50 protein-coding genes and 1 tRNA gene (2 of these 51 running past the window's edge) are annotated in these 57,671 nt (G+C 52.4%); 30 read left to right on the plus strand and 21 right to left on the minus strand.

Translation table 11 applies throughout. The annotated features are described in order from the left end of the window. The 6 genes from TH63_RS20950 to mutM all read right to left on the minus strand — a co-directional run. Positions 1-40: the start of a pyridoxine 5'-phosphate oxidase C-terminal domain-containing protein gene (locus TH63_RS20950; protein ID WP_197088570.1), read on the minus strand. 191 nt of this gene lie to the left of the window's left edge; 40 of the gene's 231 nt are visible here — the first part of the coding sequence; it begins with the start codon at positions 38-40; its stop codon lies beyond the left edge, outside the window. A 341-nt stretch (positions 41-381) separates the two neighbouring features. Then, positions 382-786, minus strand: a complete 405-nt coding sequence (locus tag TH63_RS15105; protein WP_048921674.1) for a GNAT family N-acetyltransferase — start codon at positions 784-786, stop codon at positions 382-384. 85 nt (positions 787-871) lie between these two features. After that, a complete protein-coding gene (locus TH63_RS15110) occupies positions 872-1,402 on the minus strand; it encodes a hypothetical protein (protein WP_048921675.1) in 531 nt (176 codons plus the stop codon). A gap of 98 nt (positions 1,403-1,500) precedes the next feature. After that, positions 1,501-1,692, minus strand: a complete 192-nt coding sequence (locus TH63_RS20595) for a hypothetical protein (protein WP_048921676.1) — start codon at positions 1,690-1,692, stop codon at positions 1,501-1,503. A gap of 354 nt (positions 1,693-2,046) precedes the next feature. Continuing rightward, entirely contained in the window at positions 2,047-2,811 is a 765-nt protein-coding gene (locus tag TH63_RS15120) for a hypothetical protein (protein WP_048921677.1), read from the minus strand. A 162-nt stretch (positions 2,812-2,973) separates the two neighbouring features. Beyond that, the gene (gene mutM / locus TH63_RS15125) at positions 2,974-3,789 is read right to left on the minus strand and encodes a DNA-formamidopyrimidine glycosylase (RefSeq protein ID WP_048921678.1); all 816 of its coding nucleotides are present in this window, start codon (positions 3,787-3,789) and stop codon (positions 2,974-2,976) included. 240 nt (positions 3,790-4,029) lie between these two features. On the opposite strand from mutM, the gene TH63_RS15130 reads away from it, so the two are divergent. The 5 genes from TH63_RS15130 to TH63_RS15150 all read left to right on the plus strand — a co-directional run bounded on the left by TH63_RS15130 (position 4,030) and on the right by TH63_RS15150 (position 10,076). Further along, complete coding sequence (locus tag TH63_RS15130; protein WP_048921679.1) at positions 4,030-4,575, plus strand: YfiT family bacillithiol transferase; 546 nt, start codon at positions 4,030-4,032, stop codon at positions 4,573-4,575. 109 nt (positions 4,576-4,684) lie between these two features. Then, the gene (locus tag TH63_RS15135; protein WP_048921680.1) at positions 4,685-8,227 is read left to right on the plus strand and encodes a T9SS C-terminal target domain-containing protein; all 3,543 of its coding nucleotides are present in this window, start codon (positions 4,685-4,687) and stop codon (positions 8,225-8,227) included. Positions 8,228-8,319: 92 nt separating this feature from the next. After that, a complete protein-coding gene (locus TH63_RS15140) occupies positions 8,320-8,859 on the plus strand; it encodes a hypothetical protein (RefSeq protein ID WP_156180644.1) in 540 nt (179 codons plus the stop codon). A 257-nt stretch (positions 8,860-9,116) separates the two neighbouring features. Further along, positions 9,117-9,668: a hypothetical protein gene (locus TH63_RS15145; protein WP_156180646.1), complete on the plus strand. Its 552-nt coding sequence runs from the start codon at positions 9,117-9,119 to the stop codon at positions 9,666-9,668. Between the two features lie 135 nt (positions 9,669-9,803). Beyond that, complete coding sequence (locus TH63_RS15150) at positions 9,804-10,076, plus strand: (2Fe-2S) ferredoxin domain-containing protein (protein WP_048921683.1); 273 nt, start codon at positions 9,804-9,806, stop codon at positions 10,074-10,076. A gap of 62 nt (positions 10,077-10,138) precedes the next feature. Here the strand turns inward: TH63_RS15150 and TH63_RS15155 are convergent, their stop codons facing one another. Further along, complete coding sequence (locus TH63_RS15155; protein ID WP_048921684.1) at positions 10,139-10,675, minus strand: ferritin; 537 nt, start codon at positions 10,673-10,675, stop codon at positions 10,139-10,141. 704 nt (positions 10,676-11,379) lie between these two features. Next, a complete protein-coding gene (locus tag TH63_RS15165) occupies positions 11,380-11,736 on the minus strand; it encodes a hypothetical protein (RefSeq protein ID WP_048921686.1) in 357 nt (118 codons plus the stop codon). Between the two features lie 254 nt (positions 11,737-11,990). Here TH63_RS15165 and msrA point away from each other — a divergent pair, with 254 nt between their 5' ends. From msrA to TH63_RS15200, 7 genes are all read left to right on the plus strand, one after another. Next, a complete protein-coding gene (gene msrA, locus TH63_RS15170; RefSeq protein WP_048922885.1) occupies positions 11,991-12,656 on the plus strand; it encodes a peptide-methionine (S)-S-oxide reductase MsrA in 666 nt (221 codons plus the stop codon). A gap of 452 nt (positions 12,657-13,108) precedes the next feature. Continuing rightward, positions 13,109-16,465: a transcription-repair coupling factor gene (gene mfd, locus TH63_RS15175; RefSeq protein WP_048921687.1), complete on the plus strand. Its 3,357-nt coding sequence runs from the start codon at positions 13,109-13,111 to the stop codon at positions 16,463-16,465. Between the two features lie 125 nt (positions 16,466-16,590). After that, complete coding sequence (locus TH63_RS15180) at positions 16,591-20,061, plus strand: PAS domain-containing protein (protein ID WP_048921688.1); 3,471 nt, start codon at positions 16,591-16,593, stop codon at positions 20,059-20,061. Positions 20,062-20,086: 25 nt separating this feature from the next. Further along, entirely contained in the window at positions 20,087-20,491 is a 405-nt protein-coding gene (locus TH63_RS15185; RefSeq protein WP_048921689.1) for a response regulator, read from the plus strand. Between the two features lie 550 nt (positions 20,492-21,041). Beyond that, complete coding sequence (locus TH63_RS15190) at positions 21,042-22,013, plus strand: hypothetical protein (RefSeq protein ID WP_048921690.1); 972 nt, start codon at positions 21,042-21,044, stop codon at positions 22,011-22,013. A 269-nt stretch (positions 22,014-22,282) separates the two neighbouring features. Continuing rightward, a complete protein-coding gene (locus tag TH63_RS15195; RefSeq protein WP_048921691.1) occupies positions 22,283-22,861 on the plus strand; it encodes a uracil-DNA glycosylase family protein in 579 nt (192 codons plus the stop codon). A 51-nt stretch (positions 22,862-22,912) separates the two neighbouring features. After that, positions 22,913-24,061, plus strand: coding sequence for a pyridoxal phosphate-dependent aminotransferase (locus tag TH63_RS15200; RefSeq protein WP_048921692.1), 1,149 nt, complete (start codon positions 22,913-22,915; stop codon positions 24,059-24,061). 551 nt (positions 24,062-24,612) lie between these two features. Here TH63_RS15200 and TH63_RS15210 read toward each other — a convergent pair. Further along, positions 24,613-25,152: a 5' nucleotidase, NT5C type gene (locus tag TH63_RS15210; protein ID WP_197088572.1), complete on the minus strand. Its 540-nt coding sequence runs from the start codon at positions 25,150-25,152 to the stop codon at positions 24,613-24,615. A gap of 111 nt (positions 25,153-25,263) precedes the next feature. Here TH63_RS15210 and TH63_RS15215 point away from each other — a divergent pair, with 111 nt between their 5' ends. Then, positions 25,264-26,037, plus strand: a complete 774-nt coding sequence (locus tag TH63_RS15215; RefSeq protein ID WP_048921694.1) for an amidohydrolase — start codon at positions 25,264-25,266, stop codon at positions 26,035-26,037. Between the two features lie 135 nt (positions 26,038-26,172). On the opposite strand, the gene TH63_RS15220 is transcribed toward TH63_RS15215, so the two are convergent. After that, a complete protein-coding gene (locus TH63_RS15220; protein WP_048921695.1) occupies positions 26,173-26,595 on the minus strand; it encodes a hypothetical protein in 423 nt (140 codons plus the stop codon). After that, positions 26,596-28,833, minus strand: a complete 2,238-nt coding sequence (locus TH63_RS15225; protein WP_082161730.1) for a T9SS type A sorting domain-containing protein — start codon at positions 28,831-28,833, stop codon at positions 26,596-26,598. A 38-nt stretch (positions 28,834-28,871) separates the two neighbouring features. On the opposite strand from TH63_RS15225, the gene TH63_RS15230 reads away from it, so the two are divergent. Continuing rightward, on the plus strand, positions 28,872-30,158 hold the full coding sequence (locus TH63_RS15230; protein WP_048921697.1) for a UDP-N-acetylmuramoyl-tripeptide--D-alanyl-D-alanine ligase: 1,287 nt from the start codon (positions 28,872-28,874) through the stop codon (positions 30,156-30,158). A 124-nt stretch (positions 30,159-30,282) separates the two neighbouring features. Here the strand turns inward: TH63_RS15230 and rfbC are convergent, their stop codons facing one another. Then, positions 30,283-30,825 carry a dTDP-4-dehydrorhamnose 3,5-epimerase gene (rfbC, locus tag TH63_RS15235; RefSeq protein ID WP_048921698.1) on the minus strand — a complete coding sequence of 181 codons (543 nt, stop codon included), beginning with the start codon at positions 30,823-30,825 and terminating at the stop codon, positions 30,283-30,285. An 18-nt stretch (positions 30,826-30,843) separates the two neighbouring features. Then, the gene (locus tag TH63_RS15240) at positions 30,844-31,974 is read right to left on the minus strand and encodes a glycosyltransferase family 4 protein (RefSeq protein WP_048921699.1); all 1,131 of its coding nucleotides are present in this window, start codon (positions 31,972-31,974) and stop codon (positions 30,844-30,846) included. A 142-nt stretch (positions 31,975-32,116) separates the two neighbouring features. Between TH63_RS15240 and TH63_RS15245 the strand changes: the two genes are divergently transcribed. The 4 genes from TH63_RS15245 to ppk1 all read left to right on the plus strand — a co-directional run bounded on the left by TH63_RS15245 (position 32,117) and on the right by ppk1 (position 37,007). Then, positions 32,117-32,803, plus strand: a complete 687-nt coding sequence (locus TH63_RS15245; RefSeq protein WP_048921700.1) for a SirB2 family protein — start codon at positions 32,117-32,119, stop codon at positions 32,801-32,803. 9 nt (positions 32,804-32,812) lie between these two features. Then, complete coding sequence (hflX, locus tag TH63_RS15250) at positions 32,813-34,015, plus strand: GTPase HflX (RefSeq protein WP_048921701.1); 1,203 nt, start codon at positions 32,813-32,815, stop codon at positions 34,013-34,015. A gap of 355 nt (positions 34,016-34,370) precedes the next feature. After that, positions 34,371-34,868, plus strand: coding sequence for a phosphohistidine phosphatase SixA (gene sixA / locus TH63_RS15255; protein WP_048921702.1), 498 nt, complete (start codon positions 34,371-34,373; stop codon positions 34,866-34,868). Between the two features lie 48 nt (positions 34,869-34,916). Next, positions 34,917-37,007, plus strand: coding sequence for a polyphosphate kinase 1 (gene ppk1, locus TH63_RS15260; protein ID WP_048921703.1), 2,091 nt, complete (start codon positions 34,917-34,919; stop codon positions 37,005-37,007). 142 nt (positions 37,008-37,149) lie between these two features. Here the strand turns inward: ppk1 and TH63_RS15265 are convergent, their stop codons facing one another. Together TH63_RS15265 and TH63_RS15270 are read right to left on the minus strand one after the other, a co-directional pair. Then, positions 37,150-38,193 (minus strand): DUF6268 family outer membrane beta-barrel protein, encoded by a 1,044-nt coding sequence (locus TH63_RS15265; RefSeq protein ID WP_048921704.1) that lies wholly within the window; start codon positions 38,191-38,193, stop codon positions 37,150-37,152. 41 nt (positions 38,194-38,234) lie between these two features. Continuing rightward, positions 38,235-41,981, minus strand: a complete 3,747-nt coding sequence (locus TH63_RS15270; RefSeq protein WP_048922887.1) for a metallophosphoesterase — start codon at positions 41,979-41,981, stop codon at positions 38,235-38,237. 589 nt (positions 41,982-42,570) lie between these two features. Between TH63_RS15270 and TH63_RS15275 the strand changes: the two genes are divergently transcribed. Then, a complete protein-coding gene (locus TH63_RS15275; protein WP_048921705.1) occupies positions 42,571-43,758 on the plus strand; it encodes a Pycsar system effector family protein in 1,188 nt (395 codons plus the stop codon). 71 nt (positions 43,759-43,829) lie between these two features. Here TH63_RS15275 and TH63_RS15280 read toward each other — a convergent pair whose 3' ends face one another. Both TH63_RS15280 and TH63_RS15285 read right to left on the minus strand, forming a co-directional pair. After that, positions 43,830-44,975, minus strand: coding sequence for a DUF2652 domain-containing protein (locus tag TH63_RS15280; RefSeq protein WP_082161732.1), 1,146 nt, complete (start codon positions 44,973-44,975; stop codon positions 43,830-43,832). Positions 44,976-45,398: 423 nt separating this feature from the next. Then, positions 45,399-45,599, minus strand: a complete 201-nt coding sequence (locus TH63_RS15285; protein WP_048921707.1) for a hypothetical protein — start codon at positions 45,597-45,599, stop codon at positions 45,399-45,401. A 359-nt stretch (positions 45,600-45,958) separates the two neighbouring features. Between TH63_RS15285 and TH63_RS15290 the strand changes: the two genes are divergently transcribed. Then, positions 45,959-46,030, plus strand: a tRNA-Arg gene (locus TH63_RS15290). A 556-nt stretch (positions 46,031-46,586) separates the two neighbouring features. On the opposite strand, the gene TH63_RS15295 is transcribed toward TH63_RS15290, so the two are convergent. Beyond that, positions 46,587-46,955 (minus strand): T9SS type A sorting domain-containing protein, encoded by a 369-nt coding sequence (locus tag TH63_RS15295; protein WP_076606505.1) that lies wholly within the window; start codon positions 46,953-46,955, stop codon positions 46,587-46,589. Positions 46,956-47,118: 163 nt separating this feature from the next. On the opposite strand from TH63_RS15295, the gene TH63_RS15305 reads away from it, so the two are divergent. From TH63_RS15305 to TH63_RS15320, 4 genes are all read left to right on the plus strand, one after another. Then, the gene (locus TH63_RS15305) at positions 47,119-48,237 is read left to right on the plus strand and encodes an NAD(P)/FAD-dependent oxidoreductase (protein ID WP_048921710.1); all 1,119 of its coding nucleotides are present in this window, start codon (positions 47,119-47,121) and stop codon (positions 48,235-48,237) included. A 127-nt stretch (positions 48,238-48,364) separates the two neighbouring features. Next, the gene (locus TH63_RS15310) at positions 48,365-49,474 is read left to right on the plus strand and encodes a type III polyketide synthase (RefSeq protein WP_048921711.1); all 1,110 of its coding nucleotides are present in this window, start codon (positions 48,365-48,367) and stop codon (positions 49,472-49,474) included. Further along, a complete protein-coding gene (locus TH63_RS15315; RefSeq protein ID WP_048921712.1) occupies positions 49,467-50,222 on the plus strand; it encodes a methyltransferase domain-containing protein in 756 nt (251 codons plus the stop codon). The genes TH63_RS15310 and TH63_RS15315 overlap by 8 nt, the downstream gene beginning before the upstream one ends. Positions 50,223-50,343: 121 nt before the next feature. After that, entirely contained in the window at positions 50,344-50,562 is a 219-nt protein-coding gene (locus TH63_RS15320) for a hypothetical protein (protein WP_048921713.1), read from the plus strand. Positions 50,563-50,700: 138 nt separating this feature from the next. Here the strand turns inward: TH63_RS15320 and TH63_RS15325 are convergent, their stop codons facing one another. After that, a complete protein-coding gene (locus tag TH63_RS15325) occupies positions 50,701-51,603 on the minus strand; it encodes a histone deacetylase family protein (protein ID WP_048921714.1) in 903 nt (300 codons plus the stop codon). 194 nt (positions 51,604-51,797) lie between these two features. Here TH63_RS15325 and TH63_RS15330 point away from each other — a divergent pair, with 194 nt between their 5' ends. Continuing rightward, entirely contained in the window at positions 51,798-52,433 is a 636-nt protein-coding gene (locus TH63_RS15330; RefSeq protein WP_053093830.1) for a porin family protein, read from the plus strand. Between the two features lie 167 nt (positions 52,434-52,600). On the opposite strand, the gene TH63_RS15335 is transcribed toward TH63_RS15330, so the two are convergent. Further along, positions 52,601-53,158, minus strand: a complete 558-nt coding sequence (locus TH63_RS15335; RefSeq protein ID WP_048921715.1) for a type 1 glutamine amidotransferase domain-containing protein — start codon at positions 53,156-53,158, stop codon at positions 52,601-52,603. Positions 53,159-53,249: 91 nt separating this feature from the next. On the opposite strand from TH63_RS15335, the gene TH63_RS15340 reads away from it, so the two are divergent. Both TH63_RS15340 and TH63_RS15345 read left to right on the plus strand, forming a co-directional pair. Continuing rightward, positions 53,250-53,753: a TlpA family protein disulfide reductase gene (locus TH63_RS15340; RefSeq protein ID WP_048921716.1), complete on the plus strand. Its 504-nt coding sequence runs from the start codon at positions 53,250-53,252 to the stop codon at positions 53,751-53,753. A gap of 13 nt (positions 53,754-53,766) precedes the next feature. After that, positions 53,767-54,387 (plus strand): thioredoxin family protein, encoded by a 621-nt coding sequence (locus TH63_RS15345; RefSeq protein ID WP_048921717.1) that lies wholly within the window; start codon positions 53,767-53,769, stop codon positions 54,385-54,387. A 235-nt stretch (positions 54,388-54,622) separates the two neighbouring features. Here the strand turns inward: TH63_RS15345 and TH63_RS15350 are convergent, their stop codons facing one another. Continuing rightward, positions 54,623-54,946 (minus strand): hypothetical protein, encoded by a 324-nt coding sequence (locus TH63_RS15350; protein ID WP_231583484.1) that lies wholly within the window; start codon positions 54,944-54,946, stop codon positions 54,623-54,625. A gap of 317 nt (positions 54,947-55,263) precedes the next feature. Between TH63_RS15350 and TH63_RS15355 the strand changes: the two genes are divergently transcribed. The 3 genes from TH63_RS15355 to TH63_RS15365 all read left to right on the plus strand — a co-directional run. Further along, entirely contained in the window at positions 55,264-55,908 is a 645-nt protein-coding gene (locus TH63_RS15355) for a C40 family peptidase (RefSeq protein WP_048921719.1), read from the plus strand. Positions 55,909-56,206: 298 nt separating this feature from the next. Then, a complete protein-coding gene (locus TH63_RS19855; protein ID WP_053093831.1) occupies positions 56,207-57,085 on the plus strand; it encodes a YkvA family protein in 879 nt (292 codons plus the stop codon). A gap of 120 nt (positions 57,086-57,205) precedes the next feature. Then, positions 57,206-57,671, plus strand: partial view of a M48 family metallopeptidase gene (locus TH63_RS15365; RefSeq protein ID WP_231583485.1) — the 5' portion only. 284 nt of this gene lie beyond the right edge of the window; the window shows 466 of its 750 coding nt (coding positions 1-466); its start codon is at positions 57,206-57,208; the stop codon falls past the right edge of the window.

Below are 57,671 nucleotides of genomic sequence, written 5' to 3' on the forward strand. Positions count from 1 at the left end.
GTCCGTCTACATCTGTAATTACATGTCCTTGTTTGCTCACGATGGAAATTATTTGGCTGTCTTTGTTTCTCTCTGAAAAATATTTATCTGCAAGCGTTTTTGAAATCTGAGTTGCCTCTCCTTGGATTCTTACTTGCCTTTCTGTTTCAACCCACCAAAAAGTTAAAGCTACTTTGTTGCATAGATTTATTTAAAGTCCTTTTCTTGAGTTCAAAGGCCCAGTAATTACAAAACTATCATCTGATACCTCTTTTAAGGAGACAAATCGTGCATTAGGATAATTATCTAATCCAATAGTCGATAAACAACAAGCGGCAGGGATTCTCACTTGTGTCAAATTTAGCTCATCCTGAAGCCAGCTTTGAAAAATCATTATCGGGTTCACTGCCAATCTGCTCGGTTTAAGATGAAGCTACTTTCTTGCTTCACAAATCCAACCTTAGGATAATATTCCATAGCCGTCGGAACAGACAAGAGTAAAACCATTGATTGTTCTCCAACCCTTTCTTTTGTTAACTGTATCAATTTTTTACCAATACCTGCTTTTTTATATTCTTGCCTTACTGCAAGGTCTGCTAAATAGCAACTCCATACCCAATCTGTTATAGACCGCGAAACACCAACTAATAAGTCCTCGTGCCACGCTGTTACAATTAGATTGGAGTTATCAAACATCTTTTGAATTCTTTCTTTGTCTCGTGTCGGGCGAGGCAAGCCGCAGTTGTCATAAAGTTCAATAACCTGCTTTGCAGTAGGTTTATCATCGAAGCTGTATTTTATATCCATTTTAGTTAAATAATTTAAAATCGTTTTAGTGCTTGCAGCTAACGTACTCGTGTAAACGACGGCGGCCGTCGGCCGATAGTGCCGTTTAGGTGTTGCTAGCACTTGTTGTTCTTTTGTTAATAGAATCCACTTTTGTTTTTATGTCCAGCATTAATTCATCCCCTAAGTTCTTGCTTGAGATTTTAATGATGACGGCAAACAAGATAGATAAGCCCAAGAAAAACCAAGGCAGCTTCAACAGGAACACTGCAAGCAACAAACCAGCAAACAGGACAGGTAAAAAGAAGCTTAATATCTTATTATACCTGACACTCCCACGAATTTCTACGCCTTGGTTCATTCTTATTATCCTCCCTTTTAAATATGGAAAGAAAGGTTTACCAGTATAATTAACTTCCAAAAAAGCCCTTGAAAAATAAATAAACACCGTTTCACTCTCCTGGTAGAGCATGTATTTAGAGCGGATTGTTCCTTCTGCCTTTGCATCTAAGCCATGATAGGGGTCATTATTTAGTGGGGAGTATTCTGGCCCTAAGACACCACTGATATTTTGTCTTTCATAACATTCAGTGATTTTAATTAGGTGTTCTTTTGGAAATAAAAGCCTATTCGTCATTTACAATTTGTGCCAACGGTTAGTATACAAAAAGCACGCAGCGGAGCGAGTGTTTTGCGTATATGATGTTATAGCCAGTACATTTTGTTTAAATCAGCTTAAGGGCCAATGCCTGTACTTAACCTACTAATAATAAAATCCTTGCCCGCATCATCTGACCATTCAGCGAAAGGGTACAACGCTTCTTGATTAGTAATAATGTAAAAGACGTCCTCTTTATGCTTTTTAATCCTTGAAGTCATGTCAGGGTATTTTTTGGCATGTGAAGCAATGAATTTATCTGGATCCAAAGTGATCAGAAGATAATTGCGTTTCGCTGTACTCCTAATGTCTTAGTCCTGAATGAAATTCCACCCTAGATTTTGGCTCTGTTTTAAGTTTTTCCTTACAAAAGCAAAAAGGAATAATCTATTATCAGAGGTTATTCCCCGTATCGGGCCTTGGGTGATGCAAAGTTCTGCAGTACTTATATCAGTATAAGTGTTTTCACAGCATTCGCATGGTTTATAGGTATTGAATGGCTTTAACCCACAACCCATTAAGCAAATTAGTATAATCCCTATTAGGGTATGTTTTATCATTCTATTTTGTATTGCCTATAACGGACTTGGCTATATGGTGGCGTAGCTGACATATAGGTGTGGTTAGGGCTTGTTTTTTATTTTGCTTACAATAACCCGCTCAAACTCCTTTGTTAAATTATCAATGTTATCGTCTTTCTTTGGGCATCTATGGTTTGCCTCAAGCAGCGTAAGCAGAGTTTTACCATTAGGCAATTCGGAAACTGAGACCTTCACATCAAAGTATCCAAAGCAGAATTTAGAAGGTAGGCTGAAATTCACCGTATCAGGGTTCCTATCTGAGAACTCTACACCATTCCCAGAATTCAAGCTGTCTATGTCGGCAAACCTCATTATCAATGTGTTTTTCGGCATATCCAATAAATAGGTCTTGTTTATCTCTGCCTTAGAACTATAACTAGTTGCCATAAATGCGAACGCTGATACCATTAGTGGGATAACAGGAGGTATAGTCACCCTAAATGTTAGTTTCTGTTGCTCCCCAAAATGGTACCCAAGAGGCAAGACAATCAGTGCGACAAGGTCTGAATAGTCGACCTCCCTAGTGATTGGCCAAATCCCCTTGCTATTCCAACCGCCTATGAATGGATCGCTAAGGGGAGATTTCCACCAGACAAACAAGAGGCCCGTCAGAATGAATACCAGTTTCTTGTGTTTTGAAAGGAGGGAAAGCCAAAAAAGCGGGAAAATGAATAAACCTGCAAAATCGGAAAGTTTGCCTGTTAACCAATTTCCATAGAAACCTTTAAGGATAAAGTCGTTCAGCAAAAGAACTGCCAGCCCCATAAGGTACCAAAATGTCGTAAGGACTTTGAATTCTTTTATCATATTAATGCGCCCTAACTAGTAGATAGCATACATAAACATACGGTTTACCACCAAATATACCAGATAACCGTAACTGAACTGCCGAATATACTATATATAAATACCTCAATATACTCAGTTCATCTCAGATTAACCCAGTCTAAAAATTCAACACCCTTCCCACTACACCTGGCACTGCGGGCAGAAATACGTGGCCCGGCCGCTCACGTATTTCTTCTGGATGAGTGTCTGGCAGCGGGGACAGTTCAGGTGAGTTCCGCCAGAAGTCGAGGTGGGTGCCTCGTCCCATTCGCGGGCATGGATCAGGTAGTGTGACGGGAAATCGCGGTAAATGGCCTCGGCGGCAACGGCGGTTTCCAGCACTTCCCTGATGGCGGTGGCCAGGCGGTCTACTTCTACGGGCTGTAATGTATTGGCCGGGCGCTCGGGTTCCAGCTGGGCCTGGAACAGCACTTCATCGGCTATCCAGTTGCCCACGCCGGGCGCAATGCGCTGGTCCAGGAGCAGCGGCTTTATGGCAGATTTCTTTTTGGCCAGGCCCTGGGTCAGTTCCTCAGTAGTGAGGGTGAGGGCATCAGGACCCAGTTTCTTCTGCTTCCGGAACGCCTCCACGCTTTCAGTCAGCCCCAGCCGCCCAAACTTACGGGAGTCCAGAAACGCGAACTGAAAGCCGTTCTCAAAGTGGAAGACCGACCGGGCAAAGCGGGGCGTGTCTGCGGCGTCACGGTAGTAGGCCACATCGCCGGTCATCCCGAAGTGCATGGTCACAATAGGCCCTTGCGCCGTGAGCAGAAAAAGCTGCTTGCCAATGCGGTGCGTGCCCGTGAACTGGTTGCCCAGCAGAGCCTTCCTGAAATCGTCCAGGTCTACCTGCAGCTGGCGTTTGGGGTCCTGCACCTCTACCTCGCGTATGGGTTGGTACAAGCTGGTTTCGTCAATGAATCTTCTATAGGTTTCTACCTCTGGTAACTCGGGCATGGTTCTTGATTTGCGTTTAGAGCCTGTTTTCAGGAAAACAGCCCTAAAACAGTACGTATTCTATAACCGCCCCACCCGCACATAGTTGCGCCAGAGACCATGTTTTAGCAATATGCCAACCGGGCCCGGATGTAGCCAACAGGCACTGATCCCCTTTAAGGCCGCTTCAAAAATTGAGACTAAAAACGCAGCAAAGAAATCAGTATTTCGTTAGATTTGTCAAAGACCCTATTTTCTGCAATGGAAACGACTACCCTCCCACTGGAAATACTTCGCTACCCCGTTGGCCGGTTTGCATCGCCGCCCCTCTACCGGTCTGCCCTGGTAAAACAGGCCTTGGCCAAGCTGGAAGCCCTACCCGCTCAGTTGCGGACCCAGGTGACCAACCTTTCAAACCAGCAGCTGGACACCCCCTACCGCCCCGGCGGCTGGACCCTTCGGCAGGTAGTGCACCATCTGGCAGACAGCCACATGAACAGCTACACCCGTTTCCGGCTGGCCCTCACCGAGGAGCAACCCACCATCAAACCCTATGAGGAGTCTTCATGGGCATACCTGCATGATGCCCGCTGGGCCGACCCCGAGATATCGTTGCGTTTGCTGGAAGCCCTGCACTACCGTTGGGTACTGCTGTTGCGGTCGCTGTCCATGGAAGAATGGCACCGCACCTTTATCCATCCGCAGGGCGGCGAGACATATCTGTTTCAGGCGGTAGAGATGTATGCCTGGCACGGCGAGCACCACCTGAGGCATATTACCGCCTTAAAAGAGCGAATGGCGTGGTAAAATGCGTTTATAGCCTGTTTTTCTTAAAACAGGGTCAAAACAAGCGCCTTCCCCTTCCGTTTTCTCCCAGAAATTAGCTTAATTTAGTCAGAAGTTTTGTTTTACCACGATGCATCTGACGGCTATCCTGTTCATCTTCTCTACGTATTGGTCTTTGCTGCTCCAGTTTCTGGGCGGCACCCCCACACCTGCCCCGGCAAAACCGGTGGCGGTGGCCCCGGCGGTAAAGGCCTACGCCATGGCAGACACCCGCACCCTGGAGTTTGTGGAGAACAAAGGCCAGTGGCCCAAGCAGGTTTCCTACGCCGCCGATGTGCCAAGCGGCAAGCTATTTCTGGAGCCCACAGGGTTTCTGTACGTGCTGCGTGACCCGGCCCAGGTTTCCAGCCACGGTCATGGGGCAGAAGAGCCTGCCACTACCCGCCGCAACATTCTGCCTGCTGGCGTCACTAAAAACCACGCCTATTCCGTCACCTTTGAGAATGCCAACCCCTCCGCCGCCCTTACGGGCGATGAGGTCACCGAAGGCACGCGCAACTACTACCTGGGCAACGACCAGAGCAAATGGGGCAGCGGGGCCAGGGGGTTCAGAAAGGTGCAGTACAAAGCCCTGTACCAAGGAGTAGACATGGCGCTCTATGAGCAGGCGGGTAAACTCAAGTATGACCTGCATGTGGCCGCCGGCACCTCTCCCACGCAAATCAAGCTTACCTATACCGGCGTGACCAGCTTGTTGCTGCAAGAGGGCAACCTGCAGATTGAGACCTCGGTGGGCCGGGTGGTGGAACATAAACCCATCGCCTACCAATGGGTACAGAACATGCGGACTCCCGTGGCCTGCAGCTATAAATTGACAGGCAACACGCTCCAATTTTCCTTCCCCGAAGGCTATGACCCCAAACTGCCGCTGGTTATTGACCCGGTGGTGGAGTTCTCTACCTTCACGGGCTCCTTTGCCGACAATTGGGGCTTTACCGCCACCTATGACAGCCACGGCAACATGTATTCGGGGGGTATTGCCTCCAGCGTGGGGTATCCCGTCTCCCTGGGCGCGTTTGATACCTCCTACAACGGCGCCTGGGACATGGCCATTATCAAGTACAACACCAAGGTACTGGGTCCGGCGGCCCGGCTCTATGCCACCTATGTGGGCGGCACGGAGACGGATATCCCGCATAGCCTGGTGGTGAACGCGGCAGATGAACTCATTATCCTGGGCACCACCAGTTCCCTGGATTACCCCACCTCCAGCAGTGCCCTGAAAAAAACCTTTAACGGCGGCTCTTTCATAGCGCCGCTGGGCACCGGCGGAAACCCCACCTACGCCAACGGCTCTGACCTAGTCATAACCCGCCTCAGCGCCACCGGCGACAAGCTGCTGGCCTCCACTTTTCTGGGAGGCAGCGGCAATGACGGCCTTGTGAGCAGGACCGCCATTAACGTGCCGGGCTTGGTGCAGAACTACGGAGACCAGTTCAGGGGAGACATCATCACAGACCCAGACGGTAACGTGTACCTGGCCAGTAACACCACCTCAGCAGACTTTCCGGTCCGCAACGGGTTCCGGTCACAGGCTTATGGTTCCAATGACGCCATTGTCTGCAAACTCTCCCCAGACCTGAGCCAGGTGATCTGGGGTAGTTATTACGGTGGGCCAGACCTGGACGCCGCCTACTCCATTCAGCTGGACCCAGACCGGCAAGTGTATGTTTGCGGGGGCACCACCAGTGCATCCCTTCCCGGCACCGCCAACGGGCTGCATTCGGCCTCGGCGGGCAATACAGACGGCTTTGCACTCAAGATCAACAACACGGGTAGTACTTTATTGGCCGCCACTTTCCTGGGCACCTCGGCGTATGACCAGACCTATTTTCTGCAGCTGGATGCCAGTAACAGCGTGTATGTGCTGGGCCAGACCCTGGGCAATTATCCCGTTACTACCGGCACCTACCGCAATAATAACGGCCGCCAGTTCATCCATAAACTTAACAATACCCTCTCGGCCACTGAGTTCTCCACCGTCTTCGGGTCCGGAAGGAACACTTTGGATATTTCGCCCACGGCGTTCATGGTAGATGAGTGCCAGCGCATTTATGTGGCAGGCTGGGGCGGCAGTTCCAACGCGTCCTATGGCAACGGCTCTACCACCGGCCTTCCGGTCACCCCGGGGGCCGTGCAGACCACCACAGACGGCGGCGATTTTTACCTCATGCAGCTGGGCACCAATGCCAGCCAACTGCTGTACGCCACGTTCTACGGCGGTAACCAGAACATTACGGGCGGAAGCTATGAACACGTAGACGGCGGCACTAGCCGATATGACAAAAAAGGCTACGTGTACCAGGCGGTTTGCGGCGGGTGCCAGGGCCGCACCAATTTCCCTATTCCGCCGGGCGCCAACTTCTATTCCCCTATCAACAACAGCACCAACTGCAACAACGCCTCCTTTAAATTTGACTTCGCCGAGGAACTGCGTGCCGATGCCGGAAAGGACAGCTCTGTCTGCGCTGACGCCATGAACGTACTGTTGCAGGGCTCCCCTACCGGCGGCGTCTGGACCGGCACGGGCGTCACCAGAGTCAATGGCGTCTACCAGTTTGATCCCACGCCCGCCCTTATTGGCAAGCATACTCTTACCTATACCGTTACCGGCACCGGGTCCTGCGCCGTCTCCAACACCATGGACATGACCGTGTCAGAACCCCTTCCACACACCCTTACGCTACCGGCCACGCAGTTCTGCGCCAATTCCACGGAAACGGTCACGTTGGTGGGCTCTCCGGCCGGCGGAAAGTTCTCAGGCACCGGGGTGACGGGCACTACCTTTAGTCCGGCCAAGGCCGGGGTGGGCCGCCACGTGATCACCTACCGCAGCGACGGCTCCAATGGCATCTGCGGCGTGGCCACCCAGGAAGTAACCGTGATTTTACCCGTCCTCAACATTGGCCCAGACACCACCCTTTGCCCGGGCAGCGTAACTCCGTTCCAGCTAAAGACCAACCTTACCGGCGGTACCTGGACCGGCACCGGGGTCTCGGCCACCGGTCTTTTCACGCCGCCCGCCGGGTTTACCGGCACCATTGAGGTAACTTATTCCATCACCAACCCTTGCCCGGTCTCCATCAAGAAACGCATTCTTCTTCCGCCCCGCCCTTCCATGGCCGCCGGCCTGGCCAATGCCTGCCAGGATAATGGGAAGGTCTCAGGCTATGCCCCCTACAATGCCGCTTTTAATAACACCACCGGCAATGCCACGGGCTTTACCTGGCACTTTGGAGATGGCAGCCAATCTAATGAGCGCACGCCCCGCCATATGTACCAGAACCCTGGCAGCTACAAAGTCACGCTGATGGCCACCTACGGCAACGGCTGTCAGGACCAGTTGGAAGTGGGCACTGTGGTAGTGGAACCGGCTTTTATCCCCAACATCTTCACGCCTAACGGCGATGACGTGAACGAGACTTTTGTGCAGCGCTTCAGCTGTTTCCCCACGGAGTTAACCATTTATAACCGTTGGGGTAAGCAAGTGCACCAGGAAAAAGTCTACCAGCAGAAATGGAACGGCGGCAGCCTCTCAGACGGCACCTACTTCTATATCCTCAAAGATACCGAAGGCAACAGCGCCAAGGGCTGGGTAGAAATTATCAGGTAAAAAATTATCAGGTAAAACAGAAAAAGCAGGGATAGCGAACAGCGGCATAGGGGAAAAGCGACTTATGCCGGTCTATAGACAAACTATAGAAAATGCGACACACATCTCACCTTATTTTATGCTGTCTTTTGGCACTGGCAGGCTTGTCTGGTTGCGGAGCAGATTTGATTGAAGACCCTATTATGACGGCCAAAGTAAACGGCCGTGATTTCACCGCCTGTAAGGGGTCTGGCAAAAATATTGCCCTCCCCAAAGACAACGTGGAAATCAGCTACAGCGGAGACAATACCTTAAAGATAAAAGGTACAGACAGCTGTAAAGATACCATGCGGGTAATACGCCTGGAAATCAGAAACATTACCGGCCCAGGCACCTATGTGCTGGACCATGCTACCACTCCGCAGGGAACCAGCACCGGGAATACGGCTTCTTTGCAGTTTCCTTACTTCAGGCCTGCTAACCTAACCGGCCCACTTACCACAGACGCCCAACACACCGGTAGGGTCATCCTCACCGAGTTTGACGCTGCCCAACGGGTATTATCTGGCACTTTTGAAATGGACCTGTATGATGCTTCCTCGGGCCTGCTCTACCGCGTAAGGGAAGGGAAACTGGATAAGGCTTCTTTTTAACACCCCTTGCAGGTTTACCGCCCTGTGTTTTGAGGCTGTTATTTTAAAAACAGCCTCAAAACACAGGGCTTTTCTTTAGGCCTCCCGCTCACAGCTACTAACCTGGCCAAGAACCCACGTCAGGCATTTAGCCTAAACTAAAAAGGCAATACGAAATTCCATTTGCCCTGATATTTCATTTAGCCAAGGCTTTCCGGCAAACTCTTCTATACCAGCCATTGTTTTAGTACTTTTAACGCTACTTATTAGTTTCTACCATGGCAAGACGCGGAAGACGCACATTGGGCATGCCGTTGCCTATCTCTGGCAGGTTTTTGCCCGCCACTATGCTTATCATTATCGGGCTGGGGCTCATGATCTATATTGGCTTCACCAAAGAGGTGCGGGGCACCCAGGACCTGGTGGTGAAAGAAGGCACCCTTTCCAATTACTCGTTCAAGAAAACCAAGGAAGGCGAGCGCGACTACGGCCTCTGGCTCAAGGAATTTCCGGAGCGCTTTATCATGACCGACCGCGACGAAGCCTCTTTTGACACCGCCGCCTTCAAAGCCGCCATTCAGCCCGGCCAGCGCCTTCGGGTAGAATATAGCACCCGTGAAAACCTAATGGAGAACGGGGGCCTCCGGAAACTGTACGGCCTGGCCATCCCTTCCAAGAACATCACCTACTTTGAGGGCCGTAACACGGTGCAGCACGAGAACACCGGCGTCATTAACTGGATCATGTATGCGTTGCTGGCTGCCGGCGTAGGCCTCTATGCCTGGGAACTGATCAAGATGCAGCGCGAGAAAAAAGCCTATCGGCACTAAGACTAGGCGTTGAGCCTGTTTTCATGAAAACGGCTAGAAAACAGAAAGCGGCGCGGGAAAGCAAAATTTGAGGGCGGAAGGCAGCCAATATAGGTACCGGCCGTAGAACCAGAAGAAAAAGGCACCAGACCAATTATGAGTAAAACAATCCATTTTCCACTGCAGGTGATTTACGGCTGTTCCGGCAGCAAATGCCAGAAGCGCGGCGGCAAGGAGATCAGGAAAATCATGCGGGAAGAGCTGAAGATGGCCGGCCTCAAAGACCAAGTGGAAATTGTGAAGACCGAATGCACCGACCGCTGCAAGCACGGCCCCATTTTCTGCCTGCAGCCGCAGAATATCTGGCTGCATGACATGAGCGAGAGCCAGATTCTGCAGGTGTTCCGGGAGAAAGTATTGGGCAAATAAAAACCTCTCAGGCTTACGGGCTTGAGAGGTCTATCTTTTTATACGGCAGTGCCTTTAAAAGGTTATTCGGCGGCGCCTTCCCCGTACTTTATTTTACGTACGTTCTTGTCAATTTCCCAACGGCCGGTGCCTTCTTCGCCAATCACGTCAAAGAGCTCCAGGGCGCGGCGGGCCACATACTCTTCCTCTACCTGCTCCTTCAGGAACCACTGCAGAAACTGGAACGTCATAAAGTCCTTCGCCTTAAAGCAGCGGTCGGCCATGCGGTTGAACTGTTGGGTCACGAAGATCTCCTGCTGCAGGGCCTTCTCAAATACATCTCTGAAGGAGTCAAACTCCTGCGGAATATTGGTCACCTCCGGAGAAACGGCGTGTCCACCCAGGTCATTAACGTAGGTGAAAAGCTTCAGCATATGCTCCCGCTCCTCATGTGACTGTTTCATGAAGTAATCTGAGCTGTAGTCAAAGCCCTGCCGGTTGCACCAGCTGGACATGGCCAGGTACGTAGCCGATGAGTGGGCCTCTACTTTTATCTGTTCGTTCAAGAGCGTTTCTATTTCTTCTGAAAGAGAGGTACGCAGTCTCAATAAGTCTTTCATGCTAAGGTATATCTGTTCTAAAAAGGCAACACTTTCTGTATGCGCCTTAACTCAAATATACCTGCAAAAGACATTGATAGTTCTCTTAATCCCCTGATTTCCAGTAATACATATTCAGTCTAAATATACTCTGAAGCCAAACCTGCTGAAAAATAGTTGCTTCCGTTTTGAGGCTGTTTTCAAGAAAACGGCCTCAAAACACCCGAGGTTTGCAACAAGTAACCACAGAGAAACAGGGTTACTATTTGAACCGCAGCGGACAGGTCAAGCCCTGTCCCTACCTTTATCCCGCCCGCCGGGCGAGGCAGGCATTGCAACCCCACTACCAGCAGTAGGCTCACATGCCCCGCACCTTGCGGAGGGCCGCCACGCGTAGCCCGAAGCATGGGCAGGGGCAAGCAGTAGCGGAACAAACAGCAATGGCCTAAGCTCCCTATGGAACAAATAGCTTTTGCCCGGTGGTACCGCGTGGAAGCCCCGCCTGTCTGAGCGGCAGCGAGTTCGGGGCTTCTTGATTGTTTTGGTTACTTTTCTCATCAAGGAGAAAAGTGACAGACGCCGGCAGGGCGAAGGAAAGAAAAGAGTCGAGAGGAAAGAGTTGGACCGTAATGGCTTAGCTTATTGGCAGAGGGAGCAGCAGTCTGGGTCGTTGGCCCCTAGGAACACCAACACCGGCGGGTAAAAGGTAAACTAAAAGTGGAATCTTAGCTAAAAACCGCCGGGGCGTACAGACACTCATAGAGCATACTATTCAACGCCATCATCACTCTGGCTCCCTGCAACAACTCCTGAAAGTGCAGCACATCGGTAAGGGTCAGGACAAAGCAGCGTTCAGAACGGTACGGCATGAACACGTGCACATCTGAGGCGCGGTCTGGGTTCTTAGCCATTTCGGCCACGTTGATGGCGTCTACGTGTTGTTTCAGGTCCAGGAAATCAGGAACCTTAAAGGGAGAGACGCTGCCGGCAAACTCTACAAAATAGCAGTGGTACCGGTTACACTGGTACACAGCACCATGGTCGGTACGGAAAAGCTCTTGCAGGTTGGGAGGGGTAGGCATACGCGTAATTCTTAAGGGACTCTGTACTAAGAACACGACAAAATTAGCTACAGTTTAGAATTAGTCCAAATAATTTACGGTGATCTTTGTCAATTTCCCCACTGACCTTGCTCACCCCAAAGCGGCCTGGCCAAAACCGTTTCAGGCCTATTTTGGCCAAAACAGCCTCAAAACAGGTGAAGCAACAGTTTCCAGAAACAAAACTGGCCTTCTTGCTGTTTTACCAACGGGCCTTTTACCGGCCCACCTATCTTATGAGACATACCTTATTTGCCTTTATAGTACTCCTTGGGTTTACCTCCTGCGCCCAGAGCCAGGACAAGAAATCAACGGCCTCGGCCCAAAAGCAAACCCAGAAACCAACGGCGGTCAGCCATGAGGGCCTGGCGGTGGCCACCTTTGCCGGGGGCTGCTTCTGGTGCACCGAAGAATCGGCTGAGAAACTGAAGGGCGTGCAGGACGTGATTTCCGGGTACACCGGCGGCACTACCAAGAACCCTACCTATGAAGCCGTAAGCTCCGGCACCACCGGCCACGCCGAAGCCATCCAGATCTACTATGACCCCAAGGTAGTCTCTTACCAAACCCTGCTGGAGGCATTCTTCGCGGCGCATGACCCCACCACCCTTAACCGCCAGGGCCCCGACGAAGGAACCCAGTACCGCTCGGCCATTTTCTACCGCACCCCAGAGGAGAAAACCCAGATAGACGCCTACATCAAGAAACTGAACGCCGCCCGCGCCTTCCAGGCCCCTATTGTCACGCAGGTAGCGCCCCTCAAAGAATTCTACCCCGCCGAGGAAGAGCACCAGGACTTTTACAAGAATAACCCCAACAACCCCTACATGCGCGCTGTCTCCAAACCCAAGCTGGAGAAATTCAAAAAGAAGATGGAAGGCAAGCTGAAGGAAAACGAGTAAGGTGCTGATTCTTTAATGTGCTGATTACTTTTAGTTTATAAGAATACCTTTGTTGTTTTGGGCCTGTTTTCTGTAAAACAGGCCCAAAACAACAAAGGGCAGTTCCTTCTCCCCTGGGAGAAGGCTAGGATGAGGGCAACATTTCAGAAAAGCCAAAGAAGATTCAGTAGGGACAGGGCTTGACCTGTCCGCACGCATTGCTTTCTTTAGTGAGTTTTTCTACGGATGCGAACCTCCCCATCCCCCCTTTAATGCTAGAGTCTTCCACCTGGCAGGTCCTCTAGACGCTACGAGGTCTTTTGAGCCCATTTTTCCCAAAACAGCTCAAAACCACTTCTCACCTTTCCTCCTTCCCCTTTTAAATAAAGGAAACTAAGCCTTCCCTACGCGCGTTTCTCTGAGACGGCAGGAATGGCTACCTTTGCTGCCATTATCTCAGGAAAACATACCCCTTGAAAGCAACTCAATTTTTGGATCTGTACCGGCAAGATCCCGTGGTGCAAACCGTGGCCCAACGCCTTCAGAACCCTGAACCTCAACATATTCAATTAAAAGGCCTGGTGGGCAGCTTAGATGCCGTGGTGGCGTCTGCCCTGCAAACCATGCACCCCGGCACCCACCTGTTCATCTTGCATGACCGCGAGGAGGCCGCCTATTTTTATTCTGACCTTTCCCACCTGCTGGAAGAGAGCCATGACGTGCTCCTTTTCCCCAGTTCGTACAAGCGCGCCTACCAGTTTGACGCCACCGAGAACGCCAACATTCTGCTGCGCGCCGAGGTGCTCAACCGCCTCAACAACCGCGGCACGTTAGGCACCCTCATCGTTTCATACCCCGAGGCCCTCACCGAGAAAGTGATCAACAAACGCTCTTTGGTGGCCAACACGTTGGGCGCCAAGGTAGGCGAAAAACTGGACGTGAATTTCCTCACGGAGATGCTCTCCAGCTATGACTTTGAACGCACCGACTTTGTGTACGAGGCCGGCCAGTTTGCCGTGCGCGGGGGCATCGTGGACGTGTATTCGTACGCCAACGAGCTGCCGTTCCGTCTGGAGATGTTTGGCGATGAGATTGAAAGCATCAGAACCTTTGACCCCAACACGCAGCTGAGCGTGGAGCAGAAAAAGCAGATCTCCATCATCCCCAACGTGCAGACCAAGCTCCTGCAGGAAACCCGCGAGTCGTTCCTGGATTTTATCCCCGAGGATAGCAAGATCTGGCTCAAGGATTACCGCCAGACGGTAGAGGTAGTCTCTGAGTCGTATGAGAAGGCGGAGCAAGCCTTTCATGAAATGCTGGAGCACAGCGCGGGCGTACAGATTGTCTCCAAGCCCGAGGACTTGTTTGAAAGTGGCAAGGCCTTCAAGAAAGGGCTGGACAAGTTCACCCTGGTGGAGTTTGGCAAACGCTTCAACTTCAAGAACGCCGAGGTCATCCAATTCCAGGCGCACCCGCAGCCTTCGTTCAACAAGGATTTCCAGCGGCTGGTAAGTAACCTGCACGAGAACCAGAGCAACGGCTACGTGAACGTCATCGCCGCCGAATCACCCCGCCAGGCCGACCGCCTTACCACCATCTTTGACGAACTGGACCAGGACGTGCGGTTCCATCACCTCATGCTGGCCCTGCGCGAAGGTTTCGTGGATGACATCGTGAAATTGGTATGCTACACAGACCACCAGCTGTTTGAGCGTTTCTACAAGCACAAAACCAAAGAAGGCTACTCCAAATCAAAGGCCCTTACCCTCAAAGAACTCCGCACCCTCAAGCCCGGCGACTACATCACGCACATGGACTACGGCATCGGTCGGTTTGCCGGCCTGGAGAAAGTAGAAGTGGGCGGAAGGTTGCAGGAAGCCATCAGGTTAGTTTACCGTGACGATGATTTGCTCTACGTGAGCATTCACTCGCTGCACAAAATCTCCAAGTACACCGGCAAAGAGGGCACACCGCCTACCATGAGCAAACTCGGCTCGCCGGAGTGGGAGAACAAGAAAAAGAAGGTCAAGAGCAAGGTCAAAGACATTGCCGCTGAATTGATCAAGCTCTACGCCAAGCGCAAGAAAGCCCCGGGCTACGCCTTCTCCAGAGACGGTTTCCTGCAGGCTGAGCTGGAGTCTTCGTTCATCTATGAAGATACCCCAGACCAGGGCAAGGCCACCGAGGACGTGAAGAACGACATGGAGCTGCCTCACCCCATGGACCGGCTGGTCTGCGGCGACGTGGGCTTCGGGAAGACTGAGGTGGCCATACGGGCAGCCTTCAAAGCCGCCTGTGACGGCAAGCAGGTGGCCGTACTGGTGCCTACCACCATCCTGGCCATGCAGCACTACAAAACGTTCAGAGACCGCCTGGAGGCGTTCCCCGTGCACGTGGAGTACATTAACCGGTTCAAGACCACCAAGCAGATCAAAGAAACCCTGGGCCGCGTGGCCGAGGGCAAAACGGATATTTTGATTGGCACGCACCGCCTGGCCAGCAAAGACGTCAAGTTCAAGAACCTAGGCCTGCTCATCATTGACGAAGAACAGAAGTTTGGCGTAAAGACCAAGGACCGCCTCAAGGAGATAAAGGTGAACGTAGACACGCTCACCCTCACGGCCACGCCTATTCCGCGTACGCTGCACTTCTCCTTGATGGGCGCCCGTGACCTGTCGGTGATCGCCACGCCTCCGCCTAACCGCCAGCCGGTGCAGACCGAGCTGCACGTTTTTGATGATATCCTTATCCGGGACGCCGTCGCCGCCGAGTTGAAGCGCAAAGGCCAGGTCTTTTTCGTGCACAACCGCATCGCGGACATTGAGGAGATGGCCGGACTTATCCTGAGGCTGGTGCCCGACGCCAAGGTGACCTACGCGCACGGTCAGATGGACCCCGAGGAACTGGAGAAACGCATGATGCGCTTCGTGGAGGGCGAGTATGACGTGCTCGTGTCTACCAACATCATTGAAAGCGGCCTGGACATCCCCAACGCCAATACCATCATCATCAACCGGGCGCACATGTTTGGGTTGAGTGACCTGCACCAGATGCGCGGGCGCGTGGGCCGCTCCAACAAGAAAGCGTACTGCTATTTATTGACCCCGCCGGTGTCCGGACTGCCGTCCGATGCCCGTAAGCGCCTGAGCACCCTGGAGGAGTTCTCTGATTTGGGCGAGGGCTTCAAGATTGCCATGCGTGATCTGGACATCCGCGGCGCGGGCAACATGCTGGGCGGCGAGCAGAGCGGTTTCATCAATGACCTGGGTTTTGAGGCCTACCACCAGATTCTGGATGAGGCCGTGCAAGAGCTCAAGGAGACCGAGTTCAAGGACTTGTTCTTCAAAGAGCTGGAAGCCGAAAAACTGCTGGACCCCGTGCGCGAGTGCTCTATTGAAACCGACCTGGAAGTGCTTATCCCGGACTCCTACATCAGCAACATCTCTGAACGCCTGCAGATGTACAGCAAGCTGGACCGCGTGAAAGACCTACCCGAGCTGGAGAAGATGGTGGAGGGTATGGTTGACCGTTTCGGGCCGATGCCGCCGGAGGTAGAGCAACTGGTGAACATTGTGAAAATGCGCTGGGAGGCCTGCCACCTGGGCTTTGAGAAGCTTACGCTCAAGAAAGATACGCTTAAAGGCTACATCCCTAGCGTGAACAATGAGGCGTTCTTCCAGTCAGACACCTTCAGCCATATTCTCAGCTATGTGCAGCAGCATTCGCGGCAGAGCAGACTCAAAGAGGCCAAAGACAAGCTGATCGTGATTGTAGACAACGTCACTTCGCTGGAGAAAGCCAAAAACGTTCTTGCAGAGATGCAGGACTAGAGCATTTTGGGCCTGTTTTTGGAAAAACAGGCCCAAAACAGCTTATCCATTTCTGCCAACTATTCCCTAACTTCCATGCAGGAACGGCCTGTCACGTTGCTGCAGCACCTATTAATAACTAGAGTATGATTTCCTCTCAAGCCCCTGTTCCCGCCCTGGACCTAATCTCCTTTGTGCGTGCCTTACCGGGGTTGCATGTTTTTCTATCCCAAGATCTTACGGTGCTGGAGGCCACAGATGACTACCTCTCCGCCACCTTATCTACCCGGGAGCAGTTGCTGGGCAAGAACCTGTTTGAGGCTTTCCCTGCCAACCCGGCCTCTGCGGTCGCCAACTCCACCCGGTCTATCAGGGAATCTTTGGAGTACGTGGTGGCGCATCGCCAACCGCATATCATTCCAGAGGTGCAGCGCCATGACGTGGCCGGCCCCACCGGGGAGTACGAGGAAAAATACTGGTCGCTGCAAAGCAAACCGGTGCAAGATGCTCAGGGCAACGTGATCTACATCATCCACAGTGTGGTAGATGTCACAGAAACTCAGAGGCAGCGCCAGGAACAGGAAATTACCAAAGGCAGCATGCGGGCCTTTGTGGAGGCCTCAGGCGGCACCTCCTGGGACTATGACATCAAAAACAAACGGTTCTACTGGAGCAAGAACTTTGAGCAGGTCTTCGGGTACCCCGTGTCTGATGAAGGGGAGTTACCTGAAGAATGGGATACCCGCGTGCACCCGGCAGAATATGAGGCGCTGCGCGAAAGCCTGAACCAGGCTGTGCAAAAGAAAGAAAAGGCCTGGACCGGTAAGTACCGCTTCCTCAAAGCAGACGGTACCTACACCTACGTCATGGACCATGGCTACATTCTCTACAATGAAGAGGGGCAGCCCTACCGCATGCTGGGCACCCTGGTAGACATTGGCCGCCAGCTGGAGGCCGAACTCCTGGCCAAAGTTAACCTGGAGCGCTTTGAGCTGATGGCCAAGGCCACCAATGACGTCATCTGGGACTGGAACCTGGAGAATGACTACGTGTGGTGGAATGACGGCTTCAAGGTTACGTTTGGGTATAAAGAAGAAGACATTGAGCATGACGTCAACTCCTGGTACGGTCGCCTTCACCCAGAAGACGCCGAGCGGGTGGTGGCAGGCATCCATGACGTGATTGACCACAGCGGCACTACCTGGCAGGATGAATACCGCTTTAGGAAGGCAGACGGTACCTACGCCGACATTCTGGACCGCGGGATTGTGGCCCGCAACGAGACCGGCAAACCCATGCGCATGATTGGGGCCATGCTGGACATCACCGAGAAAAACAAGGTAGCCGCAGAGCTTAAAGCAAGTGAGCAGAACGTGCGCGCCCTTCTGGAAGGCATTCCCGAGATAGCTTGGGTAGCCCGCACCGACGGCAGCATCTCCTATTACAACAAAGCCTGGTACGCCTACACCGGCAACGCCGGCCCCGAAGACGACTGGAAGAACGTGGTGCACCCAGAAGACCTGGCTTCTACCGTTACTATCTGGGGGCAGGCCCTGGCCACCGGCAATGAGTACCTCAACGAGGGCCGGCTTAAGCGGGCCTCAGACGGGGCCTACCTTTGGTTTACCATGCGCGCCACCCCGCTGTATGACGGCCAGGGCAATATCCAGGCCTGGATTGGGGTAAATACCAACATACAGGGCCAGAAGGAAATCCAGCAGAAACTGAAGGAGCGTGATGAGTACGTGCAACGCATGCTGGCGCAGGCCCCCGTGCAGTTTGCGGTGCTTAAGGGAGCAGACTGGGTGGTAGATTTTGCCACCCCGCAATTCAAACAGCTTATTGGGGGCCGTGATACCGTAGGCAAGCCTTTCAAAGAGGCCTTGCCTGAGCTGGAAGAACAGGGCTTTTTTAAGATTATTGAGAAAGTGTACACCACCGGCAAGCTGTTCAGGGGGAATGAGGCCCCGGCCTACCTGGACCGGAATGGCACCGGAACCCTGGAGTTAGGCTATTTTGACTTTGTCTACCAGCCCCTGCTCAATGAGGAAGGTACGGTGGAAGGGGTCATGATCCTGATTGTGGAGGTAACCGAGCAGGTGCAGGCCAAACAGCAGGCCCAGAACCTGGCCAACGCCCTGCAGGCCTCCTATGACCGCCAGACGCAGATTCTGGATGCCCTGCCCCACATGACCTTCACCTCCCGGCCAGACGGTTTTGTAGAATACTACAGCCAGCAATGGTATGACTTCCTGGGCACCACCCGTGACACGCTCATTCACCTGGGCTGGGAAAACTACCTGCACCCAGAAGACGTGCAGGCCACCCTGCAGCAATGGCAGCAATCCCTAGCCACGGGTCAGCCCTTTATGGTGGAAAACCGCTGGCGGGCCAATGGCGACGGGGAATACCGCTGGTTTCTGGTGCGGGCGGTGCCGGTGCGCGATGACCAGGGCAACATCACCCTGTGGGTGGGCTCCCACACAGACATCCACCAGCAGAAGGAGACTCAACTGGCCTTGCAGGAAAGCACCCAGCACTTCCAGTTCCTGGCAGACAGCATGCCCCAGCTGGTCTGGACCACAGACGCCGTGGGCTACCATGACTATTTTAACCAGAAATGGGTGGAGTACACCGGCTATGACCTGGAGGCCAGCAAAGGCACCCAGATGTGGAACAACCTGCTGCACCCAGAAGACCAGGAGCGCTCTGCGCGGCGCTGGAAAGAGTCGCTGGAAACAGGCAAACCGTACCAGATAGAATACAGGTTCAAACGCGCGGCAGACGGCGAGTGGCGCTGGTTCCTGGCCCGCGCCCTGCCCCTGCGTGACCCGGAAGGCAATATTCTGCGCTGGTTTGGCACCTGCACAGACATTGAGGAACAGAAACGTGACGAGGAGCGCATGGAGAAGACCAACCAGGAGCTCCGCAGCATCAATGAAGACCTGGACAGTTTTGTCTATACCGCGTCCCATGACCTTAAGCTGCCCATCATTAACATGGCCGCCATTTTCAAGGAGCTTACCCAGAACGCCACCTTCTCAGACCCAGACGCGCAGTTGCTCATTAACATGTTCAACAAGTCTTTAAAGCAGATCAACTCCACCATATCAGACCTGTCTGAGATTGTGAAAGTGCAGAAAGACATAGACGCCCACCAAGAGGAACTGAACCTGGCGGACCTCACCGAGGAAGTGCAGCTCAGCATCAATGACATGATTCAGCGGACCGGCGCCAGCATCCATACAGATTTCAGCCAGGCGCCTACCCTCTATTACTCCCGGGTCAACCTTAAAAGCATCATCTACAACCTGGTGAGCAACGCCGTGAAATATCACTCACCGGACCGGTCCCCCCAGGTGCACCTGCAAACGTACCCCGAAGGCGGCTACACCGTGCTCACCATCCAGGACAACGGCCTGGGGCTGGACATGGAACGGTACGGGCCCAAACTGTTCCAGATGTTCAAGCGTTTTCATGACCACGTAGAGGGTTCTGGGCTGGGCCTGTACATTTTGAACCGAATTGTGCAGAAAAACGGCGGCCGCATAGACGTAAAGAGCCAAGTGAACGTAGGTACAACATTCACTATTTATTTCAGGAATCTGGCCCAATAGCCCGACCCCTATCTATATTTGCTTTATGAAAAGGTTAAACCTGATTTTATTGGTTGATGATGATGAAACCACCAATTATTTAAACAAGCGGCTCTTAACCCGCCTGGAGATCGCTGACCATATTGAGGTGGCCACCAACGGGGAAGAAGCCCTGCAGTTTCTCAAAGACGCCATTGCCAAAGGAGAGCCTTTGCCAGAACTCATCTTCCTGGATATTAAAATGCCGGTGATGGATGGGTTTGAGTTCCTGGAACAATACCACCAGTTGCCTGAGACGGCCCAGAATTCCATGGTGGTCATGATGCTCACCTCTTCGGCCAGCTTCTATGACCTGGAACGGCTTAAGAAATACCGCGCCGTGCAACGGCATATCTCCAAGCCCCTGGAAGAGGCGCACGTGCGGGAGATCATGGAAGAGCACTTTCAATAACCTGACACCGTCACCTCAAAAAGAACTATAAAAAAGGGAGGCCCTATTAAAACAGGGCCTCCCTTTTTTATAGTTCAGCCTGCGCTGAAAGATACGTTTTTATTCAAGATAGCGTGTTCCGTTTACCTAAACCGGCCCAAAGACCCGGTAATGCTACGGCTTATAAATAAAATGGGCCTGGGTTTACCTGGCTGGCGCAACCAGGGGTGTCGCCACTTCCTGGCCTATTACGGGAGCAGATACGGCAGCGGTCATTGCCTTGCCCGTGTGCAAACCCAGATATCACCAGAAAAAATAACAAGAAGACGCCCAGCAGAGGTAGATACCGTTTCATATTTGTAAGCAGAAAGAGTGGTTTCTTCCCTTTACTGCTTTGCCCGTGAAAGGTTGTGGCGTCTTTTGGTTTTGAGCCTGTTTTTTCCAGAACGCCCCCAAACCACCCGCCTCTCCCCGGGGCCGGGCTTAACCCTCTGGCGGTACCCTCGTACATATTCAGGCGAGCCTAGTGACAGCAGCGCGCGCAAACAAGACCAACTAACTTGACAGAACCATGCAAGATAAACCAAGAAACACGTTCTCGCCGGACCAGGAAGGCGACGCAGGGAACCACCAGAAAGGCCGGGAATTGTATAACCGCGACCAGCAGAGAAACCCGCAGAACGCTTCCCTGCAACGGGGCCAAGACGCCCGCTGGGACGAAGGAAATCAGTTCCATACCGGGTACAGCCACCAGACGCGCAGCCACTTCCCGGAAGACAGCCACCAGCGCACCTCCAACGCAGACCGGGGCGGCATCCATCAGCAGCCGCAGCACTACGGCAGCCCCCAGCACCGCAACTACGGTGACACCCGCAACCATGGCACCCCCAGCTTCCAGCAAAGAGGCCACTCCTCCATTGAGCGCAGCAATACCCATTTTTCGCCTTACGGCGATGCCCATCTAACGAATAAGCCCATTCAAGATTCGTACGGCCAGGGACACGATAACATTCATTTTGAAGGCAGGCTAAGTGAGCAGCGCCGCCGCGATGACTCCAACGAGAACTACTATCACGGCGCCTACATTGACTCCCGCGGCGACCACAGAGAGCCGCCCCTGCCAGAAAACAACCCTTACAATGACTATCCCGGCTCCCGCAGCCGCTACAAAGATGATGACTACCGCTACGGCAGCGGCCACCACACCTGGTACCAGGAGCAGCGCTACACCGCAGACAACGGCCGCGTAATGGACCGTGACAAGGGCAGCATCATTGATGACATGGGCGAAGGCCTGCGCGAAGCTTGGCATGACGTATCCCATGGGGTATCTAACCTGTGGCATAGAAACGTAGAGCCAGAACACCGCCGCCCTGAGCAACACCGCGGGGAACACCAGCGTCCTACAGGTGATCGCCACAAATATGAATACCGCGCTCCCCAGGACCGGGGCCTTGAAAGAGGACCGCGGTGGTCAGATGAGACAGACAATGCTGATGATTCCTTCTTCTATGGCAGCGGCAACCCGCCCCGTTACTACTAACCTGTAACCAGCAGCCATATGAAACCGATCATCATCGCCATTGTGCTCACCAGTGTAGCCGCCTCCTGGCTCCTGCTAAAGGCCTTCCCGCAGGATGAGGTCTCAGCAGACGGATATTTAGACGAATAGAGGCTTTCAAAGCCTAACCCTCTGGAGAAGCCGGCCCACGTAAGGGCCGGCTTCTTTATTTTACTTGCCCGGCAGTCTGCGTTTCTGGCCTCTTTTCCTCAAATTTGCCTTAAACCAGAAGCCGCTTTCCCCTCACATCTATGCTGGAAGAACTGCTCACCCAGATACGGGCCTGCCAACTGTGCGCCGCCCATTTGCCACATGGTCCCCGGCCGGTGGTGCGGGCATCGGCCACGGCCCGGCTTTTGGTAGTGGGCCAGGCGCCCGGCACCAAGGTACACGCCTCTGGTATTCCCTGGGATGACCAGAGCGGCAAGCGCCTGCGTCAGTGGCTGGGGCTCACGCCCGATCAGTTCTACAATGACGCCCACGTGGCCATTGTGCCCATGGGCTTCTGCTACCCCGGCACCGGCAAATCGGGAGACCTGCCGCCGCGTCCTGAGTGCGCCGCCCACTGGCACCCCCAGTTGCTGCCCCACCTGCCCCAGGTGCAGCTTACCCTGCTTATAGGAAACTATGCTCAGAAAGCGTTCCTGGGCCCCAAGGCTAAACCTACCCTCACCCAAACCGTGGAAGCCTGGCAGGAATATTTACCGCAGTATCTTCCATTGCCTCATCCTTCGCCCCGCAATATTGCCTGGTTTAAGCGCCACCCCTGGTTTGAGCGGGAGGTAGTGCCTACCCTGCAGCAAATAGTGCAGTCCACCTTGCCCCGCTAGCTTGCCCAAATCTGTTTTTTGCCTATTTTCACAAAAACAGGCTTAAAACGCATGAGCATCTCTTTGCAAAGCAAACTCCCCCGCGTGGGTACCACCATCTTCAGCACCATGAGTCAGCTGGCCCAGCAACACGGCGCCATTAACCTCTCCCAGGGCTTCCCTGATTTCAACTGCCCGCCGGCCCTAATGGATCTGGTCAATGAGGCCATGCACGCGGGCCACAACCAGTACGCCCCCAGCCCGGGTCTGCCGGTGCTGCGCCAGAAAATAAGCGAGAAGACCCAGCTGCTTTACGGCTACTTGCCGCACCCAGACACGGAGGTCACCGTCACCTCGGGCGCCACTGAAGCCCTGTTTGCCGCCATTGCCGCCGTAGTACACCCCGGCGATGAAGTAATGGTGCTGGAGCCCTGCTATGACTCCTATGTGCCGGCCATTGAGCTGAGCGGCGGGGTGCCGGTGTTTGTGCCCCTGCGTTTCCCAGACTTTAGCGTGGATTGGCAACAGGTGGAAGACAGGCTCACCCAGAAGACCCGGCTGCTCATCATCAACTCGCCGCACAACCCCAGCGGGGCCGTATGGCAACCCACAGACCTGGAGGCCCTTGCCCGCCTTACCCAGAAATTCCCGTTTTTAATCCTCAGCGACGAGGTCTACGAGCACATGGTCTTTGACGGAAAGCCGCACCTGAGCCTGCTCACGGTCCCGGCGCTGGCACAGCGGGCCTTCGTGGTTTCCTCCTTCGGGAAGACTTACCATACCACCGGCTGGAAAGTAGGCTACTGCATTGCCCCGCCCGCCCTCACCGCTGAGTTCCGGAAAGTGCACCAATACCTTACCTTCAGCACTGCTACCCCGTTCCAGCACGCCTTGGCTTCTTTCCTGGATAACCAGGAACATTACCTCACCTTACCAGCTTTCTACCAGCAGAAGCGCGACCTGTTCACCCAACTGCTAGCACCCTCCAAGTTTGAGCTGCTCCCCTGCCCCGGCACCTACTTCCAACTGGCCCGCTACTCCAAGATCTCATCTACCCCAGACGTGGAATTCTCCAAATGGCTCACCAAAGAAGCCGGCGTAGCGGTAATCCCCGTCTCCGTCTTCAATCATGACGGCCTTGACCACGGCGTCATCCGATTCTGCTTCGCGAAAAAGGAAGAGACGCTACGTGCGGCAGCGGAACGGTTATGCCTTTTATAGTTCTGAGTGTAGGAAGTGTTTAGGCGGGTTACCAACGAGCAGGCCCCTAACAACTGGAACCACGGACAGGTCAAGCCCTGTCCCTACCTTTCTCCCGCCCGCCGGGCGATACAGGCATTGCAGCCTTACAAGCAGCATACTGGCTACCTGCCCCGCACCTGGCGGAGGGCCGCCACGCGTAGCCCGAAGCATGGGCAGGGGCAAGCAGCTGCGGAACAAACAGCAATGGCGTAAGCTCCCTAGCAGCAGAGGACGGTTGCCCGGTGGTACTGAAAAGAAGCCCCGCCTGTCTGAGCGGCAGCGAGTTCGGGGGTTCTTGATTCTTTTGGTTACTTTTCTCATCAAGGAGAAAAGTGACAGACGCCGGCCGGGCGAAGGAAAGGAATGAGTTTGTAAGGAAGAGTTGGACCGTAACGGCTTAACAGGAAAGAGAAGAGCAGCCTGGGTCGTTGGTGAGAACACCAACAACGGCGGTGGGTTAACTATAGCCAAAAACTAAAATCTGTTTTGAGCCCATTTTCCTTAAAACAGGCTCAAAACAGAAACCCCTTCTACAACAACTTCTCCGCCACTTCCTGCCACGTACTCACCCGCTCAAACTCCACCAAATTCACATTATGCGGCGAGGTAAAGAGCAATTTACGCTCCCCAGAGAAAGTACGCAGGTTCTTGGGCCGGTCATCAATCATTATATCAGCGCCGATAATGCTTTTATCACCGCAGAGCACGTAGTTTTTCCAGCTGATGAAGGGAAAATGGTCTTGTAACCAGTCGAACTTATCAATGAGCGAGTTCCGGAATTCCATGCCCGCGCTCACAATGAAGACCTGGTATTTCTCGGTGAGGGCTTTGATCACGTCCTGGCTGCCCGGGATCACAGTCAGGTCCCGAAAGAAGCCTTCGGCGTTAATGTACTCCCACACTTTATGGGAATGTTCCTGGGGCACGGCCTCAAAAATCTCCTTGCCGTGCAGGGCCTCCAGCTTCAGGTCCAGCGCGAATTCCTGGTTATACAGGTTGATGAATTTCTCAATGGGGTCGGCCATGACCTCATCCATGTCAATGGCTATTTTTTTCTTTTGAATCTCCATGCAGGTTATTGGGTGTAATCAGAAGTAATACTATATTTAGCGTACCAGAAGACGGCAAGTTACCGGTTCTGGTTAAAAAATAGTCCAATTTGTTGTTTCTACCTCCCTTTCATGTCTGACCTGCACGTTTCCTTAATTCAAGCGGACCTACATTGGCACAACCCTACCGCCAACCGGGCCATGTTCCAGCACAAAATGGAGCAACTGCCTTTCACAGATTTAATTGTTCTCCCGGAGATGTTCACCACCGGGTTCAGCATGGATGCCCAGCATTTAGCCGAACAGATGGACGGGGAATCTGTGGCATGGATGGCGAAAATGGCTTTCCACTTCAATGCGGTAGTCACAGGAAGCCTGATTATTGAGGAGAACGGCCGGTTCTTTAACCGCCTCATCTGGATGCGCCCCGACGGCACTTTCTCTCACTATGACAAGCGCCACCTTTTCAGGATGGCCGGTGAGACCGAGGTCTACACTCCTGGCAAGAAACGCCTGATTGTGGAGTTGAAAGGCTGGCGTATTTGCCCCATGATCTGCTATGACCTGCGTTTCCCGGTTTGGTCCAGAAACACGCCTATCAATTATGATGTGCTGCTGTACGTGGCCAGCTGGCCCAATAAACGGCGCCTAGCTTGGCAAACGTTGCTTCGGGCCCGGGCCATTGAAAACCTGGCCTTCTGCGTAGGCGTGAACCGCGTGGGCATTGATGAAAGAGGCCATACCTATGCGGGCGACACGGCAGCCTACAACCTTCTGGGCGAAGAATTGGTGCACCACCAGTATGACGAGGCTATCAGCACCATCACCCTTTCCCGTGACCACCTGCAGGAAACCCGTCACCACCTTCCCTGGAACTTAGACGCCGACGCTTTTTTCCTGAGTTAAACCTTGAAGCACAGAGCCTTTAGGAAATCTTCCTACGGCTTCCTTTCAATCAACGGACCTGTCGGTAGGCCTGTAAGTGTTTTAGCACGCTTGCAGGCTTACTGCCAGGTCTTTTTTTTAACAGCTTTCTGTGGATTACTCTAATAAGCCGGTTTCCATTTTGAGGCTGTTTTCCAGAGAAGAGGCCAAAAACGGTTGCCAGTCGTTTTGCTGGACACTGTGATGGAAACCTATGGCGGGCCGGGCCTTCAGAATAGAAACGATCTGGGGTTGTTCCCCCTCCAGACTGACGGCAGCGGCAGCACCTTTCTGCAAGATAGTTTCTATGAAAGCGGCGGCTACACCTAACCGCTGTTTTGGGCTTGTTTTCAGAAAAACGACGCAAAAACGCGCTTCCTGCAGCAGCTTCTGCGCATAACCAAGCATGGCGGGTTCAGAAGCCGCGTCTACATCCAGGGTCACTACTTTGGGGTAATGTTGCTTCACCCAAGTCAGCACCGGCTGCCTATAGGTAAATGTTCCCTCTTCGGTGAGGTCCACCAACACCATCGCTACCATCTAGTGCTGGACTACAAGTTTGTGGGTGGACGCCTTGCCATCTGGCAGTACCACGCGCAACAAGTAAACCCCTGACGGCAGAGCCTGGGTAGAGAGCGTATGTGCTGTATTGGCTTTGGTTTTCCCTTGCGCCACTTTTACGCCTAATAGGCTGGTCAAGGTATACGAAGCAGCTTTCTCCGTTACCAGTTGCGTGAATCCGTTGGCGGGGTTGGGGTAAAATTGAATAGCCTTTTTAGCCGAGGTTGCTTCCTCATCCATGCCCAAAGGCTCAGTGATGGCTCTCAGAAACCGGATGCCCCCAGCCAGAGTACCCACCAGAAATTCGGGCAGCTGGGAACCGTCGTTGTTTATATCAGCGGCCGCCAACACCATTCCTGCGCCAAAGGTGGCTTTGGCATATTCCTGCCGCAGGGGTTCCCAGAGCACATTTTCCTCCAGCGGAAAGGCGCCGGTCAGATGTGCTTTGAAAGCTGGGTAGACCCTCAGTTGCCCGCCGTCGTCAGAGGTAAGCAGGTCGGGCTGGCCGTCACGGTTCAGGTCTGCCACCATAACCTGCAGGCGCCGGCGCTCCACGTTGGGGCCAATTCCGCCCAGGGCTTCAGAAACCAAAGTCCAGGTGGGAGAAATATTGGTGCCGGTGTTGCGGTAATACGTTAAGGCGCCCGAAGATTTCCCGATGAGCACGTCCAGCGTTCCGTCACCGTTTACATCAAACAAATAAGGGGTATCGCCCCTGAACAAAAGCAAGCCGGGCACCGGAATTGCCTGGGCCAGCGTAAACTGCGCGGGTTGCCCGGCGGCGGCCTGGTTGAGCAGGTACTTGAATTCTACCGAGGCGGTGGCAGGGTTATAGGCGCTCCAGGCCAGGTCCACTTTCCCATCAGCATTAAGATCCAGCAGTTGCGGCTTCAGGGCTTGCAGGTTGAGGGCCGCAAAACCCAGATAATCTGGATCCGTGGCTTCAAACACGGCTTGCTGGGCGGTGCCTTTATTTTGCCACAGTGCCAAGGAGGCCGAATAGCGTCCATTCTCTAACGCAGCGGTATTGCCCACCAGTAAATCAAGGGCGGTGTTCCCTACAAGATCGCCCAGCGCCGGGGCAGCGCCCTCACCTACTTCCAGCATCTGGTGTTGCAGGAACGGCTGTTTGGCACTCTGGAAGCGGGGTTTGGAGGCGGTGCCGGTGTTGGCGTATACCCACACGGAGTTCTTCAGGTCCACGTTCTGGTGCGAATTGCTGGTCATGTTGGGCGCCACCACCAGGTCCGGAAGTCCGTCAAAAGTGACATCCAGGTAATATGCCGCCGGAAACACGCTGAACTGCCGCCCCTCAATGTCTGGGCCGAAGTTATAGCCGGCGCTGGTGATCTTTGGTTGCTGGTTGGTACCGGTATTGAGGAGGCTGGCCAGATCTGGGCAATCGTCGTGGCCGTTCAACAGATCCATCACGCCGTCTCCGTTCAGGTCCAGGGGCAGCACGCTGGAACCCCCAATGTGGTGAATGGCTGGGCACTCCGCGCCAAAGGCATAGCTGTGACAGGTGCCTATGCAGCGGGTCACCTGCCCCCACCAAGACGAGGCGCGGGTGAGCTTAAACGTACCGCAGGCCAGACCCTGCTCTATCTGGTCGTTCCGAAAATACTCCAGCTTGGCCCCGCCAGACCATTCCCAGGCCAGAATATCCAGGTCGCCGTCGCCGTCCATGTCCGTGATGGCCGGCATGTCCTCAGAACCAATAATCAGGTTCACGTTGGCGTCATACAGCAGCACCGGGTGGGTAAGGTTAAAGGTAAGGCCCGGACTGGCAGTAAAGGAATTGGTGTACACGGCCACGCCCTGGCCGGAGGCGGTGAACAGATCAGGCTTGCCGTCACAGTTAAAATCACGCAGCACAGCGAAATACCTGAGCTCCTTGGGGAAGGCCTCGGCGTACTGCGGTGCCGGTTGGTAGCCCCAAACCCCGTTGGTGCGTACTGCCAGGAAAGTAGCCACCTTCTGGGAGCTTCTATCAAAGACGAATAGATCAAGTTGCCCGTCCTGATTCAGGTCAATGGCCGAGAACTGCGGGCTGTTGAACCCACCGGCCCAAGCCAGTGGCAAGGCTTGCCCCTGCGCGGTCTGCACCACGGGGCCAGTTGCCTCCTGAAGCCGGATGGGTGTCTGGCTAAACGCAGTTTGCCAGATGCCCGTTACCCAACATATAAAAAAGGCTAGTAACTTTAATGCACGATTCATTTATTTGTAGCACGTAACGTGAGAAAGCAAGTTAAGCTATGGCGCAGCAACTAGAGCAACTATACCAAAAATACCTGGAGTGCCGAAAAGTAAGCACAGATTCCCGGGCTCCCCAAGACAATACGCTTTTTTTCGCCCTGGACGGCCCTAATTTCAAAGGCAGCCAGTTTGCGCAGGCGGCCCTGGACAAAGGCGCCCGGTACGCCGTGGTGCAGGACCCCGCCATTACCGGCCCTAAAATCATTCAGGTGGAAGACTCGCTCAAAGCCCTGCAGGAACTGGCCTTGCACCACCGGCTGCAGCTAGACATTCCAATTATCGGCATTACGGGTTCCAACGGCAAAACCACCACCAAAGAACTGATCAATGCGGTGCTCAGCCAGAAGTTTAACGTGCTCTGCACCAAGGGCAACCTGAACAACCACATTGGCGTGCCGCTTACCCTGCTCAGCATCCAGCCCGAGCATGAGATGGCCATCATTGAGATGGGCGCCAACCATCCCGGCGACATTGCCGAACTCTGTTCTTATGCCTTGCCCACCCACGGCCTCATCACCAATATTGGCAAGGCCCATTTAGAGGGGTTCGGGAGCCTGGAAGGCGTGGCCCGCACCAAGAGCGAACTCTACCTGCACTTAGACAAAGCCAACGGCATTGTGTTCGTGAATACTTCTAACGACCATCTCATGCGCATGGTACGCCGGCTCGCCAACAAAGTCACCTATTACAGCGAGCAGGATGATTACAGTGCCACCTTACTGCAAGCCGCCCCGCAGGTAATCTACCGCGCCGCCAACGGCGAAGAGGTGCATACGCACCTGATGGGTTCCTACAACTTTGAGAACATGATGGCCGCCGCCTGTATTGGCCAGTATTTTGGGGTACCGCATGAGCAGATAAACGCTGCCATTGCCAACTACGCGCCCACCAACAACCGCTCCCAGATCGTCAAAAAAGGCACCAATACCATTTTACTGGACGCCTACAACGCCAATCCCAGCTCCATGGCCTTATCGGTGGCTAACTTCGCCGAGATGGCCAGCGAGCCCAAGGTGGTCATTCTGGGCGACATGCTGGAACTGGGCCAGGAAAGCGAGGCGGAGCACCGCCTATTGGGCGAGCAATTGAACCGCCAGAACTTCAGCCAAGTGTTTATCTGCGGAAAGGAGATGCGCTACGCCGCCGAGGTGAACCCGGACTTTTTTTACTTCGCGGAGAAAAGCGCCCTGGAGCAATGGCTCACCGACCACCCTATCCGTAACAGCAACGTGCTCATCAAAGGCTCCCGCGGCATTGGCTTGGAAACCATAGTAAATTTACTATAATCTGTTTTGGGGCTGTTTTTCAGAAAACAGCCCCAAAACAGACCTGCTAATAGATAAACAAAAAGGAGAAGCCTCTGTTAAAATGCAGAGGCTTCTCCTTTTTTAGATACCCATTCTTTATTACTTAAAACGGCGACTCAAAATTGGCCAGCGTAGGCAGAATCTCATCCTTCTCAGAAATCAAAGGATTTTCCACTCCCCAATCTATTCCCAGGGTTGGGTCGTTCCAGAGCAGTCCGCCTTCAGAATCTTTGTTGTAGTAATTGCTGCACTTGTACTGGAATACGGTTCCCTCTTCTAGCGCTACAAAACCATGGGCAAAGCCGGCCGGTACATATACCTGATTCCTTTTTTCAGCATCAAGCACATAGCTAACATACTGGCCGTAGGTAGGAGATTCCTTACGCAGGTCTACTACCACATCTTGCACCTTACCTACTACTACACTTACCAACTTTGCCTGCGCATAGGGTGGCCTCTGAAAATGAAGGCCTCTTAAAACGCCTTTCTTTGATACTGATAAATTATCCTGCACAAAGGATTCTGAGATTCCGGCTTCCACAAAGTTCCGGGAGCTAAAGGTTTCCAGAAAAGCCCCGCGGCTATCCGTGAAAATTGAAGGAATTATCTCCAATACGCCAGAAATCTGGCAGGTCTTAATTTGCATGAGCTATTTTATTCTTAACTAATCTATCTTTCTGGCCACTTTACCGGTAGCTCCTTCAATGGCCGCGAAGTAGCGGTCTATTACGTATTTTTCGTCAAATTTCTCTTCTGCCAGGCGGCGGCTGTTCTGGCCCATGGCCTGGAGGTCAGCGGCTGGAAGTTGCAGGACCTGCTCCATTTTGGCGGCCAGGTTGGCGCCGTTGCGCACGTCGCAAAGGTAGCCGTTGTAGCCGTCTACCACGGTTTCTTTACAGCCGGGCACGTTGGTGGTGACAATGGGTTTGCCCAGGGCCGCAGCCTCCAGCAGGGTGCGCGGGGTGCCTTCGCGGTAGGATGGCAACACCACGCAGTCAGCAACATGCATGACACCGGCCACGTTGTCTGAGGTGCCCAGATATTCCAGCCAGCCTTCTTTGGCCCACTGCTCCACCTGCGTGCGTTTAATGCCTATGTTGCCTTCCTCATCAATAGCGCCCAGCAGTTGCACCCGCACTTGCGGGTATTTGGCTTTCAGGATTTTGCTGGCTTCCACGTATTCCACCAGCCCTTTCTCATATAGCGCCCTGGAAACCATCAGGAATACGAACGGGTCATGGCGCATAAACTCGGTTGCTGGCTGAAACCGGGTGGTGTCAATACCAGAACCGGGAAGCACTTCAGTGATGGATTCACGTACTAGCTTGCGTTCCAGAAACAGGGCCTTGTCATCATTGTTCTGGAAAAACACCTTGGCCGGAAATTGAAAGGAGAAACGGTAAAGGGCCATGGCGACTTTCGACACCAGGTTCTCCACAATGAACACCGTTCCCAGGCCAGACACGTTGTTGATGCTAGGAATGCCCGCCAGTCTGGCCGCCAAAGAACCGTATATATTGGGTTTGATGGTGTACTGCAAAATCACATCGGGCTTCACTTTCTGGTAGGCCTTCAGGAACTTGCCCACCAGCAGCATGTCTTTAACGGGGTTGGTGCCTTTGCTTTCCATGGGCAGGTCCACAAACTTGCAGCCTTCTGCTACTAATCTTGCCGAATAGGCGTCCTCGGGGGCAATGGCCACCACTTCATGCCCCGCGGCCAGCAAGGCTTTCACCAGGCTCAGGCGGAAATTGAAGATGTTCCAGGATTTATTGATAACAATGGCAATGCGCATGGCGGGAAAATAAAAGACAAAGATAACAGCAGTTTCGGCAGTTAACCCTTCAAACCCGTAGAATCTGGTTTTGGTTGTATATAGTTCAGCCCATTGTGTTTACTTTGTACCCAACCTACCGCTCTTTACCAGGCCTTTTGATATGATTACCGCAATTTCACATACGCACATTCTGGTAGTTGTCCTGTTCCTGATTCTGTTTCTGGTAAAGGCGTTTCTCCTGTTTACCAACAAGCATGACTCCCTGGACAGATTCCGGTCCTCCACCAGAATGCTGGATATTGTGTTTGGCCTGCTAATTCTCATCACCGGCATCTTTCTGGCGCTGAACTATAACGGCAAACTGCCTAATTGGCTCCTCATAAAAGTAGTACTGGTGCTGGCGGCCATTCCGGTGACCCTGGTAGGCATCAAAAAGCACAATAAAATTTTGGCCGCCGTAGCTCTCCTCATTTTTGTCTATGTGTACGGGGTAGCCGAAACCAAAAGCCTGAAAATGCGTCCTGACAAAGGCGAAGCGGTAACAGGGGAGGCAAACAGGATTGCACCGGCCGCCACCAAGGCCAGCCACCCGATTATCACCGAGCTGCAAGGCACCCAACTGGAGAATACCAAGGCCATTTACACCAATCTCTGCGCCGCCTGCCACGGCCAGGACGGCCAGAAAGGAGCCGGCGGGGCAGCCAATCTGGCGGTCAGCACGTTAACCCCAGAAGGCCGACAGGAGGTGATCGCCAACGGCCGGGGCCTGATGCCGGGCTTTGGCTCGCAATTAACTGAACAGGAAATAGAGGCGCTGGCCCTTTATTCCACATTGCTTAAAAAGTAAAAAGACTACATGAAGAAATCGCTCCATATAACTGCCAAGGATCAGGAAACCGCTGTCTTGGTAGCCGTGCCTGCCTACAAGCAGACCGATGAAAAAACCAAGGAATATTTAGATGAGCTTGCCTTCCTTACGGAGACCGTGGGTGCCAAAACGCTCAAACGGTTCGTGCAGAAACTAGACAAGCCCGACATGCGCACTTACGTGGGCAAGGGCAAGCTAGAGGAAGTAAACGCCTATGTGAAAGAGCACAAGGTAGACATGGTTATTTTTGACGATGACCTTTCGCCATCGCAGGTGCGTAACCTGGAGCGCGAGCTGGAGGTGAAGATCATTGACCGCAGTCTGCTCATTCTGGACATCTTCGCGCTACGCGCCCAGACGGCCACCGCCCGCGCCCAGGTAGAGCTGGCCCAGTACCGCTATCTGCTGCCCCGACTCACCAACATGTGGACCCACTTAAGCCGCCAGAAAGGCGGGGGCGTGGCCATGCGTGGACCAGGGGAAACCGAGATTGAGACCGACAGACGGATTGTGCGCGAAAAGATCACCTTGCTCAAGGAAAAGCTGGACAAGTTTGAGAAGCAGAACTTTGAGCAGCGCAAGTCCAGGACCGGTATCGTGCGGGTGTCGCTGGTGGGCTACACCAACGTGGGCAAGTCTACCCTCATGAACCTGCTCACCAAGGCAGACGTGTTCGCGGAGAACAAGCTGTTTGCCACGGTAGACTCTACGGTGCGCAAGATGGTGATTGACAACATCCCGTTCCTGCTCTCAGACACGGTAGGGTTCATCAGAAAACTGCCTACCAAGCTTATTGAAAGCTTCAAGACCACCCTGGATGAGATCAGGGAATCTGATCTGCTGCTGCACGTGGTGGATGTGTCGCACCCGTCTTTTGAGGAGCACATCAACGTGGTCAACTCCACGCTCAAAGACATCCATTCGGCGGATAAGCCGGTGATTCTGGTGTTCAACAAAACCGACCTCTACCTGGAGGAGCGCGAGCGCGAAATGCAGGAGCACAACCCAGAGGCCCGGCCAGACATCAGCGAGCTGAAGTCTACCTACATGGCCAAGCAGCACACCCCGGCTATTTTCATCTCGGCCACCAACCGTATCAACATTGATGAGCTACGGGAAGTTTTGTTCAAAGAGGTTGCCAGAATCCACAATGAGCGCTACCCCAACAACGCGCCACAGGAAGAATACTAAGTCTTTTTCTGTTTCGGGCCTGTTTTTAGGAAAACAGGCCCAAAACAGAAAACATAAATCAAACAATAGAGGAGCTTATAGATAGGGCTTCTTTTTTGTTTGGGCCTTTCTTAGAGGTTGTTTATAAGGCCCAAGGCAGATCACTTTCCCGCCCTTGGTTTTTCAGGCTTGGGCAGCCGTCATTTCACGGGAGGGGGAATTCACCAATTTGCATTCCGTGTATTAGCCAAAGCCTTTTAAATGTGGGGCCGCGTGGGCTCTATGACAACTATTTCACGGTGGTTTCAGTAAAGACATTAGCCATAATTGTGCGCCTTTGGGCAGGATTTATGGCTGTTCATGTTATAGAAGCCAAATGAAGACGCTATATCTGTTACGCCACGCTAAATCCAGCTGGAAATTTGAGGAACTCAGTGACCATGACCGTCCTTTAACCAAAAAGGGCCGCAATGACGCCAAGCTCATTGGCCAGGAGTTACTGGAACGCAAAACCAAGCTAGACCTTATCATCTCCAGTTCGGCGGTAAGGGCCATTTCCACGGCCACCCTTATTGCCAAGGAACTGGACTATGACCCCGAGAAAATTGCGGTGCAGGAAGAGCTTTACCAAATCCCCTCAGATTCCCTCATGGACTTTATACAGGTGCTGCCGGAGGAATATGACTATGTCATGCTAGTGGGGCATAACCCTGTCTTTACAGAATTGGCCAATTACCTCACCCCTGAGAAAAGCATCGCCAATTTACCTACGGCGGGCGTGGTGGCCATCAGCTTTGACTGTAACCACTGGGGGGAAATCTCCAAAGAGAACGCCAAGCTGCTTTTCTTTGACTTCCCCAAAAACTACCGATAAGCGCCGCCCGGCCCTTTCTCAGATTACCCTATTTACCTTTATTCCAGAATGGCTGCAATTGACAACCCTGATTCTTCCCTAACAACTACTTCCCAGGCCCCGCTTCTGAGCCGTGAGCTCAGCTGGCTGGCCTTTAACTACCGGGTGCTGCAAGAGGCAAAAGACCCGCGGGTCCCGCTGCTGGAGCGCCTCAATTTCATGGCCATCTTCTCCTCCAACCTGGATGAGTATTTCAAAGTGCGGGTGGCCACCATGCGCCGCCTGGTGAAACTGAAGAAGAAAACCCGCGAAAAGCTGGAGGAGGACCCCTCGGCTGAACTGGAGGAGATTCTGCAGGAAGTATCCAGGCAACAGAAGGAGTTTGGACAGATTTTCAGGAATGAGCTGCTGCCCGAGCTGCGAAAAGAGCACATCTGCCTGATAGATGAGACCGAGTGTACCGACAGCCAACGGGAAATGGCCCTGGATTACTTCAGGAAGTCTGTGAAACCGCTGCTGGTGCCCATCATTTTCAGCGCGAACCCCAGCCCCTTGTTCCTGAAAGACCAGACCGTGTACCTGATGGTGCGGTTAACCCCCAACCCAGACCAGGAGTCTACCCAGGAGCAATATGCCATTGTAGAGATACCCACCCAGAAGCACGGCAGCCGTTTTGTGCAATTGCCCGCCGAAGGCGGAAAGCACTATGTGATGATGCTGGATGACGTGATACGGGTGGGCTTGCAGGACCTGTTCCCGGGCTTTGCCCAGGTAGAGGCCTTTGCCGTGAAACTCTCCCGCGACGCCGAGCTGGACATTGAGGAAGAGGTATCCGGTAACCTGATGGCCAAGATCAAGAAAAGCCTTAAAAAGCGCGAAACCGGGCATCCCAGCCGCCTGCTCTATGACCCCCAGACGCCTGAGCCACTGCTGAACGCCCTGCTGGACCGCACCGGCCTCAGTTCTGAGGAACTGGTGGTGGGCAGCCGTTACCACAACTTCAGAGACTTCTTCGGGTTCCCTAAGTTTACCATGGCGCCGCTTTACTATGAAGAGCAGCCGCCCCTGCCCCACCCTGAGTTGGAAGGCGAGCCCAGTATCCTGGAGGCCATGAAAAAGAAGGAGTACCTGGTGCATTACCCGTACCAGAAATTTGACTACGCACTAAGGTTCTTTGAAGAAGCCGCCGATGACCCGCAGGTCACTAACATCAGCATCACGCTGTACCGCGTAGCCGAGAAATCAAAAATCGCGAAAGCGCTGATCAGGGCTGCTGAGCACGGCAAACTGGTCACGGTGGTGGTTGAGTTGAAGGCCCGCTTTGACGAGGAGTCCAACATCTTCTGGGGCAACAAAATGGAGAAGGCCGGCGCCAACGTGATCTACGGAGTGCCTGACCTGAAAGTACACAGCAAGATTGGCCTGGTCACCCGCCAGGAAGACGGGCAGGCCATGCACTACGCTTACCTGAGCACGGGTAACTATAACGAGAAAACTTCGCGCACCTACACAGACCACGCCCTGTTCACCACAGATGAGCGGCTTACCAGTGAGTTGGCCAAGGTTTTCAACTTTTTGGTAGATGGCAACAAAAACCAAACGTTTGAGCACCTGCTGGTCTCGCCGTTTAACCTGCGCGAAGGGTTTACAGAACTTATCCAGAATGAGATGCGCCTGGCCCGCGAAGGTAAGCCGGCTTATATGATTGTCAAAATCAACGCCCTGCAAGACAGCCGTATGGTGCACCAACTGTATGAGGCCAGCCAGGCCGGCGTGAAGATTGAACTGCTGGTGCGGGGCATCTGCACTCTAATCCCGGGCGTACCGGGCCTGAGCGAGAACATCATTGTAAGGAGTATTGTGGACCGCTACCTGGAGCACGGCCGTGTTTACGTGTTTGGCAACGGGGGCGAGGAAAAAATCTTCGTGGCATCGGCTGACTGGATGAACCGCAACCTAAGCCGACGGGTGGAGGTGGCTTTCCCTATCTACAATCCAGACCTGCGCAAGGAACTCCGGCACCTGCTGAACATCCAGCGCCAGGACAACCAAAAGGCCCGCACGGCAGACAACCAGTACTGGATCTCCAATGACCCAACGGCCTCCATACGGGCCCAATATGATATCTATAACCTCCTAAAGAAGAAGGCAAACCGCTAAGCACCTTAAGGAAGAACACCCCAACAGCAAAGCCCCGGCCCTGACAGATGAGTTTTGTCAGGGCCGGGGCTTTGCTTGTCAGAAGAACTGAGCTTATTTCTATTTTGGGCCTGTTTTCCGGAAAACAGGCCCAAAACAGAAACTATTGTTTTAAGAAGCGGCGCGGAGGCACCAGGAACAGTTCCACGTTGAAGAACATGGCGTCTTTGATATGGTTCTCTATGAGCGGGTTGGCGGTTTTGTTTCGGCCGTCATACACGTTAAAGCGGTGGTTGTAGCGGTAACCCGTCTCTAACCCAAACCAAAGGAAATCATAGATCTCCCTGTCCCACCGGAGCCGGGCCTTGAGCTCAGATTTCCTGATTTCTACCGTCTCATACTGGTTAAAGGGCTCTGTGTCTATATTGATGTTATAGGTAGCCCCGTCAATTTTATACCCCAGGTACAGCAAAGACTTCTCTGATAAATTACGCCGCAAGGTTACGTTGGCCGGGAAAAGCGCTTCTACGCCCCATTTGTCATTGAAGGTGCGGTTGTACAGAAAGGCCGGGTAAATGGTCTGCCTACCGAAGGCATAACCCAGTTGGGCCCCAACCCCATAAGAGAGGTAAGGGCTTTTCTTCCAGCCGTAAATGGCCTCCATAGAGGTTCTGAAGTATCTCTTAAGGCTCACGCTGGAGTGTTTGCCGTAGTCGCCGTTCAGTTCCCCCTTTACCCTGAAGATAAGGTAGTTTTTGTTGTTGAGGGGTTTGAGCATGATCAGTTGTCCGTCCAGGGAGCGCAGGTTCTTGTCTTCCAGCCGTTGGTACAGGGGGTAGTCCTCTGATTCTGGGTCACTGAAATTAAACTCCTCAATAAAATAGCTGCCGCCCAGTACCATCTTAAAATGCGGGTTATTCACCAGCGGGGCGTAGGCCTTGAACTCAAACCGGTTACTCTTGAGCACCTTGGCCTCGGCGTCTCTCACGCCTTCCTGCTTGCCCTCTGACCAGATGCCAAAGCGAGGCAGGCGCTCATACCTGATAATAATGCCTTTACTTTTGCCCATGCCCACCACTGACGGGTTGGCCAACTCCTCAGGGTCTTCCAAGGCCCTAAGCGAATCTGTGAAAAAGCCCTGCGCATTTGCCTCTTGCCTGAAAGCCAGCAGCGCGAGCACCCCAAAAAAGAAATAGAAGTGTTTCATGCCTATGGTGTTTGGTATTTTTAGTAATACGAGGGCTCTCCTTAAAACAGGAACCCAAAGTTTAGATTAACTAATTTATCTTCTTCGCCCACAGTATACGTGGCGTTCACTACGGCTTGCTTGAGCACGTCTATCCAGATGCCGCCGCCTACGCCGCGGTGTATTTTGTTGGAGGTATCATCATCGGCCCACACGCGGCCGTGGTCAATGAGGCCCATCAAGCCAAACTTACCCGGGAACAGGTACACATTGAATTTAAACAACTGCACCCGCAGCTCCGTGTTCTGGTAAAGGGAGCTTCGCCCGGCAAACCGCGTCCGGCGGTAACCCCGCAGGTTAGATAACCCACCCAGGGTATTGGCCTGGTAAAAAGGAAAGTCCCCGAAATTGTGGGCGCCTCCAAAACGGGCAGCCAAGGTTACCTGGAAGGGCAGCCGCGGCCCTATGTAGAAGATGAACTCAGAATCTATGTGCCCGAAGTTCTTGCCCTGCCCTTTTATCTGGCGATTGTAGGAGAACTCGTTTAGCCACTTCAACCCAATGCGGGGGTTTACCGGGGTACTTACCGCCTGTGCCCGCATGAAGCCTCTAACACCAATAAACTGGTCTACCCCAAACACCTCTTCAGAGAAGGTCTCGTCTACAAAGCGGCCCGGGTAATGCTGCAACTCATACCGGTCATAGATAGGCCCAAGGCCTACCCGGATGAAACTGGTGAAGTTAGTATTGATGGTAGGCGACGCCATCATGCGCGCTATTCTTACGCGGTAATACTCAATCTCGCGGGTCTGCTTGGTCTCGTTGCCCAGGCCAAAGAAGTTGATCTGGTACTGCGGCCCATTGATGGCAGCCTTCACCCCTAAGTCCAGTTCATCATTGAAGATCTGCTTGAACTCACTGTCATACCTTACGTTGTAGGCGCCCGTGGCAAACGCATAGTTGGCCAGCAAGGTGTGCTCTGAGGCATAAGGCTTCTTCCTGAATTTATGGTTCCGGTACAGAACCCCACCCCCTAAGAACAGTCCGTCATCTACGTTGTACTCTAAAGACAGGCGTGGCCCAAAGTAGGGGATCTTGTAGTTATCACGGTCATAGACGTTTACGTCTTCATAGTCTTCCGTTTTATCCTCGGCCTCGGGGCCCAGCGCCAGCAAGTTTTCTTCCTTGGTGTAATCATACACCTTGGTCTTGCGCACAAACCCTTTCACTGTAGACTGGTCAGAGATGGAATCATTCCCTTCACCGCCAATTATCCTTACCATTGGGCCATGCTTGGCGGTACCGGTTACCTCAAAGACATCATCGCCGCCCAGGCCGTACAGCCTGATTTCCTCGGTCTCTTTATGAAGGAACTTACGCTGGTACAACACCCGGCTTACTTCGCCTTCTTTGTTTATTTTGCGCATGGTCACTTCCGTCTCATTGTCATTGAGGCGGCGTACTTCAAACTTCTCCCGCTTGTCACTGCCGGCAATGTCTACGTCTTCAGACAGGTGCAGGTAGTACTTATCTGCCACCTGCGGCAGCAAGTCCCTTCTGGACTTTAGCTTAGAGATAATCTCTGGGCCTGAGAAAGGAAATACCTCCTTGGGCATTTGCCGGACGGCCTCCTCAATGTCAGCATCGGTGAGCACGTTTTTCATCTCGGTGGCAATGGCCTGCCACTGCTCCCGGGTCACGCTGGAAAGGAAAGTACGGTCAATGGTGAGGGCCGTGAGGTTCAGGCCTTTGTAGTCTCCGTAATCTTTGCCAAAATGCTGGAAGTTACGGACGGCCCACCTGCGGCTAACCAGCCAGGGAATAAACCCATCGGCCTTGAAAAGGGCCACGTCACGGTCTTCGGGCACAGGCCTAAAAGAGCGCGAGTCATCTCCGTACTTGGTCTCCACCCAGCGCCATTGTCCCTCGTGCCGATCCCAGTCGCCTATGAGCATGTCCAGCAAGCGTGCCTTTGCATACTCCTGCTCCTCTACCCGGTTGTCATGGTCATTCTGCTTGCGTTCCAGCACTTTCTCGGTGCCCACAATATTGGTGGCGTTGCCCAGGCTGGCCACATCTGAGTGGTCTTCGTTGGCATCTTCCTCCAGAAAAGCAATGGAGTTACTGAACTCATCAATGTACTGCCGCAAGTGAGGGTCACTGGGCACATACACCAGTTTAGGGTTGGTGTGGAACACCCCCACTTCGTCTGCCAGCTTAGCAGAGATCAAAGCCCCGTACGGGTGCTGGGCAGAAATCTGGTCCTGCAGCAAGTCACGGGCAAAGGTTTCCTGCAAGGCCACAGGCAATACGCTGGTGGGGTCTTTGTTGACCGAACGCAATGTGTACAACCGTCCTTCTTCATTGCGTAGCTTGAGAGAGGCCGTCTGCTTGCCTCCTCCTTTTTTGTAGGGAACCAAGCCTCCTTTTTCATGCTGCAGGTCCAGCAATGGAAGGGTCACCGGGGTTAACCATTCTCTTCTGTAGTGAGAACCCAGCAAACCTGTCTTTACGCCGCCGGCAGCATACACCGGGTTAGCAGCCACGGTAATGGTGCTGTCTTTGTTGTTGACGGGGTTGGCGGCAATGCGGCTTGTCTCTGCCACGCTCTTGGCGTACATAGGTGACCTAAACGCCATGGTGGGCGGTTCCTTGCCACTTTCGTCTGTGGTCCAGAACTCTACCCACGCCTCACCGTTGCGGTAGTAGTTCACGCGGGCAAAGCCTTTTGACTTATGAGCATATAAGGCGTCTCCGCCGTCTTTTACGTGCTGGGTTTTACAACCCGCCCCGCTAATGATCTGGGGTAACTTGCCAAACTTGAAGTACTGCAGATTGTGCTCATGGCCCGCCGCATAGACAATGTTGTCATACTTCTCAAACACCCCTAAAAGGCCTTTTATATATGCTTGGTAGCTGGGGTGCGGAATATCCTGGGCAATACCGCCATATTTACGCGACAACGGGTAGATAGAGCCAATGACCGGCAGCGGCAATACCCAGCCTTTTCTCACAATAGTTAATGGGAATAAATGGTCTGTTAAGGTGAAATACCCGCCGTGGATGCCGTTACTGAACAGGGGGTGGTGCCCCACCACCATGATGTTCTTACCCTTGTTCTTATCAATGATGTCTTCCAGTTGCACCAGCATGTCTACCTCATTGACCACACCGCATTCGTTATCATCGCCATAAGGGCGTTCATAGGGGTGCAGCCACCAGTGGGAGTTTAGGGCAATCAAGACAATGTCATCTTCAATCAACACCTCAAAGGGGCCCGGGCAGCCCCCGCCGGGCACAAAGAAGTCAGTGCCTACTACAATGCTACTATCAGTGAGGTATTCTTCTACAAAGCGCTCTTCCCTTACTACCGCATCCCAGCCGTCTGGGCTGCCGCTACCGCCACCCCAGTCATGGTTGCCCGGGATCATGTATTTTTCGCCGGGATACCCTTTCAGGATATCCAGCTGCGCTTTCATGCGGGCCTCCGCAATTTTACGGTCATAGGCACCGGGTTCAGGCAAGCCGTTATGGTAAATATTATCGCCCAGGTAAACGACGGCACTTCGTTCACCGGCCGCGGTTATCTGGGCCTTGAGCAGCATGAGGTTAGGGTCAGGTCGGTCAGTGAGCGGTGCCCCTGCATCCCCTATCAGGAAGACGGAGTAAATGATCTCTGAGGAGTCTTTGGGGGTATTGTTCTGCCAGTCTGTGACCGTGCGGGCATAATAAGGTTTAGCGGTAGTGCAAGCCTGCAACAGGCAGAACAAGACCACCGGCAGGCAAAGGAGAATGTATTTATTTTTCATGAACAATACGGGCAAGGCTTTCTATTCTGCCGGAGATTAAGGTAAAGACGCGTTACCTTCTACGTAAAAGCTGCTCTTTATACGGAGTATAGCTTCACGTGATGTGTTCCCCTTCTTTAAAAATAGATTCAGCACAATATTTGACCCTATGACGTAAGCAAGCGGTGTAGGGTTAGAAAGAAAGCGGCAATACCGACGTATAAATTCTTCTTTCTTATTTCCCCGCGGCTGGCACCGTTCTGTTCACCCTCTTTTAAGGAATCACAACTCCTTTTATAAGAGCCAGTTCGCCTGGGAAGGCCGCAGCAAACGCCCTGTTCACAGCCGGTTGCCCCTGCCGCAGAAAACTCGATAATTCTTTGCCGCAGCGATGGTCCTTTCTTCTCCTTTTAGCAATAAGGAGATGTGTAGGTGGGCACATCCTTAAAAACATAGCCGCCCTTTCCTTAGCCCAACCGCAAACTGAAATGCAAATTTCTAACCTTAAAGGTGTAAATAGCGTTGTAGACCTTTGGATTCAACCTCCACAGTGGGAGCCTTCATGCTCCTTCTGAACAAGTGCTAGGGCAATACCGCTCCAATCTATTTTATGGAAAAAGAAGATCTCATCCGGAAAGCAGGCAATTTCGTTTTTGCCCTTTTTAAGGAGAAATTATCTAAGAAGCTGGTTTATCACAACTACAAACACACGTTTGAAGTGGTGAAAGAGGCCCGTCAATTAGCTGAAACATTACAATTATCTGATGAGGAACTGGAGATTCTGTTATTGGCAGCCTGGTTCCATGATACCGGGTATATTACTACCTATGAGAATCATGAAGATGAGAGCATTGAGATAGCCACCAATTTTCTGCGCGAAGAAAAATTCCCGGAAGAGAAGATCACACAGGTGAACCGCTGCATCATGGCCACCAAGCAGGGCCAGCTCACGCACCATTTGCTGGAAGACATTCTGGTAGACGCAGATATTGCCAACATAGGCAAAGACACCTTTTTCGCGACCGCCGAGTTGCTGCGCGTGGAGTGGGAGATCTTCCTAGACCGCACCTTCACAGATCTGGAATGGTCACAGTACCAACTGGACTTTCTGCTGTCTGTCTCGTTCAGGACCCAACCGGCGCAGGCCAAATTCTCCAAACAGCTAAGCAAAAACATTCAGGCGCAGCGCACCCACCAGCTGGATCTGGCCAAGAAGAAAAAGAAAAAGGAGAAGAAGAACCGGGAGACCATGGCGCAGCCTAAGCGTGGCATAGAGACCATGTTCAAAAGCACCTATGACAACCACATCAGCTTAAGCGCCATTGCAGATAATAAAGCAAACATGATGATCAGCCTAAACGCCATCATCATGTCTATTATCATCACCTACCTGGGCACCAAGTCCTCTATCATTGGGGCCGAGTTCACCCGCAACCCTGTCTTGATGATTCCAGTGGGCATTCTGCTGGCTACCACGCTGGCCTCGGTTATCTCTGCTATTATCTCGGCGCAGCCAGAGGTGACCAGTTTCCGGCTCAGGCCAGATAAACTGACCAGCCGCCGCATTAACCTGCTGTTCTTCGGTAATTTCACCAAGATCCCTTTAGAGGATTTTCAGGCGGGCATGCATGACATCATGCGCGACAAGAACGCCCTCTACAATAACATGATCACAGATATCTATTATCTGGGCGATGTGCTGAAAAGCAAGTACCGCCTCCTGCGCATTTCCTATACCATTTTTATGATAGGCATTATCTTAACAGTGCTTTCCTTTGTGATCGCCATTGCGCAATAGCATTTCATATACACCTACAACAGAAAGGGCCGCCATGTACATGGCGGCCCTTTCTGTTGTAGAACTGTGCCCTATTGTTGCTTCTTGTTGACGTACAGCTGCTCACAAAGCGTTTTCAATTGCGCCAGGGAGGCCTTCATAAACCCTTTGATCTGGCTGCGCCCGAAGTAGTCATAGAAATAGTCTCCCACGGAAACCCGGCTGTAATGGAACTCCAGGGTAAGGAAGGTGCCGCCTTCTTCTTCATGCAGGTAATAGAAGATAAGCGAGTTAGGGAACATCTTAAAGTTGGCCATTTTCTCAATGACCTCTGTTTTCTCAGGGGTGACTCTGCTTTGCAGGGTCTGCATCTCAATAAGCCCCCCTTTCTCCATCTCACACAGATAGTTGGTACCTATGCGGTTTATCTTCTTGGTGTCAAAACGGGCACTTTTCACGCGATGCATCCATTTGGGCTTGAGCCGGTAATTCTGGATCACGCGCCGCACCAGGTCTACGGGGGCTTTTATGTGGCTCTTTAGAGAAAAGGTGTTAGGATATTGTTTATGGGTGTGCTCTATCTCGGGGTCGGTGACCAGCAGGCGCAAGGGAGTAAGAAAGGCGTACTTATAGTGCACCGTTCCCATATGCTCGTATTCATTGGCGCCGTCTTTGAGCTGTGACCACTCAAAGCTCTGCTTGATGGCTTCGGGGTCCTGAGTTTTCAGGTACCCTTCGGTTAGGAGCACGTACTCAGAGCCCTCAATGCTGTTTTTAAGCAAGCGGTGCGCCATGATCACATCGGTGCCCATTAACTTGGTGTAATCCCTGATCTGGGTAACACTAATGCGCCCATAATGCACCACTATTTTAAGGGTAAGCTTATTTTCAGATAGCTGCGCGCTGGGCAAAAACTTGTCGCGCTCCATAATCCGGAGGTAATTCTGAAAATCAAGGAAAATCTGTTTGCACTGGCTTACAATCTGGTCAATGGCCGGCGGGTCGCCCAGTTTATAGAATAAAATAGCATCGCCCTGAATTTCGCACAGTTCCATATTGAGGATATTGCCCTCAATAATGATTTCAAGTAAATCAGCGATCAGGTTGCGGCTATACCGCACCCCATTCTCATGCATGAAACGCGTAAAGCCACTTATATCCGGGATGAAAAGCAACGCCGGCTGCGAATCATCTGACTCCTGGGGTTCTAAAGATATGTTAGGCACTCGTGACTCCATGGAATAAAAATAAATAGCAGAAGCCAGTTAGCTGAGGGGTAACCTGCCTCTTTCTTGGTTGGCTTAGGTGCCAACGCCACATATACGTGAATTCCCCCCATTTCTTTGCCTTTCCTCTATACTAGTTTCAAAATTTTCACCGGCTCTCCTATTCCCTGCTACGTAGGTAGGAAAAGAAAAGACCAAACTCTTCTTCTGAACCATTGGGTGCCAGGTGTTTACCAGCAATATTTTTAAAATTTAGCCTTTAACCAACCATAGAATTTATATGCAAGTAGGAAAGGGATTATATAAGAAAGGAAAGCGCCCTGGACAAAATTCGTCCCGCATTATTACTACCAATAGAGAATAACTAAAAAACAAAAGGGAGTGAAGAGGCCTGTTACAGGTTCTTCACTCCCTTTTGTTTAATCCTGGGAATTATTATGAATTAGCTTCAGCGTTTTTTGGCTTACGGCCTCTTTTTGCACCTTTAGGCTTGTTCATTGTATCAGGAATTTGGTTTAAAGCCTCATTCATCTGGCTGAAAATCCCTAACATTAATTGAACATCTTCTACATTCTGACAATCACGGATTACTTCCATCTGCATTTTGTCAAGCTTGCTTTTTAATTGCTCTCTCATAGTTTTTTATAGTTATAAATGTTTGTTTTTATAATTGGAACACAAATATAGAAATAAGGGCCATTAATCAAACAGTAGCAGTTCAGGAATTACCTTACTTTTATTTCCTTAATACGGGGTAATACCGGCAAATTGTTTTTAATACTTATTCTGGCTTTAATTACCCCTTATTACTTACCGCATTTAATTTCAAATTATCTTCTTTGGGTATTCACCCTTTTAGATTCTACACAATGGTCATTTAGAGCCAGCCCTATTCTGCCAACCCAGATAAAAATGCAGGCTTTACTTTGCATAAAGTTTCCTGACTCCTAATTTTACCTTACTTTTACAACACACCCTGTTGGTTGTACCCAAATGGCCCCGTAGTTCAACGGATAGAATAGAAGTTTCCTAAACTTTAGATCTGGGTTCGATTCCCGGCGAGGCCACTCCCTTTCTTCTTCTCATTTCTCTTAGGCATAGCCTGACCCTTCTCAGACTTTTTATTTTGGTGATACCTTCAAATCAAACTGCTTTTCTTTAACTAAGAGTAGTAAATCTATTTAATCTTCTTTTAGCCCCAATCATTTTTCAGGATAAAGGAAAAGCAATTGTCCATTGATTACCTTTTTCATAAATCATATGACGGGCTTTTGAATCTCTAGCCCTGGAAGGAAATGCTAACGTCTGAGCTTTTTCCCTGGTGCTCTCCATATACTACTGCATAAGTTATTAAATAAAAGGGAGCAGATAAAAATCCCCTTTCATTTTTTATACACAGGTAAGTTTTATCCTGCCCATGCCGGCTAAACGCATTTGGCAGACGTGGCAAAAATTCAAATACCTAATTATGAAAGTTTTAAAGGTTTTTATTTAAAATCAAAGAAATGAAAGCCTACGGAATAGTTTTGAGCCTTTACATGAATTAAACCTATAGCAGCAGGCCCAAAAACAAAAAAGGCAAGACCGGGTAGTCTTGCCTTTTTTTATACAGAAAGCCGTAAGTTATCTAAGAATTACTTTTCTTACTTCGCTGTAGTTAGCCGTTTCAATTTTAACGTAATACAAACCCTTGGCGAGCTTGGTCAAATCAAGGGTCTTGGCAAAATGAGCGCTGGGGTCTTGTACCACTTCACGGTATACCACGTTTCCAATCACGTTCATAATGCGCAGATCTGTTTTCTTTCCTTCATAGCCTTCCAGGGAAATGGTGACCACCCCGCTGGATGGGTTAGGGTAGACAGACAGCGCAGGATCTTCCTGACCGGTTTTTGCCTCACTCTTCTGCTCTGCCGGCATGGCCCTTGCCCGTACCTGGGCCGACAAATCACCGAAGGTGAAGCAAATAAAAAATAAAAGTATAAAGTGTTTCATAGGTTTTTTGTTTAGCTTGAATAACAACAACTTACAGCTATCTGCACATAATATTAACGCAGGCAGAACTAACTTAGTTTTGCATTTTTCAGCATTATACAGACATAAAAATCAAATAAACGTTACTGCTATTGCACTTAAACCATAATACCATAGCACCAGCATGAACACCCGTAAAACCATTATCATTGGCGGAGGATTGGCGGGTCTGGTAAGTGCTTTGCAATTATCGGGCCAGGGGGTAGAGGTGACAGTTATTGAGAAAAAACAGTACCCTTTCCATAAAGTGTGCGGCGAGTATATTTCCAATGAGGTATTGCCATACCTTAAAAGCCTGCAGGTCAAGATTGAGGAGTTGGACCCTGCCCGCTTAACCCAGTTTTTGCTTTCCTCCCCCAAGGGCCGGACCCTGCAGACACCCTTAGACCTGGGGGGCACCGGCGTGAGCCGGTACCGGCTGGACCATTACCTCTATGAGATGGCCCTCCGGCAAGGCGTTACCTTCCGGCAGCAGGCCAGCGCGACAGATGTTTCTTTTGTAGAAGACACCTTTACCGTTACCCTCTCCTCTGGAGAGCAGTTGCAGGCCCCAGTGGTCATTGGGGCCTACGGCAAGCGTAGCGGGCTGGACCGCCGGCTTAACCGCCGCTTTTTTGAGGAGCGCTCCCCTTATATGGCCGTTAAGTACCACGTGCGCACCCAGTTGCCCAAAAACTTGATTGCCCTGCATAATTTCACCAACGGGTACGCCGGTATTTCTGCCATTGAGGAAGACCGCTATTGCTTCTGCTACCTTACCACGCGTCAGAATCTCAAGAAATACGGCACCATTGCCGAGATGGAGGCCCGGGAGCTCAGCAAGAACCCTTTCCTGAAGGACATCTTCTCTAACAGCGACTTTCTCTACCCCCAGCCCCTGGTGATCAACGAGATTTCCTTCGCGCCCAAAACCTGCCTGGAGGAACGGGTACTCATGGCCGGGGACGCCGCCGGCCTGATTACCCCGCTCTGCGGAAACGGCATGGCCATGGCCATCCATTCGGGTAAACTGTTGTCTGAGCAGGTGTTAGGTTTTTTAGATGGCAAGCAGACCCGGCAGCAGATGGAGATGGCCTATGCCAGCTACTGGAAAAACCAGTTTGGCGCCAGGCTGCAGACGGGCCGGTTGGTGCAGCGCCTCTTTGGGCACCCGGTTCTGTCTGAGCTGGCGGTCGCCAGCCTGCAGCGGTTCCCTGTGGCCACCCAGGCCATTATGCGCCGAACCCACGGGCAGCCCTTTTAATCTTACCGGGCGCAAAACCCGGGCAGGAAATTCTCAGTAAGAGAAAAACGGGCCGCACCAGTTCCTTATCTCCTGTAGCCGTCATAGCTTTTAAACATCTCAGCGCTTTTTTGATTATACTACTTATATGAAGAGTTACCTCTGTGCCATAGGAACGGCCAATCCCCCGCATGCGCTCCCGCAACAACAGATTGCAGACTTCATGGCGGAGGCTCTTCAACTGGACGCCCAGAACACTCGCAAACTAAAAGCCCTGTACCGGGTGTCCGGCATTGACCAGCGCCATACGGTGTTGCCAGACTACGGCCGCCAGAACGGTGACTATGAATTTTACCCTAACTCGCCCGGCCTGGAGCCGTTCCCTACAGTGGGTGCCCGCATGCTGGAATTTCAGAAGGCGGCCCTTCCGCTTTCGGTGGCGGCTGTGCAGGACTGCCTGGCCCAGCTGCCCAATCTGGCTGTACAGGAAATCACCCACCTGATCACGGTCAGTTGCACGGGTATGTACGCGCCGGGGCTGGACATTGAGTTGGTAGATGCCTTGGGCTTATCGCCGCAGGTGCAGCGCACGTGCGTGTATTTCATGGGCTGCTACGCGGCCTTTAACGCCTTAAAGTTGGCCGATACCATTTGCCGTGCCGATGCCGATGCCCGCGTGCTCATTGTCTGCACTGAGCTGTGTACCCTTCATTTTCAAAAGCAGGCCGAGAGTGACCACCTGGTTTCCAATGCCCTCTTCGCCGATGGCGCGGCGGCCGTGGTAGTATGCGCCCAGCCCCTTTCCGGGCTGTCTTTGGGTGTAGAAGCCTTTCATTGTGACCTGGCACCGTCCGGGCAGAAAGAGATGGCGTGGCACATCCATGACTTCGGGTTTGAGATGACACTTTCCTCTTACGTACCCGCCCTTATCAAGCAGGGCATTGGTCAGTTAACCCAGTCATTGCTGCAAAAGCTCAACCTGCAACTAGACCAGATAGACCTGTTTGCCATTCACCCGGGTGGCCGCAAGATTCTGGAAGTGATTGAGCAGGCCCTGGGCCTAACGCCCCAGAATAACCAATACGCGTATCAGGTGCTGCGCAACTACGGCAACATGTCTTCAGCCACGGTGCTGTTTGTGCTGAGGGCCCTGTGGGAAGACCTGCAGCCGGCCCAACAGCAGGCCCCCATCCTCAGCTTCGCCTTCGGCCCCGGCCTTACCCTGGAGTCCATGCTTTTATCGGTGCACTATGTTTAAACAGCGGTCCACCACGCTGGAACTCATGGATGACCTTTCGCTGGCCAGCGATGACCTGCGCCAGAACCTGAAGGAGCTGGAGTTCATTAACGTGTGGCTGGGCGGGCATGACGTGGTGCGCAATGGCCTGAACGCTCTGGTTAAAAACCCGTTTTTGGGCCGTTTTCCGGAAAACAGGCTCAAAATAGCCGACCTGGGAAGCGGCGGCGGTGACACCCTACGCATGGTAGCCAACTGGGCGCGTAAGCGGAAACTGCAGGTGGAGTTGGTAGGCGTAGATGCCAATACCTTCATGCTGGACTACAGCGCCTCCCTCAGCCAGGAGTACCCCGAGATTTCTTACCGGCACTATGACGTTTTCTCCCCAGACTTCGCGCAGGAGCAGTTTGACATTGTGATCTGTAGCCTGTTTCTGCACCATTTCCCAGATGAGGCGCTGGCGCGTTTACTGGCGCAACTGCACCGGCAGGTACGCGGCGCAGTTTTGATCAATGACCTCCACCGGCATCCTTTAGCCTACTATTCCATTAAGGGCCTTACCAAAATTTTTTCCAGCTCTTATCTGGTGAAGAATGACGCGCCCCTTTCGGTTTTAAGGGCTTTTAGCCGGGCAGACTGGAAACGCATTCTGGCCCATGCCGGCGTAGACAGGTACCAGATCAAGTGGAAATGGGCGTTCAGGTGGCAGGTCGTTTTTGGGCCGATTTTGGAAAAACAACGTAAAACTGGAAAAGAATTTGTAACTTAATAAAACAGAGCACCTTTAGCACTTTTCAAGCGCGGTATCCGTTTACCAAAAACAAAAGGATCTCTGGAAGGTTAAGATGCCCTAACATCTCTTAGCCTATTGTTTCACTAAAATTTTATCCATGGGCCGAAGTTCCTCTAAGCAAACCGTTCAATTCTGGCTTCTTTTAACAGCCTCTATTCTACTGGCCGCTATGGTCATCAGCCTGTTCCTGAGTGTAATGAAGGTCATGATTTACCTTCTGCTAGTGCTCCTGCTGGTACCCTTCATTTACCTGGCCCTCAAACGCTCCCTCCACCTGTTCCGTGGCCCGGCCACCAAACTCAAAACCCGGGATTGATTAATCGTATCAAGTAGCGCGTATCACGTAGCAAGACCATATTTTTATATTCCTTAAGGAAATCTTCTTCCGTTTTGGGCCTGTTTTCTGGAAAACAGGCCCAAAACGGATTTTTTTCGTGCTACCTGCTACTTGTATCTAAAAAAAGATTTGCTGCGCCAGCCTGAAGGTATTGGCGTGCGCCTCTACAATATCTGCTATGCGGGTGGAATAGCCGCCGCCCATGCTGCCGCAGACCGGCACCTTGTGCCGGTGGCACAACTCCAATACCGTTAAATCCCGCTCCTTACAGCCCGCCTGCGTCAGGCCCAGCTTGCCTAGCTTGTCTGAGGCCAACACGTCTACCCCACTCTGGAAGAAAACAAAGTCTGGCTGTACCTGATCAAAAAGCGCGGGCAAGTGGTGGCGCAGCAGAGAAAGGTAGGCTTTGTCTTCTATGCCGTCCGGCAAGGGAACATCCAGGTCTGAGTGCTCTTTCTGCAGGGGATAGTTATTACCGCCGTGCATACTAAAAGTGAAGACCCTGGGTTCATGTTCAAAGATCTGCGCAGTGCCGTTGCCTTGGTGCACATCTAAATCAATGATCAGAATCTGGGTGGCCTTCCTTTCATCCAGGAGGTATTGGGCGGCCAGGGCGTTGTCATTGAGCAGGCAGAAGCCTTCGCCCCGGTTGGTGAAGGCGTGGTGGGTGCCGCCCGCAATGTTCATGGCCACGCCGTACTGCAGCGCGTAGTCGGCGGCTTCCACGGTGCCACCCATGATCACCACTTCGCGGTCCACCAACTCTTTAGATAAAGGGAAGCCTGTCTTCCTGATCTCAACGGGCGTGAGGGCCAGGGTGCGCAGTCGGTGCCAGTAGTCAGAATCATGCACGCGCAAAATGCGGTCTTCGGCCAGGGCCGAGGGCTGGAAGAAATTCTCCTGGGTGACCGTGCCTTCATACAGGAGCTGTTCGGGCAACAGTTCATACTTGAGCATAGGAAACCGGTGGGCCTCTGGCAGGGGGTGGGCGTATTCTGGAGACCAGGCAATCTTTAACATATTCTCCTCGGGTTCAACTCTTGGCAGTATAGGTTTAGAAGGGATAACAGTTATTCAGGTCGCCTTGTTTTGGCCCTTCATAGCCGCATTTTCCTTTTGCAACATTATGGGCAGTACGCAGTATAAGAGGAAAGCTTATGTAAAGACATACGCCTCTTTAATATTATAATACAGTTCCAAAAATACTACCTACTATGAAAAAACTTACCTTACTTTTAATAGCTACCCTTTTCTTAGGCGCCGCCCAGGCCCAGGAACGCGTGCTCAACCGAGGCATTATTAACCATAACGAAGGCGCGGAAGGCTCACCTAAAGGAAACAGCGGCTTTGGGGTAAAAGGCGGGGTGCTGTTCAACTCCCTGCACGGCGACGGCGAAGATCAGATCAGAGGCCTGAAGACCTCAACCAACTGGCACGCCGGTTTCTACTCCCAGTTCAGCATAGGAAGCGTGTTCTCCATTCAGCCGGAGGCGCTTTACACTCGCCGCGAGGTGAAGTCTGATGACGGTGACCTGCGCTTTGACTACATTGACGTTCCGGTACTGGCCGTAGCTAACCTTACGGAGAACATCAGCATTCATGCCGGGCCGCAGGTGGGCGTGATGTTGACCGCCAAGCGCGACGACAACGAAATTGACAAAGAAGGCCTGAACACCTTTGACTACGGTGCCGCCGCCGGCGTGGAGGCCAAGGTGTCTATGTTCCGGTTAGGGGGCAGATACTACCGCAGCTTCGCGGATATTGGCAAGTTTGACGCCGGTCTCCTGAACACTTCCCTGAATGATGTAAAGGCAGGCATGTTCCAGATCTACTTAGGCGTAGGTTTCTAGAAAGCCACCTTATAAAGTTTTTGAAGGGGATGTCTCTGCAGAGAGGCATCCCCTTCTATTTTATAATGCATTTCTGTTTAGGCCTGTTTTCTCAAAAACAGGCCTAAACAAAAGAGAGCCGCTGAAGCGTATTCAGCGGCTCTCTTCCGTTTTAAAGGCGCAGTACCTTAGGCTCTGTTATGGATGCCTTCGGCGAATTCCTCAATCATTTTCTTGTTGAATGCGGGGATGTCATCCGGTTTGCGGCTGGTCACCAGGCCTCGGTCGGTGACTACTTCTTCGTTTACCCAGTTGGCGCCGGCGTTGGTGAGGTCGGTTCTCAGGGATGGCCAGCTGGTCATCTGGCGGCCTTTCACGGCGCCGGCCTCAATGAGAGTCCAGGGACCGTGGCAGATGGCCGCAATAGGCTTGCCGCTATCAGAGAAGGCGCGCACAAAGGCCACGGCCTGCTCGTTGGCCCGCAGGTAGTCTGGGTTCATGACGCCGCCGGGCAGTAACAGTCCGTCATAGTCGGCCGCTACGGCGTCTTTCAGGTTTTTGTCCACGTCAAAGTCTTTGCCCCAATCGGTCATGTCCCAGCCTTTCACGGTGCCTTTCTGGGGAGAGATGATAAAGGTCTCGGCCCCGGCTTCCTGCAGGGCCTTACGGGGTTTCTCCAGTTCTACCTGTTCAAATCCTTTTTCTACCAATATGGCTATCTTTTTGCCGGTTAACTTATCGCTCATGGTGTTGTATTTAAGTGATGGTTAAAATAGTACTTACGTGTACCGCGGCTGCAAAAGAATCGTTACATTAACAGAGAAATACAGCACGCACATGGGGTACCGTCCACTTCTCTTTCTTACCTGTTTCCTGATAGGTAGTTGCCTGACGGGCAGCGCCGTGGCCCAAACCCGGGCCGTGCCCCTGGTCAAGCTGCCGCATCTACAGAAGTTTCTCCATTCCAAATCAGACACCACGTATGTGCTTAATTTTTGGGCCACCTGGTGCCAGCCCTGCGTGGAGGAGCTGCCCAGCTTTGAGGCCCTCCAAAAGCAATATGCCGGCAAACCCGTGAAGGTGATTTTGGTTAGCATGGATTTCGCCAAGGACCTGGAGAAACGAGTGATCCCGTTTGTAACCCGAAACAACTTAAAAAGCACTGTGTTCGTGCTGGATGAGCCTGACCAGAATGCCTGGATTGATTTGGTAGACCCTAGCTGGAGCGGCGCCATCCCGGCCACCCTTATCCTGAACAACGCCCGCAAACAGCGGTTTTTCATAGAGAAACCCCTGACCCTGCCTCAACTGCAAGACATCCTCACTTCCAAATTCAACTAACCCTCCCCCTCCCATGAAAAAGACAAACTTTTACCTGGCGGTCCTGGGCACCTTGCTGGTCCTGGCCTCCGCTTTCCAGACGCCTGAGAACGGGTACCGGATAGGTGACACGGCGGCAGACTTCCGGCTGAAGAACGTAGATGGCCAGCTGGTGAGCCTAAGGAGCCAGAAGCACACCAAAGGCTTTATCATCGCCTTTACCTGCAACACCTGCCCCTACTCTAAACTCTATGAAGACCGCCTGATCCAACTGCACCAGAAGTATGCGCCCCAGGGCTATCCGGTGATTGCCATCAACCCCAATGACGCGGCCCTCTCCCCGGGAGATGCCTTCACGGAGATGCAGAAGCGGGCCAGCGAGAAGAATTTCCCGTTTGTGTACCTGCAGGACGAGACCCAGGAAACCGCCAAACGCTACGGTGCCACCCGCACCCCGCACCTCTATGTGTTAACCCGCCAGGGGCAGGAACTGAAAGTGGCCTACATTGGCGCCATTGATGATAACTCGGGTGACCCGGAAAAGGTGGAGAAGCGGTACACCGAGGCCGCCCTGGATCATCTGCTGGCCGGAAAACCGGTGCCGCAACCTACCACCAAGGCTATTGGCTGCGCCATTAAATGGCGCAACGGCTAAGGGAAACTGGCGTGCGCGCGAACCCCTCCGTTTTGGTCCTGTTTTCTTAAAAACAGGCCCAAAACGGAGGGGTTTCTTTTGCTTAGCTTTTGCAGTAGGTGTAAGTGGAGGAAGCTTTGTTTTGGCAGGTTCGCCTTAGGCTAAGCCGGGTATTACAGAAAGAGAATATAAGCAATATACAAATTCCGCTATTTTTAGAGGAGGCTATATCAGGAAGCCGGAAACCTGTGGCGACTTACCCTTTAGGGGAGGCGGCAGACTCGCTTTCCAGGGTCACCAGATAGGCCTCTTTGGTACCGGCCAGGCGGGCCTCTACTTCATACTTATTATTATAGTAGCCCACCCGCAAAGACTCCACAAAGTAGAGCCATAGAAACCTCACATGGCCATTGTCCTGAAACTGACGCACATGGCATAATTCATGGGCCACCCAGGAGCGGTTTTGCAAAAATAATTCTTTGGAAACTCCGCTTAAGTGTATAGTTTTACCCAGCACCATGGCCACGTTAGTACTTTTAAGTACCCACCGGGCAATGCGGGCGAAGGGGGATTTCTCCACTATTTTTAAATTTTTCTCCAGGGGCTCCATCTTTTTTTCTTTTGCCCCATTATACGGTTTTCTCGCCGCCCAGGCTACATTTCTGCCGCTCGCTCCCTTTCTTTTTTCCTATTCCCAAGAAATTTTCCGCTATACGATGTTTGGTTTTAAAGGTTTCGTTTCTATCTTTGAAATACCAGAAAGTAAGTAAGTATTTTTTACTGCCTTCTGCATTAAGGGCTTTCTTCCTGTTTTCAGGTGCTTAGGCACTCACAGTTGGAAGGGCCGCGGTTGGTCTGCTGCAGCCAGCACCACCCGATGTTTCACCATTAAAACAGATGATGAAAAGTTATATTTTGTCTGCATTAGCCCTAGGCTCTGCATTATTGTCTTTTTTCTATGAAGTGCCTGCTTCTCAGGCTACTACGTATTCAGAAGAAGCTTTCATGGTCACTCCCGGCGAACAGCTACAAGAATGGGCCCTGGCACACAACAGCTTCAACGGCTCTGAGCCCGCCGCTACAGAACTAAAGGCAGAAAAATCCCTCACGTTCAAAGACTCCCTTTTCTATAATTATTATTCCCAATCTTTCGGGCTCAAGCTGGAGTTCAACGAAGACAAGGAGCTGCTGGAAACGATAGCCGACTGGATTGGCACCCCTTACCGCTCCGGCGGAAACTCACAAAGAGGCACTGACTGCTCTGGCTTTGTGACCCGCGTTTACAAAGAGGTGTACGGCATTTCCCTTAGCCGCAGTTCCCGCTCCATGTTCCATGACGTGAACAGAGTCTCTAAAACCGCCATTGAAACCGGAGACCTGGTTTTCTTCCGCCGCGGCCCTGGCCAACCTATCTACCACGTGGGCATTTACCTTAAAAACGGAAAGTTCATCCATTCGGCCAGCAACGGCGGGGTCATGATCAACTCCCTGAACTCCCCTTACTATAAGAGAAACTTTTACGCCGCCGGCAGAGTCATCTAAACAGATTCTTCGCCCCGCCTGAAAAGCGCCTGCCTTGGTAACCCTGGGCAGGCGCTTTTTTTGTTTTCGGTTTAAAGGCTGTTTTTCGCAAAACGGCGGTAAAACAGGGTAGAAATACGGCAATAGGTTCTAACTATTTTCATAGAAAACAAGTATAGAGAGCTGTAAAGGGCAACGGCCATCTCCTGCAGCAATGTTGGGCCTCCTGCCTTTTTCCCAGCACAAATTTTCGTTATTTCGCCCCGGGCGAAGAACCTAACCCAGCTTTTATAACTGTTAGCAATCTCTACTATCTACTATGGAAAACCAATCAGACAAAAACGTGCATGAGTCTTCTGTCTTCAAGAAGTTTCTCAACAAGGCCGAAGAGTACGTAAAGCAACCCCTGCGCGTGAAGGAACTCCTCAACGACGCCTACCAGAAGGCCAGCGAGAAAAAAGACTTCGGGACTATTGCCACTGAGGCCTTTGAGAGCCTGGCTACGCTGTCCCGCATGATCAGGGCGGCGGTGACCAAAGAGTACCACGGCATTCCTACCAGCACCGTGGTGATGGGCGTGGCCGTGATCATTTACTTCCTGTCGCCTATTGACCTTATCCCAGACTGGATTCCGATCATTGGTTTGCTGGATGACGTGAGCCTGCTGGCCTGGTTCATGACCAGCATCAAAACCGAGATGGACAAGTTCCAGGCCTGGGAAGCAGCCCAGCCCCATAAAACCACTGCCGCAGATTCTGGCGCAGATTTAGCCACTTCAATGGATGTGGACACCTCGGCCCATACGCCTAAATACGGCAATGAGCCAGCCGGTCAATACGGTACTACCCACGCTACCTCGCCTTCCAGCAGCGGCTACGGCTCTTCGGGCCAGCAAGTCAACCCTACCTACGGTGAGGGAAACATGCGGATGGGTAACTCCTCTTCCAGGTCACAAGGCCAAGGCTCTACCGGCGGCGAAATTCCTACCCAGAACGACATTCCGGTGACCAGCTACACCACCGTAGAAGGCACGCCTGAGCAGGAAATCCACCCCACTAACACCCCAGACGCCCGCCCTACTGACCATGGCGTGCCTACCGGTTACGGCGAGCCCAACGTACGCGCCTCTACCACAGACAGCACCCGCGTACCCAGCAGAAACTCAGATGACATGGACCACGGCGGAAACATCAGATAACCGTCCACTCCAACTTCTAAACAGAAAAGGCGCACTACACAGGGCGCCTTTTTTATTTGCCCGGCAGCCGCCAGCAAACTACTGGAGAAGTAGCCTCAATGCCGTATCTTTGTACCCGGTATGAAAAGTGGAAAAAAGGAGTCTGCCCTGCAGGGGATTGTGGAGAAGGAGATGGAGGCTATTGGTACGGTGCGGTTTATCCCTAGCGCTACCGCCAAATACGTCAGGATCAGCATCAGGCCCGGGCAAGGTGTCCGGGTTACGTTGCCCAAGCGCGCCTCTTTGGCTCAGGCCGAGGCTTTTGTGCAGGAGAAGTCCGGCTGGATCAAAAAACACCTGGTCTCTCAGGCGCAGGAGCAACGCAAGAAGACCCTTTTCACCCCCGAGTTGCCCTACCAGACCCGTTTCCACCAATTACAACTGCAGTCCTACACTTTGCCCCACTGCAAGAGCCGCCTGAAGGCGGGCGTGCTGCACGTATGGTACCCAGAGCAAATTGGCCACGAGCATGAAGACGTGCAGGATTACATCCAGAAAGCCATTGAATACACCCTTCGGCTGGAAGCCAAGGAACACCTGCCCCAGC

Origin of the sequence: Rufibacter radiotolerans (genome assembly GCF_001078055.1) — a bacterium.
GTDB classification, from domain to species: Bacteria; Bacteroidota; Bacteroidia; order Cytophagales; family Hymenobacteraceae; genus Nibribacter; species Nibribacter radiotolerans.

Coding starts and splice junctions, on each gene's coding strand:
- TH63_RS15210 (WP_197088572.1), bottom strand. CDS start 25,152: ATGGAGATTCAAAAGAAAAAAATAGCCATTGACATGGATGAGGTCATG.
- TH63_RS15110 (WP_048921675.1), bottom strand. CDS start 1,402: ATGACGAATAGGCTTTTATTTCCAAAAGAACACCTAATTAAAATCACT.
- TH63_RS15330 (WP_053093830.1), top strand. CDS start 51,798: ATGAAAAAACTTACCTTACTTTTAATAGCTACCCTTTTCTTAGGCGCC.
- TH63_RS15230 (WP_048921697.1), top strand. CDS start 28,872: ATGGCGCAGCAACTAGAGCAACTATACCAAAAATACCTGGAGTGCCGA.
- TH63_RS15120 (WP_048921677.1), bottom strand. CDS start 2,811: ATGATAAAAGAATTCAAAGTCCTTACGACATTTTGGTACCTTATGGGG.
- TH63_RS15220 (WP_048921695.1), bottom strand. CDS start 26,595: ATGGTAGCGATGGTGTTGGTGGACCTCACCGAAGAGGGAACATTTACC.
- TH63_RS15240 (WP_048921699.1), bottom strand. CDS start 31,974: ATGCGCATTGCCATTGTTATCAATAAATCCTGGAACATCTTCAATTTC.
- TH63_RS15145 (WP_156180646.1), top strand. CDS start 9,117: ATGGCAAGACGCGGAAGACGCACATTGGGCATGCCGTTGCCTATCTCT.
- TH63_RS15285 (WP_048921707.1), bottom strand. CDS start 45,599: ATGAGAGAGCAATTAAAAAGCAAGCTTGACAAAATGCAGATGGAAGTA.
- TH63_RS15280 (WP_082161732.1), bottom strand. CDS start 44,975: ATGGAGTCACGAGTGCCTAACATATCTTTAGAACCCCAGGAGTCAGAT.
- TH63_RS15335 (WP_048921715.1), bottom strand. CDS start 53,158: ATGAGCGATAAGTTAACCGGCAAAAAGATAGCCATATTGGTAGAAAAA.
- TH63_RS15315 (WP_048921712.1), top strand. CDS start 49,467: ATGTTTAAACAGCGGTCCACCACGCTGGAACTCATGGATGACCTTTCG.
- sixA (WP_048921702.1), top strand. CDS start 34,371: ATGAAGACGCTATATCTGTTACGCCACGCTAAATCCAGCTGGAAATTT.
- TH63_RS15180 (WP_048921688.1), top strand. CDS start 16,591: ATGATTTCCTCTCAAGCCCCTGTTCCCGCCCTGGACCTAATCTCCTTT.
- TH63_RS15190 (WP_048921690.1), top strand. CDS start 21,042: ATGCAAGATAAACCAAGAAACACGTTCTCGCCGGACCAGGAAGGCGAC.
- ppk1 (WP_048921703.1), top strand. CDS start 34,917: ATGGCTGCAATTGACAACCCTGATTCTTCCCTAACAACTACTTCCCAG.
- TH63_RS19855 (WP_053093831.1), top strand. CDS start 56,207: ATGGAAAACCAATCAGACAAAAACGTGCATGAGTCTTCTGTCTTCAAG.
- TH63_RS15215 (WP_048921694.1), top strand. CDS start 25,264: ATGTCTGACCTGCACGTTTCCTTAATTCAAGCGGACCTACATTGGCAC.
- TH63_RS15340 (WP_048921716.1), top strand. CDS start 53,250: ATGGGGTACCGTCCACTTCTCTTTCTTACCTGTTTCCTGATAGGTAGT.
- TH63_RS15140 (WP_156180644.1), top strand. CDS start 8,320: ATGCGACACACATCTCACCTTATTTTATGCTGTCTTTTGGCACTGGCA.
- TH63_RS15305 (WP_048921710.1), top strand. CDS start 47,119: ATGAACACCCGTAAAACCATTATCATTGGCGGAGGATTGGCGGGTCTG.
- TH63_RS15150 (WP_048921683.1), top strand. CDS start 9,804: ATGAGTAAAACAATCCATTTTCCACTGCAGGTGATTTACGGCTGTTCC.
- TH63_RS15130 (WP_048921679.1), top strand. CDS start 4,030: ATGGAAACGACTACCCTCCCACTGGAAATACTTCGCTACCCCGTTGGC.
- TH63_RS15185 (WP_048921689.1), top strand. CDS start 20,087: ATGAAAAGGTTAAACCTGATTTTATTGGTTGATGATGATGAAACCACC.
- TH63_RS15270 (WP_048922887.1), bottom strand. CDS start 41,981: ATGAAAAATAAATACATTCTCCTTTGCCTGCCGGTGGTCTTGTTCTGC.
- TH63_RS15320 (WP_048921713.1), top strand. CDS start 50,344: ATGGGCCGAAGTTCCTCTAAGCAAACCGTTCAATTCTGGCTTCTTTTA.
- TH63_RS15265 (WP_048921704.1), bottom strand. CDS start 38,193: ATGAAACACTTCTATTTCTTTTTTGGGGTGCTCGCGCTGCTGGCTTTC.
- rfbC (WP_048921698.1), bottom strand. CDS start 30,825: ATGCAAATTAAGACCTGCCAGATTTCTGGCGTATTGGAGATAATTCCT.
- msrA (WP_048922885.1), top strand. CDS start 11,991: ATGAGACATACCTTATTTGCCTTTATAGTACTCCTTGGGTTTACCTCC.
- mutM (WP_048921678.1), bottom strand. CDS start 3,789: ATGCCCGAGTTACCAGAGGTAGAAACCTATAGAAGATTCATTGACGAA.
- TH63_RS15225 (WP_082161730.1), bottom strand. CDS start 28,833: ATGAATCGTGCATTAAAGTTACTAGCCTTTTTTATATGTTGGGTAACG.
- TH63_RS15345 (WP_048921717.1), top strand. CDS start 53,767: ATGAAAAAGACAAACTTTTACCTGGCGGTCCTGGGCACCTTGCTGGTC.
- hflX (WP_048921701.1), top strand. CDS start 32,813: ATGAAGAAATCGCTCCATATAACTGCCAAGGATCAGGAAACCGCTGTC.
- TH63_RS15200 (WP_048921692.1), top strand. CDS start 22,913: ATGAGCATCTCTTTGCAAAGCAAACTCCCCCGCGTGGGTACCACCATC.
- TH63_RS15135 (WP_048921680.1), top strand. CDS start 4,685: ATGCATCTGACGGCTATCCTGTTCATCTTCTCTACGTATTGGTCTTTG.
- TH63_RS15355 (WP_048921719.1), top strand. CDS start 55,264: ATGATGAAAAGTTATATTTTGTCTGCATTAGCCCTAGGCTCTGCATTA.
- TH63_RS15105 (WP_048921674.1), bottom strand. CDS start 786: ATGGATATAAAATACAGCTTCGATGATAAACCTACTGCAAAGCAGGTT.
- TH63_RS15295 (WP_076606505.1), bottom strand. CDS start 46,955: ATGAAACACTTTATACTTTTATTTTTTATTTGCTTCACCTTCGGTGAT.
- TH63_RS15155 (WP_048921684.1), bottom strand. CDS start 10,675: ATGAAAGACTTATTGAGACTGCGTACCTCTCTTTCAGAAGAAATAGAA.
- TH63_RS15310 (WP_048921711.1), top strand. CDS start 48,365: ATGAAGAGTTACCTCTGTGCCATAGGAACGGCCAATCCCCCGCATGCG.
- TH63_RS15165 (WP_048921686.1), bottom strand. CDS start 11,736: ATGCCTACCCCTCCCAACCTGCAAGAGCTTTTCCGTACCGACCATGGT.
- TH63_RS15195 (WP_048921691.1), top strand. CDS start 22,283: ATGCTGGAAGAACTGCTCACCCAGATACGGGCCTGCCAACTGTGCGCC.
- TH63_RS15245 (WP_048921700.1), top strand. CDS start 32,117: ATGATTACCGCAATTTCACATACGCACATTCTGGTAGTTGTCCTGTTC.
- TH63_RS15325 (WP_048921714.1), bottom strand. CDS start 51,603: ATGTTAAAGATTGCCTGGTCTCCAGAATACGCCCACCCCCTGCCAGAG.
- TH63_RS15275 (WP_048921705.1), top strand. CDS start 42,571: ATGGAAAAAGAAGATCTCATCCGGAAAGCAGGCAATTTCGTTTTTGCC.